Below are 57,088 nucleotides of genomic sequence, written 5' to 3'. Positions count from 1 at the left end.
GCCACATCACCGTAATAGTGCATGTTCGAACTGATGAAAAACAGGCAGAACTGCCGGATCAGGTTGGGCGCGACCAGAATCACGACCACACTGTTGACCACATCCATTACCGCCAAGGTGGTCGCGGAACTGTGCACCTCGTGCCCGCTGACCGCGCCAAGCCAGGCATACAGGTGGTAGCCGAGAAACACATACCAGCAACCCCAGTACAACAGCCCGAAGGGTGTATTGAGCCGGACGATCTTGACCAGCAAGCGGACTTTCTCCCGCCAGCCTGGGGCAAATACCGCATTGAGAAAACCGAAGATGAACCCGTCCACCAGTTTCAACAACCGCAATACACCCCAGGGGCTGCCACTGGTGGTGATCCAGGCTTCCACATCCGTCTCGGTGCCTGACTCTTTATGGTGATGAAAGTGCAAACTTCGCCTTAACAAGGGGCTGGGCATTCCCGGCCGAGCCAACCAGCATAAAAACATCATGGCATTGTGCGCCAGCGGCTGTTTTCTGAAATAAAGACGATGAATCAGATCGTGTTCTATTTCATGAATGAACGAGGTCAGCAGCGCGTTGATCAGAATGCAGCCCCAGGCAGGAATAGACCCCTGCAGGTAGAGCCCCCCACTCACCACCATGCCGATCAGCGACACCGCCATGACACCTGCGCCCAGCGCATTCTGATGTTGCAGGATCGGATAGCGCTGGCGCAGGTAATTACCATGTTCGGTAATACGCCGGGTAACATGATCAATCTTTTGCTGATCGGTAGTGGGGCGTTCAAGTTCCATTGCTGCCTCCAAGACTTTCATACCTCATCCTCTGTTTGTGTCGGACAATCCCCCGCCAGGACAAACCGGCCGCGTCAATTGTTCGGGCTATACAACGGGTAGGTGAATGCATGCGCGCATTATATAAACGCAAATCGACTGTTTGCGTGAAGCTTGTTAAGATCCTTTCAAGCTTCAAAATGATAAGGCAAGTAAAAGTCTTTGCAACTGTGTATTTTGGGTGGGTTCAGCGTGACAGTTACGTGTAAGGATTTTTAATTTAGTTACAGGTTGTACAGTTATAAAACGACGCCGTACAAGTATTGCCAAGGAGGCACCATGAGATTGCATCGCATCAGATATTGCCGGCTCGCCTCACCGAAACCAGACGCCAGCGTACCCAGCCCAGCCAGCCCCGATGCCTTCGACGCGGTGTTTTACGATGCCCCTGCAGACACGGCCACCCACCGCGCAGGCTTTGAAAAGCTGCTGCGTTACCTGCAGTGCGGGGATACCGTGATCGTGGACAGCATGGCCTCGCTCTCGGCCAATACCGAGCAGTTGTGCAACTTCATTCGCCGCTTGATCGAAAAACAGGTCACGCTCAAGTTTGTGGATGAAAACCTGACATTCCGAGATGACGGCCGTGAAGTTGCGGGCCCCATCGTCGCGGCCATGGAGTTACTTGCAGAGTTCGAGCGCGCGGCACTGCGCGAAAAACAGGCCGCCGGTATTGCAACTGCAAGAAATCGGGGTTCCTACCGAGGTCGAAAGAAGAAACTGTCCGACAATCAGGTTGTAAGTTTAATTGAGCGCGCCCGCGCGGGAGAAAGTAAATCCCGGCTGGCGCGTGATTTCGATATCAGTCGCCAGACGTTATATCGGTATTTGAAATCGACCTAGGGCTCTTCAGAAGAAGAGCCGTGGGTAACGTTGTCCCAGGCCCACTCACGCCCACAGATACGACTGTACGTAGCGCTGGAACACCAGTTCGTCGATGAGACAGCGCGCCGTCGCTTCGGTCGGGAAGCCCTTTTCGAAGGGCTGGTTGGCCTGTTCTTCGTACCGGCTGCTTCCTTGCCCGAATGCCTGAGGGTGGGGTGACAAAAGGCGATGGTTAGAAACCTAGCAGAGGACGCGGCATCGGCCAGAACGCCGCTATTTATTGCGACACACCTTGACACATCATTTGGTAACGATTCTCATATGTATTATTTTTATCACTACCACTGGAACCCTTCATGTCGCGCCCTACCCCGCCGCATTGCTCCGGCCTGCCCCGCAATCTGTTGGCCATGGCCATCTGCATGGCCACCCTGACCCCCGCCCTGGCCGATGACAGCTCTGCGACACCGCAGCCAGCCAAGGCTGCGACCCTGGAGCTGGGCGCCACCGAAATCGTCAACACTCAACTGGGCAGCACCACCGAAGGCACCCAGTCCTACACCACCGGCGCCATGTCGACGGCGACCAAGCTGCCGCTGACCCTGCGCGAAACGCCCCAGGCCGTTACCGTGATTACCCGCCAGCGCATGGACGACCAGGCCATGACCAGCATCAACGACGTGGTCAAGGCCACCCCGGGGCTGTTCCTCGACTTCTCCAGCGGCCCTGGCCGGCAGACGTATTCGGCGCGCGGTTTCGATATCGACAACCTGATGTACGACGGCATCCCCAGTGGCTACCAGGGCTGGACCGTGGGCGCCCAGCCGAACCTGGCGATGTTCGACCGGGTGGAGGTGGTGCGCGGCGCCACCGGGCTGGTGACCGGTGCGGGCAACCCTTCGGCTGCCATCAACCTGGTGCGCAAGCGCCCGCTGGCCGAACAGAAGGTCACCCTCACCGGTGCGGCCGGCAGCTGGGACGACTACCGCGGCGAGGTCGATGCCTCCAGCCCGCTCAACGACAGCGGCACCCTGCGCGGTCGGGTGGTGACGTCCTACCGCGACAGCAACAGCTTCGTCGATGGCGTGGACGAGACCCACGGCCTGTTCTACGCCATCACCGAGGCGGACCTGAGCGACGACACCACCCTGACCCTCGGCTTCTCCAACCAGAAGGACAAGACCAACTACTTCTGGGGCGCCTCGATGGTCGGCCTGGATGGCCATCACCTGAACCTGCCGCGCTCGTACAACCCGGGTACCCCCTGGGAGAACAAGGACCAGGAGATCAACACCGTCTTTGCCGAGGTACGCCAGCGCCTGGCCAACGACTGGAAGCTGCAGGTCAACGCCAACTATTCCGAACAGAACGCGCTGTTCTCCGGCTCGTACCAGTCGCGCTGGGTCAACAACACGCTGGCACGCACCGTGTACCAGTCGGCCCACGATGAAAACCAGGCCGGCGTGGATGCCTTTGTCAGCGGGCCCTTCGAGGCGCTGGGGCGCACCCATGAACTGGTGGTGGGTGCCAGCAAGCGCATCTACGACATGACCACCCACAACTATGCCCCCTACGACCCCAACTGGCCGATCGATGCCGGCAAGCCGAACTTCACCCACACCGGCAACAGCCGCGAAGTGACCACCCAGGATGGCGTGTACCTGACCACCCGCCTGAGCCTGGCCGACCCGCTCAAGCTGATACTGGGCGGGCGCCTGGACTGGTATGACTACGACAACCGCGATGGCGACGGCGACTACAAGGTCACCCGCAACGTCACCCGCTATGCCGGGCTGATCTACGACCTGGACGAGCATCACTCGGTCTACGTCAGCTACAGCGACATCTTCACCCCGCAGAGCAGCAAGGGCACCTCCGGCACCCCGGTCAAGCCGATCGTGGGCAAGAACTACGAGGTGGGCATCAAGGGCGAGTACTTCGAGGGTGCGCTCAACGCCAGCCTGGCGCTGTTTCGCATCGACCAGGAAAACCGCGCGGTGCAGGTGTTCGTGCCGAACTGCCCGCAGACCGAATGCTACGAGGCCTCGGGCGAGATCCGCAGCCAGGGTATCGACTTCGAGCTGCAGGGTGCGCTGACCGAGAACTGGCAGGTGGGCGGTGGCTACACCTATGCCCGCGTGCACACCCTCAAGGACGCCGCCAACCCGCAGAACGTCAACCAGCGCTTTGACACCGACACGCCCGAGCACCTGTTCAAGCTGACCACCACCTACCGCTTCCAGGGCCCGCTGGAGAAACTGCGCGTGGGTGGCAACGTGTCGTGGCAGAGCCGCCTGTACAACGACGTGGCGCTGGCCAACGGTGGCAGCTATCGCCTGGAACAGGGTGGCTACGCCGTCACCGATCTGATGGCCGGCTACCGGCTGACCCGCAACCTGGACCTGCAGCTGAACGCCAACAACGTGTTCGACCGCAAGTACTACTCGTCCATCTCCAACTCGACCAGCTACGGCGGCGACACCTACGGCACACCGCGCAACATGATGCTCACGGCCAAGTACAGTTTCTGATGTGAAGTGGCGCAGGGATGCGCCGTGTTGTTGTCTGTGCGCGGTGCGCCACGCACGTCCTGCCTTTCGATCGACACACCGTTGCGTACACCCCCGCCCCTGCTCGCGCCCTGCGAAATCCTTCAGCTGCCATCCCGGATGACTCGGCGAACGCCTGGCAAGCACCCTTTCGTGGCGAGTCAGCGCCCCCGCTGCCACGTCGCACTGGCACCTGCCGATATTGCCACCTCCTCGTGATCCGAATAATAATGCAACCAATTCCCATTTGAGATGCAATCATGCCGGTCGAGTCACCTGCCCTACCTGCTGCTGTCGGCGCGCTGTATGCGCAGCACAGCTCATGGCTGCACGGCTGGCTGCGCAAGCGCATGGGCAGCCACTGCGATGCGGCGGACCTGGTGCAGGACACGTTCGTCAAGCTCCTCAAGACCCGCACATCACTGGAAATCCGTGCACCCCGCCAGTACCTGTCGACGGTGGCCAAAGGCCTGATGATCGACCTGTTCCGCCGTCGCTCGCTCGAACAGGCCTACATGGAAACCCTGGCCAGCATTGCGCTTGCCGACATCCCCAGCGCCGAAGCGCAGGCAATCATGTTCGAAACGCTGGTGGAGCTGGACCGCATGCTCGCCGGCCTGGGCGCCAAGGTGCGTGAGGTGTTCATCCTGTCCCAGCTCGAGGGCCTGCCCTACGCGCAGATCGCCACGCGCCTGGATATTTCCCTGCGCTCGGTCAACAACCACATGGCCAAGGCCATGGAACATGTCTGCCTGATGCAGTGGGAAAGCGTCGAATGAACCGCTCCCCCTCCGCCGCCCAACGCGAGGCGGTGCGTGAGGCCGCGCGCTGGTACGCACAACTGTCATCCGGCACCGTCAGTGCCGAGGATCAGGCCTCGTGGCAACGCTGGCACGACAGCGACCCGCTGCACCGCCAGGCCTGGCAACGCATGCAGGCGGTCAGCCACAGCTTTGCCGGGCTGCCGGGGCGTATCGCCGCCTCCACCTTGCTGGGCAGCGGCAACAGCCGCCGCCAGGTGCTGTACGGCCTGGCCATGCTGCTGGGCGGTGGGGTCCTCGGGACGCTGGGCTGGCGCAGCGACACCCGTCGCCAATGGTACGCCGACTACCGCAGTGGCGTCGGCGAACGCCGTGCCGTGCGCCTGGCGGATGGCAGCCAGATGCTGCTGGACACCGACAGCGCCGTGGACGTGGATTTCGATATGCAGCAGCGGCGTGTGCTACTGCACCGCGGCCAGGTGCTGATCACCACCGCCCGCGACGATGCCGCCCGGCCTTTCAGGGTCGATACCCGCCACGGCAGCGTCCTGGCCCTGGGCACCCGCTTCACCGTCAGCGTCGACGACCATAGCAGCGAAGTCGCGGTGCTGGAAAAGGCCGTGGAGGTGTCGGTGCAGCCGATCGAGCGCCTGCGCCTGCATGCCGGTCAGCGGGTGGCGTTCGGCCCGGCCGGGATCGGCAGCCTGCGCAGCAACGACGCCGCTGTGGCGGCGTGGGAGCAAGGCAGCGTGATCGCGGTCGATACCCCGCTGCAGACCCTGCTGGCGCAACTCGCGCGCTATCGCCCCGGCGTACTGAACTGTGACCCGGCGGTGGCGCAGATGAAGATTTCCGGCGCGTTCCCCATCACCGATACCGAACTGGCCCTGACGGCGCTGCAAAGCGCATTCCCGCTGACCGTACAGCGCCGCACGCGCTACTGGGTGACGGTTGTGGCGCGCACCTGAGCCAGCCGGCACCACGAATGAAAATAATTTTCACTTACTTGCACTTTCATCGACGCTCATCCGGCCTTCCCTCCCACAAGTTCAACTGAGTGTTCTGGGGAAGGAAACATGAGCGTCATGCAACGATCACACACCGCACTGGCCCTGGCGGCCCACCTCGCCCTGGGCAGCGTTGCCGCCTGGCCGCTCGCCGGCCTGGCCGCGCATGCGTCCAGCGAGCAAACCCGTGCCTATGACATCGCGCCCGGCACGCTGACCGAAAGCCTGGGCCGCTTTGCCAGCGCCGCCGGGGTGGTGTTGTCGTTCGATGCCGCGAGCACCCAGGGCCGCCGCGCCCCCGCCCTCCAGGGCGACTACAGCGTCGCAGGCGGCTTCGCCACCCTGCTGGTGGGCAGCGGCCTGCAGGTGGCACGCCAGGCCAATGGCGTGTACCTGCTGATCGCGTCCAACCCCGGCAACGGCTCGCTCGAACTGAGCGCGATCAACGTCAGCGGCCAGACGCTGGGCAGCACCACCGAAGGTACCGGCTCCTACACCACGGGCACCGTCACCATCGGCAAGAGTGAGCACAAGCTCAAGGACATCCCGCAAAGCGTCACGGTCATGACCCGCCAGCGCATGGACGACCAGAACATCACCAACCTGCCTGAGCTGTTCGCCAACGCACCGGGCATGACCTTTGCCAAAAGCCCCGGTACCGGTGGCTTCATCACCTCGCGCGGGTTCGAGATCGAATCGCTGCAGTACGACGGCGTGCCCATGACCCGTGGCATCTATGCACTGGGCAGCTACCTCACCGAATCCACGGCCTTCTACGACCGGGTGGAACTGCTGCGTGGCGGCGCGGCCCTGCTGCAAGGCGCCAACAGCCCGGGCGGCGCGGTGAACCTGGTGCGCAAGCGCGGCCAGGCCAAGCCCACCGTGACCCTGACCGCACAGGCCGGAAGCTGGGACCACTACGCTACCCAGGCGGATGTCGGCGGCCCGTTGAATGAGGCGGGCACCGTGCGCGGTCGCGCCGTGGTCGACTACGACACCCGCGACTCGTTCATCGACCACGTTGGCGGATGGGAGCAGAAGGTCTACGGCGCCCTGGACTTCGACCTGTCGGAAAACACCACCCTGGGCGTTGGCATCAGTGATCGCAAGACCCGCTTCACGCCCATGGTCGCCGGCCTGCCACGCTACAGCGACGGACGTGACATCGGCCTGTCCCGCTCGACGTACACCGGCTCCGACTGGAACCGCGGGCTGACCGAACAACTGGCCCTTTACGTCGACCTGGAGCACCGATTCAACGACCACTGGAAGTTCAAGACAGCAGCGGTCGCGATCAACGAACGCAACGAAATGACCTATGCCTACATCGTGACACCCACCGGTGTGGCGAACGATGGCAGCGGCGTCGCCAACTGGCGCTATGCGACAGACTTCAATTCGCACAGCCGCGGCCTGGACCTGTTCGTGGACGGCGACTTCAATGGCCTGGGTTTCGATCAGGAAGTCGTGCTCGGGGGCAACTACTCGCGCTACACCAGCGACAACACCATGGCCGTAGTACGCAGCGTAGGCGCCAACATCTTCGACCTGGACAACCACCTGCCGTACGAAAACTACGACAGCCTGGCGGCGCGCGGCACGCGCACCGACAGCCAGTACAAGATCGTGCAAAAAGGCATTTACGGCACCTGGCGCGTCAAGCTCACCGACCCCCTGACACTGATCCTGGGCGGGCGCACCAGCTGGTACTCCTACGAGTACGACTCGCAGATCTACGATCGCAATGCCTTCAGCTACCCCAGCAACAGTGACAAGGCCAACAATGGCGTGGTCACGCCCTACGCCGGGCTGGTCTATGCGCTGACGCCCGAGTGGTCGGCCTACGCCAGCTATGCGGACGTGTTCATTCCGCAGAGCGCCATCGGGGTGGGCGGCTCCACGATCGAGCCGATTACCGGCAGCAACTATGAAGTCGGCCTCAAGGGCGAGCTCAACGACGGGCGGCTCAACACCTCGCTTGCCCTGTTCCGTTACGACCACCAGAACCGCGCCGTCACAATGCTCAACACCGAGTCCCAGTGCGGGGGCTCGAACTGCTCCGAGGCATCCGGCAAGGTGCGCAGCCAGGGGCTGGAGGCTGAAATCAACGGTGAAGTGCTGCCTGGCCTGCAAGCGTCTGCCAGCTATGTCTACAACACCACCAGGTTTATCGAGGACAACACCTACGAAGGCAAGATCTTCTCCACCTGGACCCCCAAGCACACGGTGCGCATCTGGTCCGACTACACATTGCCAGGCGACTTCAACCGCTTCAGCGTCGGCGGTGGCTTGAACAGCCAGAGCAGCGCCGTCGCCTACGACCGCAAATTCGAGACGCCAGGGTTCACGATCTGGAATGCACGCATCGGCTACAAGGTCAGCGATGAGATCGGCCTGGCGGTGAACTTCAACAACCTCTTCGACAAGGTCTACTACATTCCGTCCTATACCGCAGTGGCGTCCAACAACTACTACGGCGACCCGCGCAACGTCATGTTCACCGTCAAGTACACACCGCAGTTCTGAGCAGGTTTCGGGCCCCTGGCATGGGTGTTCATGCCAGGGGTCCGTCGTCCTTCTTGCACTCCCCTGACGACGGCTGAGTCATGTCCAAGAAATCGCGCTCCAAGTTATGGTTCCTGATCCACAGCTGGCTGGCATTGCCGATCTGGTGCTTTGCCCTGCTCGTCTGCGTCACCGGTACCCTGGCAGTCGTCAGCCAGGAGCTGGTATGGCTGGCAAAGCCGCGAATGCGTGCCAACCCGCCGACGCAAGACGCCCGCCGGCTCGACTACGACCAGATCCTCGCGGCCATTCATCGCGACCGCCCCGACCTGGACGTGCAGTACGTCCTGCGTCCCGACCAGGACTCGTTCGCCCTGCAGGTCCAGGTGGTACAACCGGACCACAGCACCCGCAACCTCTATGTGAACCCCTACACCGGCAAGATCCAGGGGGTGAGCCCGGCGTTCGACGTGCGCGGCTTCACCCGTGCGCTGCACGGCTGGTGGCTGGTGCCCTTCGGTAATGGCTACCCCTGGGGCTGGTACCTGGTGTCATTGCTCGCCTTGCCGATGCTGGCCTCGCTGGTGACCGGGCTGGTGGTCTACAAGCGTTTCTGGAAGGCCTTTTTCAAACCGACCCTGCGCTTGAACCAGGGTGCGCGGATTTTCTGGGGCGACTTCCATCGCCTGAGCGGTGTGTGGTCGATCTGGTTCATCGCGATCATTTCGGTCACGGGCCTCTGGTTTCTGATCCAGGCGGTGCTAGCCGACAACCACATCTCCATTTCCAGCCGGCCTGCCATTGGCCTTGTCGCGAGGGAGACGGTGCCCCTGGCCGCACCTGGCGAGCAACCCGCGCGCATCAGCGTGGAACAGGCCATCGCGAATTTCTCGGCGCAGGTGCCCGGCTTCAAGGCGAGCTTCATCAAGCTGCCGGGCAATGCCTATGACACCCTGCAGGTGCGCGGGCGTGGCGCCTATCCGCTGATGCAGCAGAGTGCGAACCTGAACCCGTACGACGGCAGCGTCATCACCTCCTACACACTGTCGGATCGGCGCGCGCTGGAGTTCGTCACCGAATCCATGCGCCCGCTGCATGCCGGTGACTTTGGTGGGCTGTGGCTGAAGCTGGTGTGGTTTGTCTTCGGCCTGCTACTGAGCGTGATGGTGCTCAGCGGCCTGCTGATCTGGAGCAAGCGCACGCTGCAGGCCACTGCGGCTGCGCTCAAGCGAGGCAAGGCAATCGAGGTGAGTGGCTCGCCGCTGCGGCGCTACTGGCTGAAATGGCGGTTTCATCTGAACGTGGTGCTGGTGGTGGTGCCCCTGGTATTTTTGCCCAGGTACTTCGCTGATCAGGCGTTGTTCAAGGGTGAGGCGGGGCTCGGCGAGCGAGAGATCGGTGAGGTTACGGTCGGGCCGTGGAGCCTGCGCCTGGCGGAGTTTCGCGCCCAGCCGCCGCGCAACGAAGGGCCGGCGGGGTATATCAAGAGTTTCAGCGCGGCCTTGTGCGAGGCCTGCATCGGCGAAGTGAAAGCGACCTATCTGCGCGTGGGAAAACCCCGCAGCCTGCGCGCGGCGGGCGGGATCTTCTTTGGTTCGCCGCACAGCATGGGCACCTCGATTCCGATATCCCCGAAAACACCGGTGGATACCCTGCTGTGGGTGACGATGGAGGGCTGGGACGGCTCGGTGCACCAGGGCTCGATTGCGTTGAGCCAAGCATCGCCCGCTTCGGTGGCGTGGTTGCAGGCGCAGGCGGCAGGGTCTCCGTGAGTGGCGGGGGCTCTACAAAACCTCAGCAGATGAGGCGCGTCTATTGGGTTCTCGGGATTTTGTACAGAGCCTAGAGCCCTTCGGCTGGCTCCTTTTGGCCGAAAGCGGTCGTTTGTGAGTGGCAGCTATCGGCCATAAGCGGACGGTGAGGATCTAGTTTTGCGCTGCCTCTGCCAGCAGCCAATCTCGGAAGGTCGTCAGCCTTGGCAAGCTGGCGCACTCCGGTCGGTAGACGACGTAGTAAGCCAGCTCTGATGTAACACTGATCTCTGGGAACAGCCGAACCAGGCGGCCGCTCGCCAAGTCATCACGCGCCATGACACTCCGTGCAAGAGCGACCCCGTGCCCTTCGGCAGCAGCCTGCAATACAGCGGCAGAGTTGTTGATTTTCATGCCGCGAAGGGTGGTCGTATCCGTCACGCCAACTTTTTGCATCCAGGTCTCCCAGGTCGGGAAGCCCGAGTGGTTATCCATTGAGAGATCGTGGATCAACATCTCTTGGATCAGGTCGCTGGGCCTCTGTAAACGCCAGTGCTCTCGCAGCAATTGCGGCGAGCACACAGGGTAAATCTCTTCATCCATCATCTTCTCGGCGGCTAGCCCTGGCCACTTGCCTGTGCCATAGCGCACGCCGATGTCGACTTGCTGAGCAACGAAATCCACCGGCTTGAGGTTGGTATCTAGCCGCACATCCGTATCAGGGCAGATCACTTGGAAGCGGTCGATGCGTGGCAGCAGCCACTTCGCAGCGAATGCCGGGCTCACAGCCACGGTAAGCACCCCACTGATCGATCCCTCCTGAAGCCGCTCCATTCCCAGGGTCAGTCTGTCGAAGCCTGCTCGGATATCCGGCAAAGCACGTTCGGCTGCCTCCGTTGCTATAAGCCGCGCTTTGCCGCTGGTACTGCGGACAAACAGAGGGGTGCCGAGCCAATCCTCGAGTGTGCGCACGAGCTGGCCAACCGCTGCCGGCGTGACATTAAGCTCGGCTGCTGCTGCAGAAAAACTGTGATGTCGGGCACTGGCTTCGAATGCGCGTAGCGCGTTGAGATGTACTGGAGCCTTCATGTCGATAAAGAATTTCTTTAGTGTCGAGATACTTTATCTCGTTTGTTGGCGGATTTGGAAGCGAGGAAGATTCTCTCCAAGGCCAAGGGTGCTGCGGTTTAGCCACCCAACTTCAGCGGAAAGTTTTTGGAGTTTAGCTGAGATGGAAAGTTTTTCTTCCTGATCCTCAGCTTCCAGATGCCCAACGCTGCACTGGCTCATAGAGGGCACGAGCTGCCTGCCGGAGACGGCGTCTTCGACAAGTGGCTCGCCCCATCCCGTTAGCAAGGTTCCTGCCGTGGGCAGGTGCAAAGAGGTTTCCAATGAGCAATCAATTCAACGGTAAGAAACTGCTGGTCGTCGGTGGCACCAGTGGGATGGGTCTGGAAGCTGCACGCCAGTTTCTCTCCGAAGGTGGCAGCGTAGTCATCGTCGGTAACCGTCCGGAAAAAACCGACGAGGCTCGTAAAGACCTCTTGGCTCTGGGCAACGTGGCTGCTCTTACTGCAGATCTGACCAGCGACGAAGGCCTGGCCAAACTGATCAAGACCATTGGCGAGCAGCACTCTGATATCGACATGCTGGTGAACGCTGCCGGTGTGTTCTTCCCTAAACCTTTCCTGGAGCACCAGGATGCGGACTACGATCAGTACATGAAGCTGAACAAGGCGTTCTTCTTCATCACCCAAAAGATTGCTGCCAATCTGGTTGAGCAAAACCGTCCAGGCGCCATCGTGAACATCGGCTCGATGTGGGCCAAGCAAGCGATCGCCGCCACTCCGTCCTCTGCCTACTCCATGGCTAAGGCCGGCCTGCATTCCCTGACTCAGCACCTGGCGATGGAGCTCGCTTCTAAGAACATCCGCGTCAATGCCGTTTCCCCAGCAGTTGTGCAGACCCCGATCTACGAAGGCTTCATCCCGAAAGCGGAAGTGCATAGCGCTCTGCAGGGCTTCAACAGCTTCCACCCGATTGGCCGTGTTGGCACTCCGCAGGACGTGGCCGGCGTAGTTACCTTCCTCCTCTCCGAGCAAGCCAGCTGGGTTACCGGCGCCATCTGGGATGTCGATGGCGGTGTCATGGCTGGTCGCAACTAAGACCTGTGCCCAGTTACCAAGGATCGGCACAGGACGCACGAACCACCCACCTCGTAAATCTGGAGTAACCCACATGGTCTATCTGCAGATCACGCTCATGATCGAGCATACCAATCGTGCTGCAGCTACCTGCATCTACCAAAAGTTCAGGGCGCCGTTCCTGGAGCAGATCCAGGGTGCGAAGTCCAAGACACTGCTGGTCCGTGACGAAGACGTACAGGTGCTACATGGCTTCGACACGCTGGAAAACGCCAATGCCTACCTGCAAAGCGAGTTGTTCAATGCAGACGTAGTCGGAAGTCTCAAGCCCATGCTCACTGCCGAACCCGACGTGCGTATCTACACCGCCATCTAAGGAGCTCGTGATGACAACTGCTTTGCTCAACGGCGTTGATCTGAACGCCTTGGTGGAGGCTGGCAACGCTGGCCGAGCCAACCGGGAAACCACCAAGTTCACTCTGTCCTTGAACGGGACGTGGGACGGCGGCAGCAAGATGACTGCAACTACTGGAGCTGCAGTCATGGGCGGGCAGCGTGATGAGACTCGCGCCGGCCGCTTCAGGCTCGTCAGCGACGAGCCTGTTCCACTGGGTACAGATACCGGCGCCAGCCCTGTCGAGTACGTGCTGCAAGCACTCGCCTCCTGCTACACGGTCACCATCGCGATGACTGCAGCGCAGCGTGGGATGGAGCTGGAGAGTGTGCGATTGGAGCTAGAGGGCGACGTGGATCTGGCTGCGTTTTTCGGGGTAGACCCAAGCGTGGCGCCTGGGATCAACCAGGTGCGTGTGAAAGTGCACGCCAGGTCGCCAAATGCCACCCACGAACAACTGCAAGCTCTGATCTCTGCTGTTGAACGGTCATCACCGATACGCGGCACCTTGGTGTGCCCGGTCGATGTCGTCACCACTCTCGTCGACTGAATAACCCTGTGGCATCTCCAGCAATTGGCAGCCCCATTGCTGGAATGACCAACACCCGGCCTGTCGTGACCTCACTTCCGGTCTCAACCAATCCTTGGAGAATAACCATGATGCAAGACTGGAATGCCTACCGCGAATCCCTGCTGGAACGCGTAGGCGACTATGCCAAACAGAGCCCTGACGTTATGCGAGGCCTGATGGCCATCGACAATGCAGCCGTCAAAACTGGTCATCTGGACCCGAAGATCCATGAGCTGATTGCATTGGCTGTGGCTATCACCACTCGTTGCGACGGCTGCATTTCCGTCCACACCAAGAAGGCTGCTGAGCACGGTGCTTCCATCGAGGAAATCACCGAGGCGCTGGGCGTAGCCATCGCGCTGAATGCAGGCGCAGCACTGACCTACTCGGCGCGTGTCGTCGAGGCCTACCAGCAGTTGCCCGCCAAGCAATAAGTCGTATCGCCGAGGGTCGGTCGCCTCTGTAGAGGTGACCGGCGACCTCGCATCCCCGTTTGGATTATCCGTATGTTGATCAACGCCGACTTCACTCTTCCAGCTGTTGTTGCGCCACACGAATACCAGTGGGTTGCTTCACCCCAAGCTGGTGTCGACCGCGTGATGCTGGATCGTGTCGGTGCAGAGAAAGCACGTGCCACCAGCATCGTGCGCTATGCCCCGAACTCCTTCTTCCCTAGCCACCAGCACCCTGGTGGGGAGGAGATACTTGTGTTGTCAGGCACTTTCTCTGACGAGGGGGCGGACTATCCAGCGGGTTGGTATCTGCGCAATCCACCAGGTTCCAGCCACCAACCGTCCAGTGCCGAGGGAACCACCATCTTCGTAAAGCTGCAGCAGATGCCTGACAGCGAGTACCACCGTGTACGCATCAATACCCGAGACCCATCCAAATGGCATCGACAAGGCTCGCGTGAAGTGTGCCCGTTGTTCGCTGGCGACTCGGAACAGGTGAGCCTGAATCGTTTCGGCGCGAACACCCTGCTCTACAACAAGCTGCTACAAGGCTTCGAGCTACTGGTACTGGAAGGCAGCGTAACAGCGGACGGACAGACCTATGAGAGCGGCTCCTGGCTACGACTGCCTGCGGGACAACACCTGGATATCGTTGCCGGCAAACAGGGAACCACCGTTTACCTAAAAACCGGCCATCTGGTTCATCCAGAGGTAGAGGCATGACCGTGCACACCACCCGCATTGCTATTGTTGGCGCCGGATTGAGCGGGCTGTATGCGGCCTATCTCCTGCAGCGCCAGGGCATCAGTGACTTCGTTGTTCTGGAGGCTAGAGATGAGCCTGGTGGGCGCATTGCTTCCATCAATGCCGAGGGCCAGGCTGTCCCGCACTCGTCAACGAAAAGCACCTTTGATCGCTTCGACCTCGGGCCTACATGGTTCTGGCCTGGCTACCAGGAAGAGCTTGATCAACTTGTCGATGCGTTGGGGCTTGAGCGATTCGTACAGTTTGAAGCCGGCGACATGGTTGTCGAGCGTTCGTACGAAGGCCCAGCTGTGCGCACGCGTGGTTACGTCAACTCGCCTCCATCCATGCGCCTGGTCGGTGGCATGGGGGCGTTGGTCGAGGCTCTGCTTCGCAGGGTGAATCCACAGAAAATAGTTTACGGCCATGCCGTGCGCCGGCTTCGCAAGCATGGCGCTCATGTCGAAGTTGAAAGCCATGCCGCTAACGGCGTGGTGACGAGTTGGCGGGCCGAGCACGTGATGCTGGCATTACCGCCACGCCTGCTCGAAAGCACCATCGACTTTGAGCCTGCCCTGCCAGCCGAACTTGCCAGGCAGTGGAAAGCGACCGCGACATGGATGGCCCCTCACGCCAAGTACATCGCGACCTATGACACGCCTTTCTGGCGAGACCAGGGACTTTCCGGCGAGGCACGCAGCATGCGAGGCCCTCTTGGAGAAATCCACGATGCCTCCATGCCTGGAGGTAGCCCAGCCCTGTTCGGCTTCATCGGCGTGCCAGCAAGCACACGCAGCAAGATCCCTGGCGAGGTGCTGCGAGAGCTCTGCCGTGAACAGCTGGCCAGAATGTTCGGCCCCGCAGCTGCGACGCCGAAGGCCGAATTCATAAAAGACTGGGCACATGACCCTTACACAGCCACCAGTGCAGATGTCCATGCGATTTCCCAGCATGCAGCTGCTCCCTCCACCAGTACCTCTTCCGGGCCCTGGCATGGATGCCTGACGGGTATCGCCAGTGAGTGGTCGTTACAGTTTCCTGGATATCTCGCCGGCGCCGTAGAAGCGGCCCGCCTTGGTGTTCAGGCGCTGAATGCCCTTACCACTGCAACCACGCTAAATCCATCGAGGAGCTGATATGAGATTGCAAGGTAAAAACGCATTGATCACCGGCGGCGCCAGTGGCATCGGCCTGGTAACCGCCGAACTCTTTCTACGTGAAGGTGCGCGTGTCGCCATCACCGGGCGTGACGCCGCGAAGCTTGCCCAAGCTCGCGCCTCCCTGGGTGGCGATGTCATCACCATCCAGGCCGATGTCCGAGTTTGCGAGGACATGCAGCGCATGGCTCAAGAGGTGTCCGATGCATTTGGCAACGGCGGCCTGGACATCTTTTTCGGCAATGCCGGTGTGGCATATTCGACGCCGCTGCTAAGCACCGACGAGGCTCGCTTTGACGAGCTGATGGCCGTCAATGTGAAAGGCCTGTTCTTCTCCATGCAGGCAATCACCTCCGTGCTTCGTGAAGGGGCCTCGGTGATTTTGAACTCGGCCTGGCTCAACGCCGTTGGCATGGGTGGCTTCTCAGCGCTGGCAGCCAGCAAGTCTGCGGTGCGCTCCTTCGCACGCTCATGGTCGTGCGAGCTGATGGATCGCAAGATCCGCGTTAACGCCGTCAGCCCCGGCGCTATCGATACCCCGATTTTCGAGTTGGAAGGCGCCACCCCTGAGCAACTGGCCGAGACCAAGCGACAAATGTCGTTACGGATCCCTGCGCGCCGCATGGGGGAGCCGCTCGAAGTTGCTCAAGCCGTTCTGTTCCTGGCCAGCGACGAGTCGCACTACATATTGGGCGCCGAAATTGCTGTGGATGGTGGCTTCGCACAGCTCTGACCACCCTGCCCTGTGCCAGCTAAGACGCATGCGTCTTAGTTGGATGTCTTCCCCGTTATCCACTGAAGGAGCGATGACCATGACAACCACCTACCGCGCCATGCAAGTTAGCCGTCCAGGGGTTCTCGAGCTGGTAGAACGTGTAACGCCAACTCCCGGCATTGGGCAGGTACTAATCGAGGTCGAGGCCTGTGGCATTTGTGGCGCTGATGCCGGCGACATCGAGGGCGCCGATCCAACGCTGCAGCCTCCGCGTGTACCTGGCCACGAGGTAGTTGGTCGAATTGCTGCGCTGGGTGAACACGTCCCTTCGATCTGGCGGGTCGGTCAACGGGTGGGCATCGGGCGCCTGGGCGGGCATTGCAATGAGTGCAGCCAATGCCGGCAGGGAAACTTTCAGCTCTGCCAGAACCAGTCCTTCGTTGGTGCCTCCTGCGATGGTGGCTATGCCGAAATGATGATTGCCCGTGCCTCAGGGCTCGTGTCGATTCCAGATGAGTTGAATGCAGAGGAAGCCGCGCCAATTCTTTGCGCGGGTATTGCCACGTTCAACGCGCTGAAGAAGTCCGGGGCTCAGGCCGGCGATACCGTCGCCATTCTTGGTATCGGTGGTCTGGGTCACATGGCGCTGCAGTACGCACGTCGTATGGGCTTTCGTGTGGTCGCCGTTGGCCACGGCAGCGATATCGCGCAGGATGCGATGGATCTCGGCGCTCATGTCTACATCGACTCCAGCAAAGAGGATGCAGTCGAGACGCTGAAGAACATGGGCGGAGCCCATGCCATCGTCACGACCATCGGTGTCCCTGCAGCCGTCTCTGCGCTCATGCCAGGCCTGGCACCGCAAGGCCGTTTGGTACTCCTGGGTGCCGGCAAAGATCCGCTGCCTGTATCCACCGGCCATCTGGTCGTCGGCGAGCGCAGCTTGCTGGGCTCGATCACCGGCACGCCTTACGAGAACGAGAAAACGCTGGATTTCAGTGTGCTGGCTGGCGTGCGTCCAAGAATTGAGGTGATGCCTTTCGAGCGAGCCAATAAGGCCTATCAGCGGATGAAGTCAGGTGACGTCAAATTCCGCATGGTCTTGACCGTCGACCGGAAATACTACAGCTCATCCATCCCGGATGCAGGCAGTGAGCAAGAGAAGAGCACACTGCACCCATGACCAACACCAGTTCCAATATCGCCCTGCAACACAACGACTCCTTGCTGCTTTCTGACAGCGAGCAAAGCGGGAACATCTGGCGGCTATCCATCGCCCAGGCGCTGGCCGGTGCCAATGCGGTGGTGATCTATGCCACCGGAGCCATCGTGGGCGACATACTTGCTCCGTCGCCTGCACTCGCGACGCTGCCAATTTCGATTTTCGTGGTGGGTATGGCTGCCTGCATTTTCCCGATGGGCGCCTTGGCTCGCCGCTATGGCCGGCGTGCTGGGTTCCTGACAGGTACGGGAGCTGGAGTGCTCACTGGGCTGGCGGCCATGCTCGCGGTCATCCTCGGATCGTTCTGGCTGTTCTGCCTGGCGACATTCCTGGGTGGCAGCTACGCGGCAGTAGTTCTGTCATTTCGCTTCGCTGCAGCTGACGGTGTGGCACCAGAGCGACGGGCTCGCGCGCTCTCTCTGGTGATGGCAGGAGGTGTGGCCGCTGGCGTGGTTGGCCCGCAGTTGGTGATTTGGACAATGGATTTCTGGTCGCCTCATCTATTCGCTGCCACCTTCCTGATACAGGCCGTTGTCGCTGCACTATCAGCCTTGATACTGCTCGGAGTGAAGTTGCCCATGCCGACCGCTGCCGAGCTTGAGGGAGGCCGTTCACTCAGCGCGATTGCTCGGCAGCCACGCTTCATCGCGGCGGTCATTTGCGGCTCTGTCTCGTACTTTTTGATGAGCTTCCTGATGACGGCAGCGCCATTGGCGATGCATCACTGCGGGCTCTCCCAGGCCTCGGCCAACCTGGGGCTGCAGTGGCACGTCATCGCCATGTATGCCCCCAGCTTCTTCACTGGCCAGCTGATTACTCGCTTCGGTGCCATACGGGTCGCGACGTTCGGCTTGGCGTTGACGGGGCTGTCTGCCGCCGTTGGTTTGAGCGGCATCGAGGTCATGCACTTCCATTGGTCTCTGATCCTGCTCGGACTGGGCTGGAATTTCGGATTCCTGGGAGCGTCCTCACTCGTCATGGAGTGCCACCGCCCGGAAGAGAAAACGCGTGTGCAATCGCTCAATGACTTCATCGTGTTCGGATCTATGGCGATTGGATCGTTTGCCTCTGGGGGCCTGCTGGCGTCGTTCGGTTGGGCCGTTGTTCTCTGGTTCTCATTGGTGCCGCTTGCACTGGCATCGGTGGCACTCGCTGCGACGGTGCGTAAGCCCGAGAAAGTCATTTAGAGACAGCGTCACCAGCTTGAACACATTGACGAATTCATCAATAAGAAGAGGTAGGTGTATGGATGCGAAGAAGAGCGGTCATGATGAAGGGCTAATGCTTGTTGTCGCCATGACTAGCTTGGCCATGGTGGCGTTTTCAGCCAACTCACTGCTGACGCGAGCGGCATTCCAGACCACCGCTATCGACGCTACATCGTTCACAGCCATCCGGGTGATTTCTGGTGCGCTGACCCTGTTGGTCATAGCGATGCTGCAGGGCGCAAAGCTGAAGCCCAGTCGAACAGGCTGGTGGTCAGCTGTCTTGCTATTTACCTACGTAGCAGCGTTCTCCTTCGCTTACCGTGATATCAGCACCGGCGCAGGCGCGTTGGTGCTGTTCGCCTCGGCTCAGTTGCTGATGATCTCCTACGGATACTGCAAAGGGGAGCGAACAAGTTTATTGGGTGTCCTGATTGCTCTAGGCGGGATTGCAGCCTTTCTTGCACCCACCGCCTCGGCGCCATCGTTATCAGCCGCTGCGCTGATGGCCGTGGCTGGATTCGCCTGGGGCGGTTTTTCTCTGCTGGGTCGATCCTCTGATTCGCCCATATCCAACACGGCTGCCAGCTTCCTGTGGGCCGTTCCCCTTGTGTTGATTTTGATGTTTGTCCAGCGCGAACACCTGAGTGTCGATACTATGGGTATTACCTATGCAGTGCTTTCAGGTAGCTTGGCATCGGCCGGTGGTTACGCAATCTGGTACTGGGTTCGTGTCCGCATGACCGCTATCAGCGCAGGCGCTGTGCAACTGTCGGTGCCGGTGCTGAGTGCCGTGCTCGGTGTGCTGATTCTCAGCGAGGAGATCTCGTGGATCGGAGGGATATCGGCGGTGATCACTCTGGGAGGTGTTGCCTGGGTCACGCTGACTGCAAAGGCGGGACAGCAGGGACGTAGCTCGGCGGGTGCAGAGGATGCGATCCGATAGTCCCTGCCTAGCGGAAGGCATTGTTCCATGCTCGCTACGCAGGCACTCCTGGGCATCGCTGGATTCGTGAGCAGTTGCGTCTACTGCTTAATGATCCGGATCGTACGAGCCAGTCATCGCTTATCTGGTGAGCGTCTGCTATTGGCCGATAGAGGTCATTCCCGAACGGTTGCTATCGACCCAAAGCGGACCGTCACGACAATCAAGTCTTGGCTTGCTGCCTGTTGACGGGGTTGGAGGTTGGCGTAAAATCGCCGCCCCCAAAAAATAGCGCGTATGGCGAGAAGGAGCTTAGATGCAGCGGGTGATGATTATTGGTCAACCTGGGTCGGGCAAAAGCACTTTGGCGCGTGAGCTTGGTCTGCGCACGGGCTTACCTGTCGTTCATATAGACACTATCCACTGGCAGCCAGGGTGGGTTGAACGAAGCCGGGACGAGAAAACACGCCTTTGTTCCGAGGTCGAGGCTCGTGATCGCTGGATATTCGAAGGCGGCCATTCCGTTACTTGGGAGAATCGGGTAGCGCGCGCAGATCTTTTGATATGGATTGATCGTTCGGCGACGCTTCGATTTTGGCGCGTGCTGTTAAGAACGCTGATTCAGCGCGGCAGCTCTCGGCCCGATTTGCCGGACAACTGCCCCGAACTGCTGGCGAATCTGCCAGAGTTTTTGAGATTTATGTGGCGGACGAAAAAAACAGCGCGAGTGAATATGCAGCAGCTGGTGGCGACGGCGCCATCAACATGCCGCGTCGTTCGGCTGCGCTCTAATCGAGATACCAACGTGTTTCTTTCGAGCATTGGCTATTTGAGCGGTCAGATTCCACGAGATTGATCGACGGCTGACGGCTGCGGTATGGAAACTACCGATTGCGAGCGGCTGCTACTGGCCGGTTAGCGACTGCTGCTCTGGTTAACCATCCTTGTCCTCCCACACGTGGAGGATTTGCTATGAACATCATCGTAACCTGCGGCCGTCAGCCCTGGAACAAAGGAAAATTGGTCGGGCAGAAAGCCCCCCTCCGACTGAGAGATATCTGGGCTATCCGAGTAAGGCTTCAAATTGGAGAGAGAACCCGTGACCTGGCTCTCTTCGATCTGGCCATAGACAGCAAGCTTCGAGCCTGCGACTTAACCAAGCTCTGTGTGCGCGACGTTGCCCATGGCGAACAGGTGTCCTCACGAGCCATGGTGATGCAGCAGAAAACGCACCGGCCAGTCCAGTTCGAGATTACTGAACAAACACGGTCCGCTGTCGCGGCTTGGATACATCAGGCCCAGCTACGCAGCGAGGACTGCCTTTTCCCTAGCCGACTGCATACCTCAGACCATCTATCCACTCGGCAGTACGCTCGCATCGTCAAAGGCTGGGTGAAGGCCGTTGGCCTTGATCCAGCCATGTATGGCACTCATACGATGAGACGTACGAAGGCATCGCTTATCTATCGCAGGACGAAGAACCTGCGGGCGGTTCAACTGCTGCTCGGCCATACGAAGCTGGAAAGCACCGTTCGATATTTGGGGATTGAGGTCGATGACGCTCTGGAGATGGCAGAACAGACCGAGGTTTGATCATGCATAGCGGCGGTCTAAGCCAGACCGTCGCTAACCGGCCAAAAGCGGTCATACGACGCGTCTACAAGCGGGGCAATTCAATTGATGAGGTTGATTTTGCCATTAGATAAATTTACAACTCTACCGTGCACTGGCTAGAATCAAGTAAACTTAAAAAAACCATGCCCTGGGCGAGCTCATGAAAAGTATCAACATTGCATATATCCTGTTCGGCTCCGCGCTTTCTTTAAAAGTGATGGCGAGCGGGCTAGACGTCGAGCACACACTAATTGAGCATCGCTGGTACACTTTTGAAGACGTGATAGAAAAGAGAAAAATATACAACAGGGTGGATATTTCGCGAGGGTACATTGAATACCATTTCGAGGGTGATGAATATAAACCCAAGCAGCCAGAAGAGAAATTGACGCCCCGACAAAAATTCTATTCCAACCATGGCAGCGTTGGAACATACGCGGCTGCTGATTATGAGACCGCGCTAGACAAGGAGTGCATAGATGTTGTCTCCGGTTCTTTAGGATCATTTATAGGCGACTATGAAAACTCCAAAAGACCTGACAGACAAAAATACAAGCGCACCGTTGTTGGCATAAAATCCTTAATGTACAAAGGCCCTGAGTATAACTTCAAGAGCCCTTCATCCTGGTCGCCTGCAGTGTTGCCCAAGAACAACAAAAGTCTTCTTTGTGAAATTTATGAAGTCAAGAGCAAAGAAAGTGATGTGAAATACATTGTTTATGCTGCTTCAGTGGCAACCGCTATGTTTGACGAAATTCATACGGCCCCATTGCCAGGTAACAAGGTCGAGTAATTAAAGGTCTTCGCACTCATGCTGCGGCGCCCACTGCTGCGGCATTGGCCGAATGCGGCCCTTCGTGAATGGCTGCTGTGGGTTGTTAGCGGTCTTTCACCAAAGACCGCATACGGCCAGAATCTCTAGCTGCCGCAACAGACTGCAACGTATTGGTCAGCCTCAAGCGCAGGCCACTCTGCGCGCCTCAAACCTTTGAATTCAAAAGCAAGCCAGATCGTCAAAATGAATGCATCAGCTCTCAGACGGTAACGCCTCGTCCTTCCCTCAGCCAGAAACTTGAATCCCCACCCCAACCCCGTTAACCTTGCTCAGTCGCTGTAAATCCAGCGTCCAGGTTTGGTCACCTGAGATAAATCAAGGCGCACAAAGCGCCGCATCCGAATCAGTGGCGCTTTTTTGTGTCTGCTGTTTCGTGTTATGGCGGCTGTGCGTGGGGCGCATTCGTGCGCGCCGGGTTCCTTGATTCCCGGTTGACCAACCTGCGTACAGCCGCCACCCATCGTTTGGTCACGATGCTGGTCGGCTCCACCAATCAAGGAGCTGCACAATGACAAAAATCGTCCCTGATCCCCCGCTCACCAACACCCCGCGCAAACCCGCCTACACCTCCTTCGGCTGTTGCCACGGCGATCACCCTCCCCTGTTTTCCGTGCGCGAAGACATCAAGCTCGAAGATGCGCTGGTCTACCTGTCGATCATGATCCAGTGTGCAAGGGACACCACCGCACAAGCCTGCGAACGCGCCGATGAGCAGTTCAAAAGCCTGCTGATGGCCTCGCAACATTCGCTGGAATTGAGCAACGCATTGATCGAGTCGGTGCTTGATGGCATGGAGGCCAAAGCGGTCAGTAGTTGATGACGCAACACACGGGCCGCACACGCGGCCTATCGAAAGCAAAGAGGTGCGAGCGACCGCGTTCGGCCTTGTCTCAAATAGTGCCAAGGCCGCCCAAGATGGCCCACTCGCCCATCCCACTCAGTTTCAGACGGCAGCCGACTGCCTTAACCTGCGACTCAACCCAGGCGTCTTACCCGTAACACGCTTGAACGCCCGACTGAACGCCGCCTGAGACGTATAGCCCAAACGCTGCGCAACCTCTTCAATTGGCAACCTTTCCAGCGTCAGCCACTGGCTGGCAAGCCGCATTCGCACTTCGGTGACGTAGCGCAGCGGGGTCATGCCAATCGTCAATTGAAAACGCTCCGCAAAGACCGAGCGGGACGTATTGCATTGCTCCGCCAACTGCTCGACGGTCCAGTCGCGGCCCGGTTGTTGATGCAGCGCCAGCAGTGCACCGGCCAGGCGCGGATCGCGCAGGGCGGCAACCAGGCCAGAGGCGTTACCGCAGGCGCACTCGACCCAACCTCGAACGACCATGGCGGCGACCACGTCGGCCAATCGCGCGAGGATGCCGGCGAAGCCGATGCGTGCGGCGCTGACCTCGCGCTCCATGGTGGTGAGAATAGGCACCAGCCCTGGGTAACGCTGGCCGCCGGCATCAATCAGCATCAGGCCCGGCATCAGCTTGCCAAGGCCATGCAGGCTGCCCAATTCGAACTCCATGCAGCCACTGAACAAAAGCGTGGCCGGCATGGCGCCGGCCTCGGTTCCGGTGTCCACCGCGCTGACGGCGTCGCCCAGAGGCTCGCCGTCCAGAAGGTCGATTTGCTGCACGGGCACCTGTGTATCCGAGAGCAATTGATGGGCCGCGCCATGGGAGATGAAGACGGCGTTACCGGCGCACAGCGCATAGGTTGTGCCGTCTTCCATGCGCAGCACCGCGTTGCCGACCGCCAGGAAGTGGAACCAGGCATGCCCGGGTTTGGCAGCGAAGCCCAAGCCGAAGGCCGGGCCCGCCTGGATACGCCGGTAGTCGACACCGCGCAGGCGCATGCCGCGCAACAGCTCGTTGATGAGATCGGAAGAGAAGGCAGATGGGTCCGTCGGCATGATTCAGGTGTTCTGGTCAAAAAATCGAGTTTTTCGATCATAGATCATCCGGATTCTCGCGCCTAGACTGCGGGTCGCAATTGAAGATTGGGAGATCCGTGCAATGACTGACCTTGTTTGCAATGCCGTACCCGACAGCCGTCCCGGCGCCGGGCCGGATGCAGAACCTGCAACCCCCGCGTGGATGGCTGTGTTCTCGCTGGCCATGGGCGTGTTCGGCTTGCTGACCGCGGAGTACCTTCCGGCCAGCCTGTTGACGCCGATGGCGACCGAGCTGGGGGTATCCGAAGCGCTGGCTGGCCAGGCGGTAACGGTGACAGCCGTGGTGGCGCTGTTCGCCGGCCTGTTGGTGCCAGGCCTGACTCGCAGTATCGATCGCCGCTGGGTGTTGCTGGCTTTTTCCACGTTGATGATCGCGTCCAATCTGTTGGTCGCCGCTTCCTCCAGTTTCGTGGTGCTGTTGCTGATGCGTATCTTGCTGGGCATCGCGCTTGGCGGGTTCTGGAGCATGGCGGCGGCGGTGGCGATGCGTCTGGTGCCGGGGGCTTTGTTGCCGCGAGCGCTCTCGATCATTTTCAGTGGCATCGCCATCGGGACGGTGGTTGCGGTCCCGCTGGGTAGTTATCTGGGTGGGCTATATGGCTGGCGCAGCGCGTTCTTTGCAGCGGCGGCGGTGGGGGTGGTGACCCTGGCGTTCCAGTCAATCACGCTGCCGAGCCTTGCGCCGCGCCGCCCGGCACGCCTGCGCACGGTGCTTGAAGTATTGCTGCGCCCAGGCATTGCCATGGGGATGTTCGGTTGTGTGCTGGTGCACAGCGGCCACTTCGCGATGTTCACGTATGTTCGGCCATTCCTCGAAGGCACGACCGGCATTGGCCCGCAAGGGCTGTCGCTGATGTTGCTGGGTTTTGGTGTGGCGAACTTTGTCGGCACCCTGGTGGCCGGGTGGATGCTTGCTCGTTACCCGCTGGCCACCCTGGTGTCGATGCCCGCGCTGGTGGGCGTTGCGGCACTGGCGCTGGTCCTGTTGCCGGCGTCGGTGCCAGGGCAGGCCGTACTGCTGGCGGTGTGGGGCCTGGCCTTTGGCGGTGTGCCGGTGGCGTGGTCGAACTGGGTCGCCAACGCGGTCCCTGACCAGGCGGAAAGCGCCGGGGGCATGGTGGTAGCGTCGGTACAGTCGGCCATCGCCACAGGCGCAGCCGCGGGTGGGGCAATGTTCAGCCTCGGTGGCAGCGCAGGCGTATTCGTGGCGGCGGCCGTGCTGATGCTGCTGGCCGCGGTGCTGATTGCACTGCGGGTGCGAGTACCTTCGGTAGAGGGCGCTGTGCTGAACCGGTCGGCGCGCCACTGATGATTCAGCTCTGCGGCGCGATCCGCGATAGCGCCTTGCGCGCCGCCCTCCCCTTGGTCGATACACGCCAGGCGACGCGGCAGCGAAGAATCGGTCAGCGGCCCCGGGGGCTATCTGCGAGCCAGTAATAGTCTGGCCAGTAAGGCCAGACATGGCGGTCGCGATGCACATGCTTGAGCGACAGGGTCTGGCCCGGGTGAAAGTGATCAGCCGGGTACTGACCTGACAACAGCACGGTGCGCGTTGTTGCGATCAGCGACTGGCAATAGTCACGCGCGGCTTTGTCGGCCCCCAGCACCTGACTGTGCGCAATTGAAAAGCCGAAGGCCGTCATCGGATGCCCGTCATTTTTCAGCCGGGTGAAGACAGGGGTCGGCTGCCGATACTCGGCAACGGGAACGATCTTGCCACCCAGTTGGCAGGCGAACTCCTGGGCCAACAGCGGTGGGCAGACAAGCAGCAGCAGGCACAGTTTGAGCTTCATGTTCACGTCACAGTTCAAGTGTCCGGCCCGGCGCGTGGCGACTGACAGGCCCAAGCCACGCAGTCTAAGCCCGGCCATGGCGTGTGACCACACCGGGTGCCCCTCACCCGGTGTGCGTCAGGCTCGCCTCAGTAGATATACGCCAACCTGAACTGCAGCGAATGGTCGGTCATCGGCCCCGAGCGCACGTCCACATCCCGCCAGTACTGCCCCATCACCTGCCACTGCTTGCCCAGCATCGTGGTCGCCGACAGCCCGACCGTGCCGTTGTTGTGGCTGGTTTCCAGGGTCTGCCCGTCCAGCGTCTCGCGCGAGCCCCAGTTGTGCCGGTACGACAGCGCCACCGAGGTGGCCGGGGTGAAGTTGTAGCGCAGGTGGTTGTGCAGCTGGATCAGCGGGTCACGGTGCGCACCGGTGTCGCGCTGCTCCTGGTAGAACTCGGTCTCGGCGATCACGTCCCACGTCCAGCGTTCGTTGAAGCCGTGCACATAGCCCACCTGGAAGTCCGCCGCCCAGCGGTTGCCGCTCAGGGCAAAGCCCTGGTTCTTGTCGGCGCCGGTGGGCGCGGTGACGAACAGCGACCAGCCCAGGTGGCGGTTGCGCTCCATGTCGGCCAGGCTCCACACCGTGGCGCCGAAGGTGATGTCGCCCAGGCCGCTGTTCTTCTGGCCGGTGGCGCCGATTTCCTGATGGCCGTAGGGGATGATGATCTGCGGGTCCCAGATCAGGCCGGTGTTGAAGAACTCGGTGAAGTGCACCAGACGCAGCACGCCCACGGTCAGGTCCAGGTCGAGGTTGTCGGCGGCGCGCTTGCCGCCCATGTACGAGCGGTCGATGCGCGGGTTCTGCTGGTACAGCAAGGCCAGGTCGGTGCCCGGTGGCAGCGCGGCATAGTCGCCGGAGTCGGGGCGTACATCGGCCAGCGCGGGGCTGGCGCACAGGGCAAGGAACAGCGAGCACGGCAATGCGCCGCCTTTGTGCAAAAGCGCTTTCATGGGGGTCACCTGTCTACCGGTTAATTGTTATTGGAACGGGTTGAGGCTGCCCCGCTCGCACGCCTGGCGAGCGGGGTCGAGGGGTGGCTTACTGCGCCGCAGTGGCGTCGGCGGCGGCGCGCAGGTCAAGGCTGCGCTTGATGATGTATTGCTGGATCAGTTGCATCTGCGGCATGTCCAGCACCCCGGCAAAGCTCGGCATGCCCTTGCTCATGAACGCACCGCTGACGATGCCGACGAAGGCCTGGTGCTTGTCCGGGCTCAGGTAGCGCAGGTCGGGGATCACCCCGCCGCTGGCGGCGTTGAGGCCGTGGCAGGCACCGCACATGCCGTTGAACAGGGTGCGGCCCTGGGCGATTTCATCCGCCGAGGCGGTCAGCGCGGGCACTTGCGGTGGCAGCACCGGCGCCTTGCGCGGCGGCGGCAGTTCGCCCTTGGCGCCGAGCTTGAACACCAGCACGCGGGACTCTGGCTGGACCTTGCCCTTGTCGGTCAGGCCGCCTGCGATCAGCGGCATGATGCCGCCCCAGCCGGCCATGAACGCCACGTACTGCTCGCCCTTGACCTCATAGGTGACCGGCCCGCCGAGCACGCCGGAGTTGGCGCGGTGCTCCCACAACTGCTTGCCCTTGTCGGCGCTGAAGGCCATGACGCGGCCGTCCGAGGTGCCCTGGAACACCAGGTTGCCGGCGGTGCTGAGGGTGCCGCCGTTGCCGGACTCGACATAGTCGTGGGTCCAGGCGGCCTGCTGTTTGACCGGGTCCCAGGCAATCAGGTGGCCGCGCCAGGCGCTGCGGATCTGGTTGAACACTTTCGGGTCTTCCGGCAGGTCGGGCACGTCCAGGCCGAAGTTGACCACCGACTTGGTCGGCAGGAACAGCGGCTTGTCGGCGGCCTTGAGTTCGGCCACGGTGTCCTGGGCCGGGATGTACACATAGCCGGTGTTGGGGTTGTACGACATCGGGTGCCAGCTGTGGCCGCCGAGGAAGCTTGGCTGTATCACCTTCGGCGCCTTGGCGTAGTCGGCCTGGTCGGTGAGGATGGGGCGCCCGGTCTTGGGGTCCAGGCCGCTGGCCCAGTTCACCTGCACGAAGTTGTTGCCCGAGATGAATTCGCCGTTGGTGCGGTCGATCACATAGAAGAAGCCGTTCTTGGGTGCCTGCATCAGCACCTTGCGGGTCTTGCCGTCGATCTGGATGTCGGCCAGCACGATCTGCTGGGTGGCGGTGAAGTCCCAGCGATCGCCGGGCGTCACCTGGAAGTGCCACACGTATTCGCCGGTTTCCGGGCGCAGCGCGACGATCGACGACAGGTACAGGTTGTCGCCCTCGCCCTGGCTGCGGAACTGGTAGTTCCACGGCGAGCCGTTGCCGGTGCCGACGTACAGCAGGTCCAGCTCGGGGTCGTAGGACATCGAGTCCCACACCGTGCCGCCACCGCCCCACTTGACCCAGCCATTGCCCTTCCAGGTTTTCATGGCCTTGGCCATGGCCTCGTTTTCCGGTGGCAGCGCCGGGTCGCCGGGCACGGTGAAGAAGCGCCAGGCCTGCTTGCCGGTATCGGCATCGTAGGCGGTGATATAGCCGCGCACGCCGAACTCGGCGCCGCCGTTGCCGATCAGCACCTTGCCTTTGACGATGCGCGGGGCGCCGGTGATGGTGTAGCTCTTGTTGGGGTCCAGAACGGTGTCGACGCTCCACACCTCCTTGCCGGTGGCCGCATCGAGGGCGATCAGGCGCCCATCGAAGCTGCCCACGTAGACCTTGCCCTGCCACACGGCCACACCGCGGTTGACCACGTCGCAGCAGCCCTGGCTGAGTTTTTCCATGGGGATCTTGGGGTCGTACTTCCACAGCGGTTTGCCGCTGGCGGCGTCGAAGGCATACACGATGCTGAAGGCACCGGTGGTGTACATCACGCCGTCGACCACGATGGGGGTGGCTTCGGTACCGCGATCGATATCGAGCTTCTGCGTCCAGGCCAGGCCAAGCCCGGCGACGTTCTGGTCGTTGATGCGGGTCAGCGGGCTGAAGCGTTGTTCGTCGTAGGTACGCCCGTGGGCGAGCCAGTTGGCGGCGTCTTGGTTGGCGTTGAGCAGTCGGTTGGCGTCGATGTTGCCGGGCGTGCCGGCGTGGGCGAGCGTTGACACGTAGAGCACGGCAAGCGGCATCAAGCGTTTCATTTTTTATTGTTATCCCGTTCTGGGTGGATCAATGAGTGGCGTGGCAGGCCATGACGGGATTAGAGCAAAGTCGGAGGGGGTAAAGCGCTTGCGTGTGTGCCAGGTATTTTTGTGTGCGTGCCATATTGCGGAGGCTGCTGCGTAGCCCATCGCGGGTCAAGCCCGCTCCCACAGGGATGGCGATAATCCTTGTGGGAGCGGGCTTGACCCGCGATCGAGCGCGCAGCGCTCGGCGTTACACCGGGCGCTTGAGCACCAGCGTCAGGATGTCGTAGCTGGCCACCAGCTCACCCAGCTGGTTGGTCACTTCCACATCCCACGCCACCACCCCTTGCGGCTGGCCCAGCGGGCTGGATTTGCCCTGGTCGATCTTGCGCTTGCAGGTCAGGCGCGCCTGGATGGTGTCGCCAATGCCCACCGGGCTGATGAAACGCAGGGTGTCCAGGCCATAGTTGGCCAGCACCGGCCCCTCGCCCGGCGACACGAACAGCCCCGCCGCCGCCGACAGCACGAAGTAGCCATGCGCAATGCGCTTGCCGAACTGCGACTGCCTGGCCGCAATGTCGTCGAAGTGCATGTAGAAATGATCCCCCGACAGGCAGCCGAAGTTCACCAGGTCCGCCTCGGTCACGGTACGCCGATGGGTCAGCAGCGACTCGCCGATGCGCAGCTCTTCGAAGTGACGACGGAACGGGTGCACCTCGCTCTCGAACACCTGGGCACCGCGCACATACTCGCCGGTCACCGCCATCAGCATGCTCGGCGAACCCTGCACTGCCGCACGCTGCAGGTAGTGCTTGACCGCCCGCAGCCCGCCCAGCTCTTCACCGCCACCGGCACGCCCAGGGCCACCGTGCTTGAGCTGCGGCAAAGGCGAACCGTGCCCGGTGGACTCCGCCGCCGCCTCGCTATCGAGGATCAGCAACCGACCGTGCCAGGCCGCAGCCACCGGAATGGCCTTGGCTGCCACCTCGCGGTCGGCGGTCACCAGGCTGGCCACCAGGCTGCCCTTGCCACGCGCGGCCAGCGCCAGCGCTTCGTCCAGGTCGTGGTAGGCCATCAGCGTGCTCACCGGGCCGAAGGCCTCGATGTCGTGGGCACCGCCGTCGGCATGCGGGTCGCGTGCCTGCAGCAGGGTCGGCGCAAAGAACGCCCCTTCGCTCACGCCCTCGCCCCGAGGCTCGAAACCATCGCTGGCACCGAACAGCTGGTCGCAGCTCTGCAGCAGGCTGCGCACCCGCTCGCCCACATCGCGCTGCTGGTCATGGGAAGCCAGCGCGCCCATGCGCACGCCCTCCACCGACGGGTCGCCCACCACCACCTTGCTCAGGCGCTCGCGCAGGCGCGTGGCCACGGCGTCCAGGTGCTTGGCCGGCACGATGGCGCGGCGGATGGCGGTGCACTTCTGCCCCGCCTTGGTGGTCATCTCGCGCACCACTTCCTTGATGTACAGGTCGAACTCGGCATCGTCCGGCTTCACGTCCGGGCCCAGGATCGCGCAGTTGAGCGAGTCGGCCTCGGCGGTGAACGGCACCGAGTGGCGGATCAGGTTCGGGGTCACCCGCAGCTTGGCCGCGGTATCGGCAGAACCGGTGAAGGTCACCACGTCCTGGCCTTGCAGGCGGTCGAGCAGGTCGCCGGTGCTGCCCACCACCAGTTGCAGGCTGCCGGCCGGCAGCAGGCCGGACTCATCCATCAGGCGCACCACCGCCTCGGTCAGGTAGCTGGTGGAGGTGGCTGGCTTGACGATGCACGGCATGCCGGCCAGAAAGGTCGGCGCGAACTTTTCGAGCATGCCCCAGATCGGGAAGTTGAACGCGTTGATGTGCACCGCAAGCCCCGCACGCGGCACCAGGATGTGGCTGCCGGCGAAGGTGCCCTGCTTGCCCAGCGGGATGGCCGGGCCTTCGTGCAGCAGGTTGCCCGAGGGCAGTTCGCGGCTGCCGATGCCGGCATAGGCGAACAGCGTGGCGTTGCCGCCCTCGATGTCGATCCAGCTGTCGGCGCGGGTTGCGCCGCTGTGGTGGGACAGTGCGTAGAGCTGTTCCTTGCGCTCGGCCAGGTACAGCGCCAGGGCCTTGAGCCGCGCGGCACGCTGCTGGAAGTCCATCGCCATCAGGCTGCGCAGGCCCTCACGGCGCGCATGCTCGATGGCTTCGGCAAAGTCGGGCCGCTCTTCATGGCTGTACGCCAATACGTGCCCGTCCAGGGCGCTGCGCAGCGGCTGCGCGCCATGCTGGCCGAGCCAGCGGCCGGCGATGAAGCTTTGCAAGGTTGGGGCAACAGACATGAGGTGTCCTCCGGTTCTTTTAAGGGGCGCGCTTACCACAGCGCCAGGGTGTAGCCGATGATCAGGCGGTTCTCGTCCAGGCTGTTGGTCAAGCCGTTGCCTGAGCGGAAGGTGACGTTGCGCCAGCGCAGGCTGACGTTCTTCAACGGGCCGCTCTGCACCACGTAGGTGATGTCGGTGTCGCGTTCGCGCTCGCGGCCGTTGTCCACGGTCGCGGTCCTGGCATGACGCCCGTCGGTGTAGCGGGTCATGAAGCTCAGGCCCGGAATGCCCAGGGCGACGAAGTCGTAGTCGTAGCGCAGTTGCCAGGAGTCGAGCCCGGCGCGGGTGTAGGTGTTGTAGGTCACCAGGTTGACGGTGTACGGGTCGCCGCCGTTGAGGAACGGGAAGGCGCTGTCGCCCGACATCTGCTGGAAGGTGGCACTGACCTTGTGCGCGCCGCTGGCCAGGGTGAACATGCCGTTGAAGTTGCGGTTTTCGATGCGCCCTGCCCGCTCGGCGCCGTCGCCACGGCTGTCGAAATAGCGCAGGTCGCTGCGCAGGCTCAGGCCCTCGCCCAGCGGCTGGGTGTGCACCAGGCCGACGAACTGCTGACGGTAGATCTGGTCGAGCTTGGCGTAGTAGTAGGTCAGGTTCAGTTGCGGGGTGAAGGCATAGGTGCCGCCACCAAAATCGAAGCGGTCGCTGCTGGCCGCGCCGTAGCCGATGTCGTCGCGGCTGGAGGAATCGCGCAGGTTGGCCTTGGTCAGCCGCCCGGCGTTGAACGTCAGGCCGTCGATCTCCTGGCTGGTCAGCAGGCCGCCCTGAAAGCTGGCGGCCAGCAGGCGGGTGTCGTTGTACACCACCACCGGCAGGATCGGCTGCAAGGTACCCAGGCGCAGCACGCTCTTTGAGGCGCGCAGCTTGGCGGTCAGGCCCAGCTCGCTGTAGTCGTCGGCCGGTTCCAGGCTGTCGGGCCCGAACGGCAGCAGCCCGGTGCCGCGCCGATCACGGCTGGAGTCGAGCTTGATGCCCAGTTGCCCCATGGCGTCGACGCCTACCCCGATCGGGCCATCGGTGAAGCCGGACTCGAACTTCACGGTAAAACCCTGGGCCCACTCCTCGGCCTTGGATTGCGGCGCGTTGCTCTGGCGAAAATCGCGGTTGATGTAGTGGTTGCGCAACTCGACCTTGGCATGGCTGTCGTCGATGAAGTCGGCCAGGGCCGGCGTGGCGACCAGGGGCAAGGCGAAGCCGGCCAGCAGCGAAGCCGGCATGAAGCGAATGTGGTTCATTATTTTTATACCCGACAATCGTTTTGGTTTATTAGTGTTTGCTTGCGCCTGCGGCACCGATGCCGGTCATCGAGCGGATGAACTGCGCCAGGTAGCGGCCGCGTTCCTGCGCTGCCCGCTCCGAGGTGTCGGTGACCGAGAACACCCATGCGCCCAGGAACGCCAGGCTCATGGAGAACAGCGCCGGGTTGCTGTAGGGGAACAGCGCCGTTTCGTTGTGCAGCACGTTGACCCACACCGCCGGGCTGAGCACCAGCAGCACGATGGCCGAGACCAGCCCGCTCATGCTGCCGATCACCGCGCCACGGGTGGTCAGGCCCTTCCAGTACATCGAGAGGAACAGCACCGGGAAATTCACCGAGGCGGCAATCGCCAGCACCAGCCCGGACAGGAACGCGATGTTCTGCGACTCGAACATCAGGCCCAGGATGATCGCCAGCACGCCGATGGCCAGGGTGGCGATGCGCGACACGCGCATCTCTTCCTTCTCGGTGGCCTGGCCCTTGCGGATCACGCAGGCGTACAGGTCGTGGGACACCGCCGAGGCGCCGGACAACGCCAGCCCGGCCACCACTGCCAGGATGGTGGCGAAGGCCACGGCCGAGATGAAGCCCAGGAACAGGTTGCCGCCCACGGCCTGGGCCAGGTGCACGGCGATCATGTTGCCGCCGCCGATGATCGCGCCGTTGACGTCGCGGTAGCTTGCGTCGGTGCCGACCATCACGATGGCGCCGAAGCCCACCATGATCAGTAGCAGGTAGAAGTAGCCAATGAAGCCGGTGGCGTAGAACACGCTCTTGCGCGCTTGCTTGGCGTCACTCACGGTGAAGAAGCGCATCAGGATATGCGGCAGCCCGGCGGTGCCGAACATCATGCCCAGGCCCAGGGAAATCGCGTCGATGGGGTTGGACAGCAGCCCGCCCGGGGCCATGATCGCGGTGCCCTTGGCGTGCACCTCGGTGGCGGCGCTGAACATCGCCTCGGTGCTGAAACCAAAGTGCTTGAGCACCATGAACGCCATGAAGCTGGTGCCCGAGAGCAGCAGCACGGCCTTGATGATCTGTACCCAGGTGGTGGCGAGCATGCCGCCGAAGGTCACGTAGAACACCATCAGCACGCCCACCAGCATCACCGCATACAGGTAGCTGATGCCGAACAGCAGCTCGATCAGCTTGCCGGCGCCGACCATCTGCGCCACCAGGTACATCAGTGCCACGGTCAGGGTGCCCAGGGCCGAGGTCAGGCGTACCGGGGTCTGGTCCAGGCGGTACGACACCACGTCGGCGAAGGTGTACTTGCCCAGGTTGCGCAGGCGCTCGGCAATCAGGAACAGGATGATCGGCCAGCCGGCCAGCACGCCCAGGGCGTACAGCAGGCCGTCATAGCCGTTGAGGAACATCATCGCGGAAATGCCCAGGAACGAGGCGGCGCTGATCATGTCGCCGGCGATGGCCAGGCCGTTCTGAAAGCCGGTAAGGCCGCCGCCTGCGGTGTAGAAGTCACTGGCCGAACGGGTGCGCTGTGCGGCCCAGCGGGTGATGCCCAGGGTGAACACGACGAACAGCAGGAACATGCTGATGGCTGTCCAGTTCATTTCGCGCACTCCTGGCGGACCTTGTCGTTGAGCGGGTCGAGCACGTTGTTGGCGCGGTACACGTAGATCCCGGTGAGGCCGAAGGACACCAGCACCACCAGCACGCCGACCAGCATGCCGACGGTGGTCACGCCGCCGCTGAGCGATTGCCCCAGGGTGCTGGGGGAGAACGCCACCAGCAGCACGAAGCCGTAGTAGATGACCAGCATGGCCAGGGTCAGCGACCAGTTCAGGCGCTGCTTGCGCCGTACCAGTTGCTTGAAGTCGGGGTGCTTGCAGATGCTGTCGATGTCTTCGGGGGTCATTGGGGCGCTCTCTTGGTGTTGTTGTTTTAGTTTTCAGGGCACACAGGTGTTGCGGTGTTCGGGCGGGCCTCATCGCGGGTCAAGCCCGCTCCCACAGGGTCTGCACTCTCCTCAAGACCGGTGCTGTACCTGTGGGAGCGGGCTTGACCCGCGATTGAGTCGACGCGGTATCAGACCTGATCGAAGTCCAGCACCACCCTGTCGCTGACCGGGTACGTCTGGCACGACAGCACATACCCCGCCGCCACTTCGTAGTCCTCCAGGGCGTGGTTGCTGTCCATCTCCACCTCCCCTTCGATGACCTTGCACTTGCAGGTCGAGCACACCCCGGCCTTGCACGAGTACGGCAGCTCGGCGCCGATGGCATTGCCGGCATCCAGCACGCTGACGGTGTTGCGCAGCAGGTCGAAGGCCAGCGCCCGACCGTCGCTGATCACGGTGATCTGGCTGACGGCGGCGTCCAGCTGGCGTGCCGCCTCGCGGGCTTCACGCTTGCGTTCGTCGCCCGCCGCTGCGAACAGCTCGAAATGGATCTTGTCCCCCGCCATGCCATTGGCCTTGAGGCTGTCGCGCACGGTCTCGGTCATCGCCTGCGGGCCGCAGATGAAGGCGGCGTCCAGCGCCCTGGGGTCGAGCCAGCGCGAGAAAAGCTGACCGCACTTGTCGGCGTCGATGCGCCCGTTGTACAGGTCCACGTCCTGCTGCTCGCGGCTGAACACGAAGATCAGGTTCAGGCGTTGCAGGTAGCGGTTCTTCAGGTCTTCGAGCTTGTCGCGAAACAGCGCGCCGGAGCTTGAGCGGTTGCCGTAGAGCAAGGTGAAGCGGCTGTCGGGTTCGCGCTCCAGGGTGGTCTTGATGATCGACAGGATCGGCGTGATGCCACTGCCCGCCGCCACCGCCAGGTAGTTGCCGCGACGGGTCGGGTCCAGTGGCACGTGGAAGCTGCCCGAAGGCGGCATCACTTCGAGGCTGTGGCCGACCTTGAGCACCTCGTTGGCAAACGCCGAGAAGCGCCCGCCGGCCACGCGCTTGATCGCCACGCGCAGCTCGCCGTCTTCCACGCCGCTGCAGATCGAGTACGAACGGCGCACTTCCTCGTCGTCCAGTTGCGTGCGCATCACCAGGTACTGGCCCTGCGTGAAACGGAAATCGTCCTGCAGGTGCGCCGGCACCTCAAAGGCAATCGACACCGCATCGCGGGTCTCGGCGCGCACATCCTTGATGGTCAGGCTGTGAAATTGACTCATGCTGTTCTCCCGCTGCACGGCGCCAGCGCGCTCAGATGCATTTGAAATAGTCGAAAGGTTCCAGGCACTCGCGGCACCGGTACAGGGCCTTGCAGGCCGTGGAGCCGAACTGGCTGAGCAGCTCGGTGTGGCTGCTGGCGCACACCGGGCACAGCACCTGCGGGCTTTCGCCCAGCAGGCTGCGCTTGCTGGCACTGCCCACGGGCGGCGCGATGCCATAGGCACGCAGGCGCTCGCGCCCCTGCTCGGTGATCCAGTCGGTGCTCCAGGCCGGCGTCAGGCGCCGCTCCAGGCACGGCGCGGCGAACCCTGCCTGCTCCAGCGCCTGGCGGATATCGCCCTCGATCACCTCGGTGGCCGGGCAGCCCGAATAGGTCGGCGTGACCACAAGGTGCAGGTGGCCGGCCTGCCAGTGCAGGTCGCGCACTATCCCGAGGTCGACCACGCTGACCACCGGCACTTCCGGGTCCATCACCTGCTCCAGCACCGTCCAGGCGTGGCTCAGGTCATCGGCCCGCAGTGCCCGCGCACCGTGGTCGCTGGCGATCAGCTCACCAGGTTGCATCGGGGTAGGCCCGTGGCAAAAACTGCATTTCGGCCAGCAGGATGCCCAGGTGCTCGGTGTGCATGCCGGTACGCCCGCTGAGGTAGAAGTGGCTGGCCGCAGGCGGCAGCGGCAGTTCGACCGAGGCGAAGGTGGCCTCGACCTGGTGCAGCCATGCCGCGCCGACCTGCGCCGGGTCGGCGCCGATGCCCGCTGCAGCCAGGCGGGTTTCAGCCTCGCTGCCGCTGGCCAGCTCCACGGTGAAGCGCCACACCTGCGCGATGGCCGCGAGCATGCGCCGGCGACTTTCGTCGGTGCCGCCACCCAGGCGCTGCACCCATTCACTGGAGCGACGCAGGTGGTAGGTGACCTCCTTGAGCGCCTTGGCGGCGATGCCGGCGATGCGCAGGTCGGTGGAGTCGCACAGGCCCTTGAGCACCTGCAGGTGCCAGGCGTCGAACAGGAACTGCTTGGCCATGGTCACGGCGAAGTCGCCGTTGGGCTGCTCCACCAGCAGCAGGTTGCGGTAGGCGCGCTCGTCGCGGCGAAACGCCAGGTCGTCGGCATCGCGGCCGTCGGCCAGCAGCTCGGCGGCGTAGTCCAGCCAGTTGCGCGCCTGGCCCACCAGGTCCAGGCCAACGTTCATCAGCGCCAGCTCTTCCTCGATGGCCGGCGCCTTGCCACACCACTCGCACAGGCGCTGGCCCTGGATCAGGGCGCTGTCGCCCAGCAGCAGCAGGTAATGAATCAGATCGTCTTGGGTGCTGTTCATGGTCGACCTCACATGTGTCCGACTTCGTCGGGCAGCTCGTAGAAGCTGGCGTGCCGGTAGACCTTGTCGTCGGCCGGGTCGAACAGCGGGTCCTTCTCGTCCGGCGAGGAGGCCACGATCAGCGCCGAAGGCACCACCCACAGGCTTACGCCTTCGCTGCGGCGGGTGTACAGCTCGCGGGCGTTCTCGATGGCCATGGCGTCGTCGGCGGCATGCACGCTGCCCACATGCTTGTGGTTCAGGCCGTGCTTGCTGCGCACGAACACTTCGTAGAGGGTCCAGACAGACATCGTGTATCTCCCATCAGTCGCCGGTTCAGGCGGCGTTCTTGTTCTGTTGTTTGCGGGCGTAGGCGACGGCGGCTTCACGCACCCAGGCGCCGCTTTCGATGGCATTGCGCCGGGTGGCCAGGCGTTCCTGGTTGCACGGGCCGTTGCCCTTGAGCACGTCGAAGAATTCCTGCCACTGGATGGCGCCGAAATCGTAGTGGCCGCGCTCGGCGTTCCACTTCAGGTCGGGGTCGGGAGCGGTGCAGCCCAGCAGTTCGAGCTGCGGGATGGTCTGGTCGACGAAGCGCTGGCGCAGTTCGTCGTTGCTCTGGCGCTTGATCTTCCAGGCCATCGACTGCGCGCTGTTGGGCGAGTTGTCGTCGCTGGGGCCGAACATCATCAGCGCCGGCCACCACAGGCGGTTGATCGCGTCCTGCACCATGTCCTTCTGGGCCTGGGTGCCGTGGCGCATCATGGTCAGCAGAATCTCGTAGCCCTGGCGCTGGTGAAAGCTCTCTTCCTTGCAGATGCGCACCATGGCCCGTGCGTAGGGGCCGTAGGAGGTGCGCTGCAGCACCACCTGGTTGACGATGGCCGCACCATCCACCAGCCAGCCCACCGCGCCCATGTCGGCCCAGTTGAGGGTCGGATAGTTGAAGATGCTGGAGTACTTGGCCTTGCCGCTGTGCAGCTTGGCGATCTCTTCGTCGCGATCGGCGCCCAGGGTTTCCATGGCGCTGTACAGGTACAGGCCGTGGCCGGCTTCGTCCTGGATCTTGGCCATCAGCTGCAGCTTGCGCTTGAGGGTCGGGGCACGGGTGACCCAGTTACCCTCGGGCAGCATGCCGACGATCTCGGAGTGGGCGTGCTGGGAAATCTGGCGGATGAGGGTCTGACGGTAGGCGTCGGGCATCCAGTTCTTGGCTTCGATCTTGATTTCGGCGTCGATCTTTTCCTGGAAGGCACGTTCCTGGGGCGACATCTCGTCCAGGGACTTGATGCGTTTGACGCCGGTTTCTACAAGCTGTGCGTACATGTTCGGGCTCCCGCCTCAAGGCTGGTTGGGCATGGGAGTATTTATAAGCGATACACAATTCAATATCAAACAGCTTTTTAGTGTATCTAATGTTTTTTTGTATCGCTTTGCTCTGAAAGCGGACCGCTACGCGCTCCATCGCGGGTCAAGCCCGCTCCCACAGGAACACGCTTTACCCAAGAACAAAAAAAAGCCCCGACCAGGTCGGGGCTTCGGCAGCCATCAGCTATCAGCTGGCCAGACGCTTGTCATACACATGACAGGCCTTGCCTTCCGAACGTTTCAGCGTGCCCAACGGCTGCAGCACGATGCGCGTGCTGATGCCGATGTAGGTCTTGATCTGCTTGCCCAGCTCGGCGGTCAGCAGCCTGCGCTGGGCCTCGTCGTAGTGCTGGCATTCGGCACGCAGCTCCACGTGCACATCCACCGTGTCGAGATTTCCATCACGATACAGATAAATCTCATAGCACTCTGAAAACTGTTTTATTTTCAGAACCTGTTCCTCGACCTGGGTCGGGAACACGTTGACCCCGCGCACGATCAGCATGTCGTCGCTGCGCCCGGTGATCTTGTCGATGCGCCGCATTGGCCGCGCGGTGCCGGGCAACAGTCGCGTCAGGTCGCGGGTGCGGTAGCGGATCATCGGCAGCGCCTCCTTGCTCAGCGAGGTGAACACCAGCTCGCCCATCTGCCCGTCGGGCAGCACCGCACCGGTCACCGGGTCGATGATTTCGGGGTAGAAGTGGTCTTCCCAGAGGGTCGGCCCGTCCTTGGTCTCGGCGCACTCCATGGCCACGCCCGGGCCCATGATTTCCGACAGCCCGTAGATATCCAGCGCGGTGATGCCCATGCGCTGCTCGATGGAGCGGCGCAGCTCGTCGGTCCACGGCTCGGCACCGAAGATCCCCAGGCGCAGCGCCAGCTTGTGCGGGTCCAGCCCCTGGCGCTCGATCTCGTCGGCCAGGTTGAGCATGTACGAGGGCGTGACCATGATGATGTCCGGCTGAAAGTCGTTGATCAGCTGCACCTGCTTCTCGGTCTGCCCGCCCGACATCGGGATCACCGTGCAGCCCAGGCGTTCGGCGCCGTAATGCGCGCCCAGCCCGCCGGTGAACAGCCCGTAGCCGTACGACACATGCACCTTGTCGCCCTTGCGCCCGCCCGCGGCGCGGATCGAGCGCGCCACCACGTTGGCCCAGGTGTCGATATCGTTCTGCGTGTAGCCCACCACCGTCGGCTTGCCGGTGGTGCCGCTGGAGGCGTGCACCCGCACCACGTCATGCATGGGCACGGCGAACATGCCGTAGGGGTAGTTGTCGCGCAGGTCGGTCTTGGTGGTGAACGGGAATCGGGCCAGGTCGTCCAGCGAACGCACCTCGTCGGGGTGCACCCCCAACTGGTCGAAGCGCTGGCGGTACAGCGGCACGTTCTGGTAGGCGTGGGACAGGCTCCAGCGCAGGCGGTCAAGCTGATGCTGGCGCAGTTCATCGATGCTGGCGGTCTCCAGCGGGTCGAGTACAGCAGTGTTCAAGGCGGCCATGTTCATGTGTTCACTCTGATTCTTTTTATGGTTCAACCCCTGACGGGCCCGAGTGTGAGAGCTGCACGGCTCCCGCTGTGTTGCCGGCTCAGGTTCGCTCGATGATCATCGCGATACCCTGCCCCACGCCGATGCACATCGTGCACAGCGCGTACCGCCCGCCGCGCTGCTCCAGTTCCACCAGTGCGGTGGTAACCAGGCGAGCGCCGCTCATGCCCAGCGGATGCCCCAGGGCGATGGCGCCACCATTGGGGTTGACCCGCGGGTCGTCGTCAGCCAGCCCGAGCTCGCGCAGCACCGCCAGGCCCTGCGCGGCGAAGGCTTCGTTCAGCTCGATGACATCCATGTCGGCCAGGTTCAGGTTGGCCAGTTCCAGTACCTTGCGCGTGGCCGGCACCGGGCCGATGCCCATGATGCGCGGCTCGACGCCAGCCGTGGCCATCGCCACCACCCGCCCACGGGCCTTGAGCCCGAAGCGCGCAGCCTGCGCCGGGCTTGCCAGCAGCAGCGCACAGGCACCGTCGTTGACCCCCGAGGCATTGCCCGCCGTGACACTGCCGCCCTCGCGAAACGGCGTACCCAGGCGTTGCAGCATCTGCAGCGTGGTGTCGCCACGCGGGTGTTCGTCGTGCTCGACGCGCCTGGGCTCGCCCTTGCGCTGGGCAATCGACACCGGCACGATCTCCTGCGCCAGGCGCCCGTTGGCCTGGGCAGCCGCCGCACGTTGCTGGCTGCGCAGGGCGAAGGCGTCCTGGTCGGCACGGGAAATGCCGAACTGTGCGGCGACGTTTTCGGCAGTCTCCGGCATCGAGTCGATACCATACGCCTTTTCCATCGCGGCGTTGACGAAGCGCCAGCCAATGGTGGTGTCGTACAGTTGCGCCTGGCGCGAGAAGGCCTGTTCGGCCTTGCCCATCACCAGCGGTGCGCGTGACATCGACTCCACCCCGCCCACCAGCAGCAGGCCGGCTTCGCCACTGCGGATCGAGCGTGCGCCCAGGCCGATGGCGTCCATGCCCGAGCCGCACAGGCGGTTGACCGTGGTGCCCGGCACGTCTATCGGCAGGCCGGCCAGCAGCGCCGACATGCGCGCCACGTTGCGATTGTCTTCGCCGGCCTGGTTGGCGCAGCCGAACAGCACGTCGTCCACCTGCGACCAGTCCACCTGCGGGTGGCGCGCCATCAGCGCACGCAGCGGCACCGCGCCCAGGTCGTCGGCACGTACCGTGCTCAGCGCGCCGGCATAGCGCCCGATGGGGGTGCGCACGGCGTCGATGATAAGGGCGTCATTCATCTGCGGTCTCCTGGGCAAGCACTGTGCCTTGCACCTTGTAAGATTTGCCATGGAACAGCGCGATCAGCTGCCCGTTCTGGTTTTCCACACGCACGTCGTAGTTGCCGGTGCGTCCGCCACGGCTCTGCTCCACGCAACTTGCATTGAGCGTGTCGCCCATCAGCGCCGGGGCGATGTAGTCGATGCTACAGCCCAGGCCGATAGTGACCTGGTTGTAGGTGTTGCAGGCCACGGCAAACGCCGAGTCGGCCAGGGTGAAGATGTAGCCGCCATGGCAGGTGCCATGGCCCTGGATCATGTCGGCGCGCACCGGCATGCTCAGGCGCGCCCTGCCCGGCGCGACGCTCAGCAGTTGCATGCCCAGCGCGAGGCTGGCGCGGTCACGGGCGAGCATGGCCTGGGCACATTGGCTGGCAAGCTCGGTGGCGTTCAGGTCAGTCATGCAATGCCCTCCCCTCGGCGACCGTGCGCCGCAGCAGCAGTGATGGCCGGTAGCGGCTTTCGCCGTAGGCGGCCTGCAGATTGTCGAGTACCGCCAGCACCTGCGTCGGGCCGATGGCGTCTGCCCAGGCCAGCGGGCCTTGGGGGTAGTTCACGCCCTTGCGCATGGCCAGGTCGACATCCGCCGCCGTGGCCACGCCCTGCAGCACCGCGTCGGCGGCTTCGTTGGCAAGCATGGCCACGGTGCGCATCACCAGCAGCCCCGGCACGTCGGCCAGCGGGCTGACCACCAGGCCCGCGGCCTGCAGCAAGGCCACGGCCTGGTCGCGGGCAGCGGGGGTGGTGTCGGCGGACCAGCTGATGCCGATGCGCCCGGCGGTGGCGTAGTCCAGCGCCAGGTCGAACAGCACGAGGTTGTGCAAGCCTTCGTCGCGGGCGCGCTGGCTGGCCAGGCGACCGTCGGTCAGGGCCAGCACGGCGTCGCCCACGCGTATGACTGCGCGCCCGCATCGCGGGTCAAGCCCGCTCCCACAACGACCGGTGGGCGCGGGCTCGACCCGCGATGGGGCCCGGGACACCTTGATGCCGTGCGCCTCGAGACGCGCCAGCAAGCCCTGCGCAATGCCCAGGTCGCCTTCGACTTCGCAGGCCTCGATGCGCAAACCACTGCGCAGCTCGCTGACCACCGGGCGCGCGGCCGAGGGCCCATAGTCATAGAACCCCTGCCCACTCTTGCGCCCCAGCCGGCCGGCATCCACCAGCGCCGCCTGGATCAGCGACGGCTGGAAGCGCATGTCGCCGTAATAGGCATCGAACACCGAACAGGTGACCGCGTAGTTGACGTCATGCCCGATCAGGTCGGTCAGCTCGAACGCGCCCATGCGAAAACCGCCGGCCTCGCGCATCAACGCATCCAGCGTGGCGCACTCGGCCGCACCCTCCTGCAACAGGCGCAGGCTTTCGGCATAGAACGGGCGCGCCACGCGGTTGACAATGAAGCCCGGGCTGGAGCTGGCATGCACCGGCGCTTTGCCCCAGGCCCTGGCCGTTGCATACAGGCTGGCCGCTACCTGCGGCGCCGTGGCCAGCCCCGAGACGATCTCGACCAGCGCCATGACCGGCGCAGGGTTGAAGAAGTGCACCCCCACGAACCGCTCGGGCCGCGCCAGGCCGGCCGCGATGCGGGTGATCGACAGCGACGAGGTGTTGCTGGCCAGCACGCAGTCGGCCGTGCAGATTGCTTCCAGGCGAGCGAACAGCTCGCGCTTGGCGTCGAGGTTCTCGACGATGGCCTCGATCACCAGCCCCGCATCCGCCAGCTCGTCGAGCGCCTGCACCGCGTGCAGGCGCGCCAGGGTGGCCTCGCGCTGCGCGGGGTCGAGCTTGCCCTTCTCCACCCGCTTGCCCAGTTGCACACCCAGCCCCTCGATGGCCGCGCTCGCCGCCCCCGGGCGGCTGTCGTGCAGCAGCACCGGATGCCCGGCCTGCGCCGCCACCTGGGCAATGCCGGCGCCCATGGCCCCGGCACCGATCACCGCCACCACAACGCTTGTGTCCAGTGCGCTCATGCTCAGCACCCCTTGAACACGGGGGCGCGCTTGGCCATGAAGGCGGCCACGCCCTCGCGGTAGTCCTCGCTGCGCCCGGCCAGGCGCTGCAGGTCGCGCTCCAGGTCCAGTTGCTGGTCAAGGCTGTTGCCCAGGCTGGCATTGAGCCCGCGCTTGATCAGTGCCAGGCCCGAGGTGGGCTGTGTCGCCAGCTGTCGCGCCAAGCCCAGGGCCTCGTCGCGCAGGGCCTCGTCGTCGACGCAGCGGTAGATCAGCCCCCACTGCTCGGCCTGCTCGGCCGACAGCTTGTTGCCCAGCAGCGCCAGGGCCTTGGCCCGCGCCACGCCGACCAGCCGCGGCAGGAACCAGGTACCGCCCGAGTCGGGCACCAGGCCGAGTTTGCAGAACGCCTGGATGAAGCTGGCCGAACGCGCTGCCAGCACCAGGTCGCAGGCCAGCGGGATGTTCGCCCCGGCGCCGGCGGCCACGCCATTGACCGCGCAGATCACCGGCAGCGGCAAATCGCGCAGGGCGCGAATCAGCGGGTTGTAGAATTTTTCGATGGACTCGCCCAGGTCGGGCATCTGCGCACCGGGCGCGACGTTGCGGTCGGACAGGTCCTGCCCGGCACAGAAGCCGCGGCCCTCACCGGTAAGCAGCAGCACACGCACCTGGGCATTGGCGCGTACCTGCTTGAGCGCCTCCTTCACTTCGGCGTGCATCTGCGCGTTGAAGCTGTTGAGTTGCTCGGGACGATTCAGGCGCAGAAAGGCCACGCCGTCGTCTATGTCGAAAAGAATGTGCTCGAAGGTCATGACCAGTACCGCTCGCAAGGTTGAAGTAAAAGGGGCCGGCGCACTCAGCGGCCGGTGAACACCGGTGCGCGTTTTTCGCGAAAGGCACTGATGCCCTCGCGCCGGTCATCGGTGGCGGCCAGCACGGTGAAGGCGTGGCGCTCGAAACGCAGGCCGCTGGCAAGGTCGGTGTCCATGGCCTTGAGCAGCGATTCCTTGGCCAGGCGCACGGCCAGCGGGGCCTTGCGCGCGATGGCCTGGGCGATCTGCACGGCGCGCTCGACGGTGAATTCGGGTTGGGTGATTTCGCTGACCAGGCCGGCCTGTTGCGCGGTGCGCGCATCGATGGGCTCGCCGGTGAGCACCATCTGCATGGCCATGGACTTGCCCACCGCGCGCAGCAGACGCTGGGTACCGCCGGCGCCAGGCATGATGCCCAGGTTGATTTCCGGCTGGCCGAAACGCGCATCCACGCCCGCCACGATGATGTCGGCGTGCATCGCCAGCTCGCAGCCACCGCCCAGGGCAAAGCCGTTGACGGCCGCCACCAGGGGCTTGCTGAAGCGGCTGATCTGCTGCCAACAGGCAACACGCGGGTCGTTGAGGATGCCCACCGCATCGCGCTCGGCCATCTCGTTGATGTCGGCGCCGGCGGCAAACGCCTTGCGGCTGCCGGTGAGCACCACGGCGCGGCAGCTGTCGTCACGCTCCAGGCGCTCGAGTTCGGCTGCCAGCTCGCCGAGCAGGCGGGTGTTGAGGGCATTGAGCACCTCGGGGCGGTGCAGCGTCACCAGGCAGATGCCGGCGTGGGAGTTATCAAGCAACAGGGTGTCAGGCATGACGGTCACCGCACGGGCCAGTCGAGGCTGGCTGTTATTGTTGGGTCGAGGCCGATTGCGGCAGAGTATAGCCACAATACGATACACAAAATCAACATTACCGCGACTTGTCTGTGTCTATTTGTTTTCCATGCGTGCCAAACAAACCCAGCAAACACTGCGCTTATAGCGAGTAAAGCGCCAAGAAGCGATACATCGAAGCATTGCAAACAAGTAACAATACGTTATATTCGCTGTCATCCCCGTCCACAGGAAACCGACATGACCTGCTACAGCCTTGGCGGAATCACCCCGGTCATCGACCCCAGCGCCTACGTGCACCCTTCGGCGGTGCTGATTGGCGACGTGATCGTCGGCCCCGACTGCTATGTAGGCCCGCTGGCCAGCCTGCGCGGCGATTTCGGACGCATCATTCTCGAACAGGGCGCCAACCTGCAGGACACCTGCGTGATGCACGGCTTCCCCGACAGCGACACGGTGATCGAGCGCAACGGGCACGTGGGCCACGGCGCCGTGCTGCACGGTTGCCGCATCGGTGCCGATGCGCTGGTGGGCATGAATGCGGTGGTCATGGACGGCGCCGTGATCGGTGCCTGCTCGATCGTCGGCGCCACCGCCTTCGTCAAGGCCGGCTTCGACTGCCCGCCCCGCTCGCTGGTGGTGGGCTCGCCGGCCCAGGTCAAACGCAGCCTGAGCGACGCTGAAGTGCACTGGAAGCAGGGCGGCACGGGCGAGTACCACGCACTGACCCGGCGCTGCCTGGAGCAGATGGTGGAATGCAGCCCCTTGAGCCAACCCGAACAGGACCGCAGACGTGTCAGCGACAGTACGTTCCGCCCGAAAAACCACACGGCCTGAAGTGCCGGCGGCAACGCTGGCCTTGAAGGACAAACGGCAGTTATATTCCGGGGTTTCACCCAGCGGATCCTCCATGTCGTCGCTCGCGCCCCTCAATCAGCTCGTCACCCGTTTCCAGGAACAGATCCCGATCCGTGCCAGTTCGCTGATCGTCACCCTGTATGGCGATGCCATCGAACCCCACGGCGGCACCGTGTGGCTGGGCAGCCTGATCCAGTTGCTCGAGCCCTTCGGCATCAACGAGCGGCTGATCCGCACCTCGATGTTCCGCCTGACCAAGGAAGGCTGGCTGACCGCCGAAAAGGTCGGCCGGCGCAGCTACTACAGCCTCACCGGTGCCGGGCGGCGGCGTTTCGACAAGGCTTTCAAGCGGGTGTACAGCTCGGTGGTGCCGCAGTGGGATGGCTCCTGGCACCTGGCGATGCTCACCCAGCTGTCTGCCGACAAGCGCAAGCAGGTGCGCGAAGAGCTCGAATGGCAAGGCTTTGGCGCCATCTCGCCGGTGGTGCTGGCCAGCCCGCGGGCCGACCGCACCGACATCAACGCCACCCTGCTGGACCTGGACGCGCTGGAAGACACCATCCTGTTCGAGACCACCGGCCAGGACGTGATGGCCTCCCGCGCCTTGCGTGCCCAGGTGCGCGAAAGCTGGCGTATCGAGGAGCTGGGGGCGCAGTACAGCGAGTTCATCCAGCTGTTTCGCCCGGTGTGGCAGGCGCTGCGCGAGCAGGACAGCCTGCAGCCGATGGACTGCTTCATGGTGCGCCTGCTGCTGATTCACGAGTACCGCAAGCTGCTGCTGCGCGACCCGCACCTGCCCGACGAACTGCTGCCGGGCGACTGGGAAGGCCGCGCCGCACGCCAGCTGTGCCGCAACCTGTATCGACTGACCTGTGCCCCGGCCGAACAGTGGCTGAGCAGTGCGATGGAAACCGCAGACGGCCCGCTGCCCGATGCCAGCGAAAACTTCTACCGGCGCTTCGGCGGGCTGCGCTAACCTGCAGCGCGTGCCCCCAGCCATCACATGCACCCTAACAACAATGCCAGGTGTGAGGTGTGACCCATGAATACCGCTACTGCCCAGCAGCACTTCCAGCAATGGCTGGCCGACATCAACCATGCCTGCGGCGAGTTCGACGGTGCCGCGCTGGGGGATGCGTTCAGCGGTGAGATTCGCCCCCGCCAGCTGGGCGCCCTGCGCTTCAGTCACGTGAGCAGCTCTCACGCGCGGCTGCTGCGCACGCCGCGCGAGGTGCAGCGCAGCAGCGAACACAAGTACTTTGCGGTGTTCCAGCTCAAGGGCATGGCCAACATGGCCCAGGACGACGCCCGCGAAGTGCTGATGCCGGGGGACATCCTGCTGATCGACAGTGCACGCCCCAGCGACTTCACCTTTGGCGATGCCTCCCAGCAGATCTCGCTGATACTGCCCCACGACCGGGTCGACCAGCTGCTGCGCTTCACCCCGGTGGAGATCGGGCGCAAGATCCCGGCCGGCTCGCCGGTCGCCCTGCTCGCCCAGCAGATGCTGTTGTCCTCGACCCAGCTGGACGAGGTGAGCCTGGCCGAAAGCGAAGCGGTGATCGATGCGCTGATCAGCCTGATGCGCCCGGCACTGTGCGGCAGCGACAGCAACCCCGACCCGCATGAACGCATCTTTCGCAAAAGCCTGGCGCTGATCGAGGCGCACATTGCCGACGAGGGGCTGTGCCCGGAGATGATCGCGCGGGACATCGGCGTGTCGATGCGCGGGCTGTACCGGGTGTTCGCCAAGAAGGGCCTGGTGATCGCGCAGTACATCAAGAACCGGCGCCTGGACATCTGCGCCGAAACCCTGCGCAACCCGCAGTCGACCCTCAAGCTGTCGGCGCTGGGGTACACCTGGGGCTTCTCCAACAGCAGTTACTTCACCACCGCGTTCAAGCAGCGCTTTGGCGTGTCGCCCGGCGAGTACCGCAAGCGCTACAGCTGAGCGCCTGCGGCCTGCCAGCCGCCTCAGTGGCGGACGCACACCGACTTGGTCTCGGTGAAGGCGTCCAGCCAGTCGACGCCGAAATCACGCCCGGTACCGGATTGCTTGAAGCCGCCAAACGGCATGTTGGCATCGATCAGGGTGTGGCTGTTGACCCACACGGTGCCGGCCTCGATGCGCGGGGTGAGGTCCATGGCCGACTTGAGGCTGGTGGTCCACAGGCTGGCGGTCAGGCCATAGTCGCTGTCGTTGGCGCGGGCCAGCGCTTCTTCCACATCGGCCACGCGGGTCAGGCTCAGCACCGGGCCGAACACTTCGCTGCGGGTCAGGCGCAGGTTGTCGTCGGGGTTGAGGATCAATGACGGGCTGACGTAGTAGCCATTGGCATCCGGCGCGCTGGCACCGCTGATGATCTGCGCGCCCTGCTCGCGGGCATCGGCCAGGTAGGCCTGCACCGACTGCTGGTGCGCGCCGGAAGCCAGGGCGTTGATCTGCGCGCTGGGGTCCAGGCCCGGGCCTACGCTCAGCCCCTTGATCGCCTGCTCGAAATCCGCTGCCAGGCGGTCGAACAGCGGCGCCTCGACATAGATACGCGAACTGGCGGCGCACACCTGCCCCTGGTTGAGGAAGCTGCCCATCATCAGGCCTTCGATCACCTGCTGCGGATCGGCGTCGGCCAGCACGATTGCAGGGTTCTTGCCACCCAGCTCCAGTGACAGGCGCGTCAGGCGGTCGACCGCCGAACGGGCGATGTGCTTGCCGGTGGCGGTGGAGCCGGTAAAGCTGATCTTCGCCACCCGCGGGTGGCTGGTGAGGGCGCTGCCGCATACGCTGCCGCTGCCGGTGATCAGGTTGAACACGCCGTCCGGAATGCCGGCCTCGGTGGCCAGCTCGGCCATGCGCATCAGGGTCAACGGGGTGATCTCGGAGGGCTTGATGACGATCGAGCAGCCGGCCGCCAGGGCGGGCATCACCTTCCACATGCCGATCATCAGCGGGAAGTTCCACGGCACGATGCCAGCCACCACGCCGACCGGCTCCTTGCGCGTATAGGCGGTGTAGCGGGCGCCTTCAGGCACCGGGATCGACACATCCAGGGTGCGCCCGCAGATCTTGGTGGTGAGGCCGGCGGTGTAGCGCATCCAGTTCAGGGTACTGCCGACTTCGAAGGCGCGGGCGATGTTGATCGACTTGCCTTGTTCCAGGGTTTCGAGCTGGGCCAGCTCTTCACCGTGCTGTTCGAGCAAATCGGCGTAGCGCAGCAGGATACGCTCGCGCTCGGCCGGGGCGCGGCGCGCCCACACGCCACTGACGAATGCCCGATGCGCCGATTGCACGGCCTGATCGACATCCTCGGCGCTGGCATCGGGGGTCACGGCAATGGGTTGGCCGTTGGCCGGGTTGAAGACGGTAAGGGTCTGGCTGGAGGTGGACGGCCGCCAGCCGCCATTGATGTACAGGCCGTGTTGGCGTCCGAGAAAACGCTGGACACTGGCTAGCAGGGGTACGGTGCCGGCAGTCATGAACACTCCTTTTGTTATGGTTGGGAACATCCCAGGAGAGTGTATGGCGCTGCTGAAGGTGGGGTGTTTCGCTGGCTGCCAGGGAGGTTGGCGGGTGTGCCAATGTGGTGGGTGGTGTGGCTGTTCGCCAGCAAGGCTGGCTCCTACAGGAGCAGGCCTTGCTGGCGAATGGGTGCGGGTCAGCGCAGGCGGGTACGGATCCGGTGGCACACGTTGAGCACCTGCTCCACCTCGCCCTCGCCCAGGTCGATCTTGCACGCCATGTTGCTGAACACCTGCGCCGCCTCGGCCTTGAGCTCACGGCCCTTGTCGGTCAGCAGCAGGTTGCGTCGGCGTCGGTCGCTGGGGTCCAGGTACACGGTGATGAACCCCGCATCCGCCAGGCGCTTGACGATTGGCGTCAACGTGCCCAGGTCGAACAGGGTGAGCTCGCTCAAGGCGCTGATCGACACATCATCCTTGCCCCACAACCCGGCCATCACCAGCAGTTGCGGGTAGGTGACGCCACGTCGCTTGAGCGGTTCGGCATAGTCCCGAACCATGGCGTTGGCTGTCGAATACAGCGAGAAACACAGCATCTTGTCGAAGTCGAACGTCGGGTCAAGCATGCACACCTCCCGCGACGCGGCTGTAGTGATGCACCGCGTCGACCAGTACTGCAACCGCCTCTGGCGAAGTGGCCGGCGAAATGCCCTGCCCCAGGTTGAACACATGGCCGAAACCGGCCGCTGGTGGTCCGAACGTCTGCAGGGTGCGTCGCACCTCGCGGCGAATGCTCGCCTCGTCTGCCAGCAGCACGGCCGGGTCGAGGTTGCCCTGCAGCGCCACGCAGTTGCCCACCAGCTGGCGTGCCAGCGCCAGGTCACACGTCCAGTCCAGGCCCAGCGCATCGGCGCCGCTGTCGGCCAGCGGGCTGAGCCACTGGGCGCCACCACGGGTATGCACGATGGAGGGAATGCGCACGCCATGCTGGGTCTTGTGCAGGCGCGCCAGCACTTCACGCAGGTAATACAGGGAGAAACGCCGATAGGCAGCGTCGGCCAGCACACCGCCGAAGCTGTCCACCAGCATCACCGCCTGGGCGCCGGACTCGATCTGTGCATTGAGGTCGGCAGCCACCGCGTGACCGAGCACCTTGAGCAACCGGTGCAGCAGTTCCGGGCGACGGTAGAGCATCTTCTTGATCAACTGGCAGTCGCCCGGCGGGCCACCCTCGACCATGTAGCAGGCCAGGGTCCAGGGGCTTGCGGCAAAGCCCACCACCGGCACCTTGCCCTCCAGTTCGTGACGCACCTGGGCAAGGGTCTGGTAGGTGTGCTCCAGCGCCTCGGGTTCGGGCACGCGCAGGCGCTCGATGGCCGCCTCGTCACGCAAGGGGTGACGAAAGCGCGGGCCATCGCCGTTCACGCAGTACAGGCCCAGCCCCATGGCGTCGGGCAGGCTGAGCATGTCGGCGAACACCACGGCGGCATCCAGGCTGAAACGGCGCAGCGGTTGCAGGCTGGCCTCGGTGGCCAGGTCCGGGTTCTTCACCAGGTCCAGGTACGAGCCGGCCCTGGCACGCAGGGCTCGATGCTCGGGCAGGTAGCGGCCGGCCTGGCGCATCAGCCAGACAGGCGTATGCGCCGTGGGTTGGCGCAGCAAGGCCTTGATAAACGTATTATTGTGCAAGGACGGGTAACTCATGCTGGTTCGCGAAATTCACTGCACAGCTCATGACTGGCGCCGCGGGGCGGCATCGGCAATCGTGCTGCGCAAGGCGTGGAGCGTGGCGCGGTAATCGGGCTGGGAAAAGATCGCCGTACCGGCCACGAACATGTCGGCACCGGCCGCAGCGACCTGGCCGATGGTGTGAAGGTTGACCCCGCCATCCACTTCCAGGCGGATGTCACGGCCACTGGCATCGATCAGCTTGCGCGCTGCTTCGATCTTGGGCAAGACCGCCGGGATGAACGACTGCCCGCCGAAGCCGGGGTTGACCGACATCAGCAACAACAGGTCGAGCTTGTCGAACACATACTTGCATTCCTCCAGCCCTGTTGCCGGATTGAAGGCCAGGCCCGCCTTGCACCCCAGATCCTTGATCAGTTGCAGGGAGCGGTCCAGGTGAACGGTGGCCTCGGGGTGAATCGAGATGTAGTCGGCACCCGCCTCGGCAAATGCCTGGATCATCGGGTCCACGGGGGTGACCATCAGGTGCACATCCAGCGGCGCGGTGATGCCGTAGCTGCGCAGGGCCTTGCAGAACTGCGGCCCCATGGTCAGGTTGGGTACGTAGTGGTTGTCCATCACGTCGATGTGGATGACGTCGGCACCGGCAGCCAGAACCCGCTCGGCTTCCTCGCCCAACCGGGCAAAATCGGCCGCCAGCATCGACGGGGCAATCCAGAACTCTTTCACACGCCTACTCCGTTACTCATTGGCTATTCGTCGCACCGGGCCCTGCTCGTTTTGCGCAAGGGCGGTGTTGATCTGTGCGATCAGGCTGTCACTTGCCGCTTCGAGATGAAAATGGTGCCCACCATCATGCCAGTGCACACGGCTGGCCCAGGGCAACGCTTTTTTGCGCTTGTCGAATTCCGGGCCGGCAAACAGGCCCTGGCGCCCGAGCATCACATGCAGCGGGCAACTGATCTGGCGCAGGAAGTCGCAGGCCTGACGCTCGGTCAGCTGCATCGGTTCGGGCAGCACCAGCCGCGGGTCGTGACGCCAGCGGTAGCCATCCCCCACGCTGAGCAGGTCGCGCATGGCCAGCAGGCGTGCCGAGGCCGGCGAGAGCAGGCCGTCGATACTGTTGCGCCGCTCGTTGACCGCCGCCTCGACGCTGCTGAACTGCACGCTGTCGGGGGCCGAAAACCCATGCAGGCGGGTGCGCAGGGCCAGGCGCATCAGGCGATGGGCCTTCTTCAGGTGCTCCACGGTGTCTTCTTCGGCGATGGTGAACGGAGCGCCCATGCCATCGAGGAAGATCATGCTGTCGATGGACTTGTTCATCGCCCCCAGGATCGACGCGATGCCGCTGCCCATGGAATGGCCGATCACCGAAAAGCGCTTCCAGCCCATGCACTCGACCAGGGTATTCATGTCGTCGGCATGTTCCCACAGATAGTAGCCACTGTCGGCACGCCGATGGTCCGAGCGTCCGTGCCCGGCGAGGTCCGGTGCCACCACGAAGCAATCCTTCAGGTACGGCGCCACCTGTTCGAACGAGGCGGCGTTGTCCAGCCAGCCATGCACGGCCAATACCGGATGAGCCCCCTCCTCGCCCCAGACCCGCAGGGCAAACGTCTGCCCGTTGACGTCCAGGGTCTGGTCCCTGCCTTTATTGCCAAGACGCATGTAGATACTCCCTGCGTAAGCATTGTTTCGAGGTAACGGGCAACACCCGCAGCGCCTGTCAGCCGGCGGCCGCCAGCTGTGCCGAGCGTGCCGTGTGTTGCAACTGCTTGAGGTCGAACTTGCCGTTGGCGGTACGCGGCAAGGTGAGCTCGATACTGATTGCCAGTGGCACCTTGTGCGGCTCGAGCCCGGCGCGGCAGCGTTCGAGCAACTGCTCGGCGCTGAGCGTGACGCCCTGGCTCAAGGTCACGAAAGCCCACAGCCCTTCGCCGGCCGCAGCATCCTCGACACCGACCACCGCTGCCGCGTCGATGCCCGCCATGGCATAGAAGAAGTCTTCCACTTCCGCCGGGCTGACCTTCATGCCGCGGGACTTGATCACGTGATCCATCCGGCCTTCGAAATACAGGTAGCCGTCTTCGTCCAGGTGGCAGTAGTCGCCGGTATGCAGCACGCTCTCCCCGGGATAGGGGCCGGGCTTGAGCTTTTTCGCCGTGGCCTGCGGGTTGCGCCAGTAGCCGGCCATGACCGTGGCGCCGCGAATCACCAACTGGCCCACCTGGTGGGCCTGGTCGATGCGCTGGCCGTGCTCGTCGATCAGCCACAACTCGGTGTTGGGAATGGCGATGCCGACGCTGCCCGGCTTGCTGTCGATGTCCTCTGGCGGCAGGTAGGTGCAGCGCTTGCACTCGGTCAGGCCGTACATGGAGAAGATCTGCGCCTGCGGAAACAGCGCCTTCATCTGCGCAATGTGCGGCGGCTTGAGCGCCGCGCCGGTATTGGTGACCATGCGCACGTGCTCGAAACTGGCGTTGCGCTTGCTCGCGTACTCATGCAGCAGCATGAGCATGGTGGGCACGAACGGGATGACCGTGATCTGGTACTGGCGGATCTTCTTGATCAGGAAGATCGGCCAGGTGAATTCCTTTTCCAGTACCAGGGTGGCGCCCGCGCTCAGCGCCATGATCATCTGGTACAGGCCATAGTCGAACGACAGCGGCAACGAGCAGAGCACGTGGTCGCTGTCGTTGTAGCCCAGGTAGGTGTGCAGCGACGACAGCGCCGCGAGCATGTTGCGATGGGTCAGCATCACGCCCTTGGGCTCGCCGGTGGACCCGGAGGTATAGATGATCGCGGCCAGGTCCAGGTCCAGCGTGCCGCAAGGCACCGGAGCTCCGTTGCCCTGCATCAGCACACCCTCGAAGGTGCGTGTCAGCGCCGAGTCGGCCTCGCCGTCCAGCAGCACGATGGTGCGCAGGTACGGCAGGCTCGGGGTGTCCACCGACAGGCTGGCGAACTTCTCCGAGGTGGTGATCAGCACCGAGGCCTCGGCGTCCCGCACGATGTAGTCAAGGCCCTCGGCGTGGGTCTCCAGGCCGACATTGACCACCACGCCACCGGCCTTGAGCACACCCCAGAAGGCACAGATGGTTTCTACCCGGTTGCCCAGGCACAGCACCACCCGCTCCTGACGCTGCAGGCCACAGGCCTGCAAGCCCGAGGCCAGCCGCGAACTGGAATCGTCGAGGTCGGCATAGGTGTAGGTTTCATCGGCATAGATGACTGCCGCCTTGCGCGGGTACAGGCCGTTGCTGGCCTCCAGTACCTGCTGCAGGAGCACGCTAGACCGGCTCATACTGTACCTCTGGCTGGCCTTGCGAGGCGGTTTCGGGGGCGTTCTGGCGGTTGGCGTCGATGTACTGCGCCAGCGTCGTCACGGTATTGAAGTGCCCGGGGGCAATGGTGTCGGGGTTGACGAAGAAGCCTTCGATCTCGTCCTCCAGGCTGACCAGCAGCTCCATCGAGGTGAGCGAGTCGAGCCCCAGGTGGTCACGCAGGTGCGAGTCGGCACGCACCTCGGTACTGGCTGGCAGCTTGAGCACCACCCGCAGGATCTCGATCAGTTGCGCCTGCGTGGCGCCGCTGGCCGTCACGCCCGGTGCGCTGCTGGCAGCAGGTGCACTGGCCGGGGCGGCGAGCATGTCGTCCAGCGCCACGTCGGCGTGGCTGTCGCGGATCTCCAGTGCGGTCTGACGGGCCCTGGCCAGGAACAGGCGGCCGTGGCTGACGATCACCTCGGCCGGGTGACCATGGCTGTGGAACAGGGTCGGCGAGGCCGTGGGGCCATAGGCACCGGAGGCCGTCACCGCCAGCAGGTCGCCTTCGCTCAGGGTCTCGATGCGCACGTCACGCCCCAGCAGGTCGTCGGGGCTGCACAGCGGGCCGGAGATATGGTACTCGCGCAGCGGCGCGCCATTGCTGCCGGTGGCGTGCACGATGCGAAAATTGCGCTTGAGCACCTGGCCGCTGCCCGCCGCGGCACCGTGGCAGTTGGTGCCGCCGTCGGTCACGGCGAAGGTCTTGCCGTGGTTGTGCTTGATGTTGTCGACGGTGACCAGCAGCGCGCCGCATTTGCCGGCCACGAAACGGCCGGACTCGACGATGATGCGGGTACGCGGGAACTGGCGATGGAAACTGTCGAACAGCGGGGCCAGCAGCTGCTTGAGCTGACGGGTGTCGAGTTCCTTTTCGTTCTCGTAGTACTTGATGCCCAGGCCGCCGCCGACGTCGACCATGCTCAGGTCCAGGTCGTAGCGAAGGGTGAGGTTGCGGTACAGGTCGAGGATGTAGCTGGCATTGTCATACACCGACTGGGCGTCGAGGATCTTGGTGCCGTTGTAGACGTGAATGCCCTTGATATGCAGGTTGGGCAGCGCCAGGTACTGGCCGAAATTGGCCACTGCGGTGTCTTCCTCGATACCGAAGTGGGTCGGGCGCCCGCCCATCTTCCAGGGCGAGCCCGAGGCCGAGAAATTGGGATTGATGCGAATGGCCACCGGTGCGGTACAGCCCAGCGAGCCGGCCAGGGCAGAGAGCGCGCGCAGTTCGGTTTCGGATTCGACGACGATGGCGAACACCCCCACTTCCAGCGCCCGGCGGTGTTCCTCGGGCTTCTTGTAGGGGCCCAGGAAAATGATGTCCTGGGGTGCAACGCCCGCCTTCAGGGCGATTTCCAGCTCGCCCAGCGAACAGACCTCGGTGTTGCCGCCGTACGAACGGATCAGCTTCACCAGCGACAGATTCGGATTGACCTTGAGCGCGTAGAAGATATCCACGCAGTCGGGCAAGGCGTCGCGCAGTTCATTGAAACTGCTGCGCAGCACCGCCTCGTCATACAGGTAGGTAGGCGTACCGAATGTCGCCTTTGCCTGGAGGACCAATTCTTTGGAAAGCTTCATCTGTTGCTCCCTTCGTTATTATATTTTCCGGTGCCGAATGCGTGCGCGGGATGCGCACCTGCGTCGTCCCGTTAGCCCTGGCGCGTTAAGTGTCGTATCGGATCGCGCAACGCCTGCAACAACGACAGAAAGCCCCTGCCTGCAAAACTTTGCGCGCAAAGTTTGTGAAATTCTCTACTGCGTTTCGCGGTGATGTCAAGATAATTCCAATGAACCCTGGCTGCGGCCGATGGTCACCCCGTTGACTGCGATTTAGGCCGCATAACAGCGTTCAAATGTCGCACCTGTTACAGATCAGTAGCGCTTTTGCCCAATGAATACAGGGCTTTTATCTGATCCGTATATAAGGCCTGTTTCTGAGTCTGTTTTGTCTGCGGCAGGCTTTCTAGAGTCAGCGCCTGTGCTCGTCCCGTCGGGGGGTGGGCTAGGAAGGAAACGCGGATAAACAGCCATGAGTACTCATCAACAGGCACAGGCCTACAACTACAAGGTGGTCCGGCAGTTCGTGGTCATGACGGTGGTGTGGGGCATCGTCGGCATGGCCATGGGCGTATGGATCGCCTCGCAACTGGTCTGGCCGGAGCTCAACCTGGACCTGCCCTGGACCACCTTCGGCCGCCTGCGCCCCCTGCACACCAGCCTGGTGATCTTCGGTTTCGCCGGCAGCGCGCAATTTGCCGCCAGCTACTACGCGGTGCAGCGCACCTGCCAGGTACGCCTTTACAGCGACTGGCTGACCGCCTTCACCTTCTGGGGCTGGCAGGCGACCATCGTGATCATGCTGCTGAGCCTGCCCCTGGGCCTTACCACCACCAAGGAATACGCCGAGATCGAATTCACCGGCGCGGTGTGGATGGCAATCGTGTGGGTGGCCTATGGCGTGGTGTTCTTCGGCACCCTGCTGCGCCGCAAGGGCACGCACATCTATGTCGGCAACTGGTTCTTCGGGGCCTTCATCGTGGTCATCGCGATGCTGCACGTGGTCAACCACCTGTCGATTCCGGTCAGCTGGTTCAAGTCCTACCCGGTGTACGCGGGGGCCACCGATGCGATGGTGCAGTGGTGGTACGGCCACAACGCGGTGGGCTTCTTCCTGACCACCGGCTTCCTGGGGATGATGTACTACTTCGTGCCCAAGCAGGTCGGCAAGCCGGTGTACTCCTACCGCCTGTCGATCGTGCACTTCTGGGCGCTGATCACCCTGTACATCTGGGCAGGCCCCCACCACCTGCACTACACCGCCC

At 63.2% G+C, this 57,088-nt stretch carries 51 protein-coding genes and 2 pseudogenes (1 of these 53 cut by a window edge); 25 read left to right on the top strand and 28 right to left on the bottom strand.

Annotated features, from left to right (window positions below):
* Positions 1-809, bottom strand: partial view of a fatty acid desaturase gene (locus tag DN387_RS23250; RefSeq protein ID WP_054915409.1) — the 5' portion only. The gene continues 259 nt to the left of window position 1, outside the view; 809 of the gene's 1,068 nt are visible here — the first part of the coding sequence; it begins with the start codon at positions 807-809; its stop codon lies beyond the left edge, outside the window.
* Positions 810-1,106: 297 nt separating this feature from the next.
* Here DN387_RS23250 and DN387_RS23245 point away from each other — a divergent pair, with 297 nt between their 5' ends.
* From DN387_RS23245 to DN387_RS23220, 6 genes and pseudogenes are all read left to right on the top strand, one after another.
* The gene (locus DN387_RS23245) at positions 1,107-1,670 is read left to right on the top strand and encodes a recombinase family protein (RefSeq protein ID WP_043862978.1); all 564 of its coding nucleotides are present in this window, start codon (positions 1,107-1,109) and stop codon (positions 1,668-1,670) included.
* Between the two features lie 338 nt (positions 1,671-2,008).
* A complete protein-coding gene (locus DN387_RS23240) occupies positions 2,009-4,183 on the top strand; it encodes a TonB-dependent siderophore receptor (RefSeq protein WP_054915410.1) in 2,175 nt (724 codons plus the stop codon).
* A gap of 278 nt (positions 4,184-4,461) precedes the next feature.
* Positions 4,462-4,980, top strand: a complete 519-nt coding sequence (locus DN387_RS23235) for a sigma-70 family RNA polymerase sigma factor (RefSeq protein WP_054915411.1) — start codon at positions 4,462-4,464, stop codon at positions 4,978-4,980.
* Entirely contained in the window at positions 4,977-5,930 is a 954-nt protein-coding gene (locus DN387_RS23230) for a FecR domain-containing protein (protein WP_054915412.1), read from the top strand. Before DN387_RS23235 ends, DN387_RS23230 begins: the two co-directional genes overlap by 4 nt.
* Before the next feature lie 117 nt (positions 5,931-6,047).
* Positions 6,048-8,495, top strand: coding sequence for a TonB-dependent receptor (locus DN387_RS23225; RefSeq protein ID WP_082405746.1), 2,448 nt, complete (start codon positions 6,048-6,050; stop codon positions 8,493-8,495).
* 80 nt (positions 8,496-8,575) lie between these two features.
* Positions 8,576-9,706, top strand: a pseudogene (locus DN387_RS23220) (PepSY-associated TM helix domain-containing protein); the annotation flags it as partial.
* Positions 9,707-10,399: 693 nt separating this feature from the next.
* Here DN387_RS23220 and gcvA read toward each other — a convergent pair.
* Positions 10,400-11,314 carry a transcriptional regulator GcvA gene (gene gcvA, locus DN387_RS23215; protein WP_054915414.1) on the bottom strand — a complete coding sequence of 305 codons (915 nt, stop codon included), beginning with the start codon at positions 11,312-11,314 and terminating at the stop codon, positions 10,400-10,402.
* 302 nt (positions 11,315-11,616) lie between these two features.
* Between gcvA and DN387_RS23210 the strand changes: the two genes are divergently transcribed.
* From DN387_RS23210 to DN387_RS23145, 14 genes are all read left to right on the top strand, one after another.
* Positions 11,617-12,390 carry an SDR family NAD(P)-dependent oxidoreductase gene (locus tag DN387_RS23210; RefSeq protein WP_054915415.1) on the top strand — a complete coding sequence of 258 codons (774 nt, stop codon included), beginning with the start codon at positions 11,617-11,619 and terminating at the stop codon, positions 12,388-12,390.
* Positions 12,391-12,463: 73 nt separating this feature from the next.
* Entirely contained in the window at positions 12,464-12,745 is a 282-nt protein-coding gene (locus tag DN387_RS23205; RefSeq protein WP_054915416.1) for a hypothetical protein, read from the top strand.
* Between the two features lie 10 nt (positions 12,746-12,755).
* Entirely contained in the window at positions 12,756-13,313 is a 558-nt protein-coding gene (locus DN387_RS23200; protein WP_054915417.1) for an OsmC family protein, read from the top strand.
* A gap of 110 nt (positions 13,314-13,423) precedes the next feature.
* Positions 13,424-13,768, top strand: a complete 345-nt coding sequence (locus tag DN387_RS23195; protein ID WP_218186781.1) for a carboxymuconolactone decarboxylase family protein — start codon at positions 13,424-13,426, stop codon at positions 13,766-13,768.
* A gap of 72 nt (positions 13,769-13,840) precedes the next feature.
* Entirely contained in the window at positions 13,841-14,509 is a 669-nt protein-coding gene (locus DN387_RS23190; RefSeq protein ID WP_054915419.1) for a cupin domain-containing protein, read from the top strand.
* Entirely contained in the window at positions 14,506-15,666 is a 1,161-nt protein-coding gene (locus DN387_RS23185; protein ID WP_054915420.1) for an FAD-dependent oxidoreductase, read from the top strand. Before DN387_RS23190 ends, DN387_RS23185 begins: the two co-directional genes overlap by 4 nt.
* A 1-nt stretch (position 15,667) precedes the next feature.
* A complete protein-coding gene (locus tag DN387_RS23180; protein WP_054915421.1) occupies positions 15,668-16,420 on the top strand; it encodes an SDR family oxidoreductase in 753 nt (250 codons plus the stop codon).
* Positions 16,421-16,499: 79 nt separating this feature from the next.
* Positions 16,500-17,585, top strand: a complete 1,086-nt coding sequence (locus DN387_RS23175) for an alcohol dehydrogenase (RefSeq protein ID WP_054915422.1) — start codon at positions 16,500-16,502, stop codon at positions 17,583-17,585.
* A complete protein-coding gene (locus tag DN387_RS23170) occupies positions 17,582-18,811 on the top strand; it encodes an MFS transporter (protein ID WP_054915423.1) in 1,230 nt (409 codons plus the stop codon). Before DN387_RS23175 ends, DN387_RS23170 begins: the two co-directional genes overlap by 4 nt.
* Positions 18,812-18,869: 58 nt before the next feature.
* Entirely contained in the window at positions 18,870-19,775 is a 906-nt protein-coding gene (locus DN387_RS23165) for a DMT family transporter (RefSeq protein ID WP_236171667.1), read from the top strand.
* 295 nt (positions 19,776-20,070) lie between these two features.
* Entirely contained in the window at positions 20,071-20,610 is a 540-nt protein-coding gene (locus tag DN387_RS23160; RefSeq protein WP_082405748.1) for an AAA family ATPase, read from the top strand.
* A 116-nt stretch (positions 20,611-20,726) separates the two neighbouring features.
* Positions 20,727-21,347 carry a tyrosine-type recombinase/integrase gene (locus DN387_RS23155; protein ID WP_054915424.1) on the top strand — a complete coding sequence of 207 codons (621 nt, stop codon included), beginning with the start codon at positions 20,727-20,729 and terminating at the stop codon, positions 21,345-21,347.
* Between the two features lie 181 nt (positions 21,348-21,528).
* The gene (locus DN387_RS23150) at positions 21,529-22,161 is read left to right on the top strand and encodes a hypothetical protein (RefSeq protein WP_054915425.1); all 633 of its coding nucleotides are present in this window, start codon (positions 21,529-21,531) and stop codon (positions 22,159-22,161) included.
* A gap of 550 nt (positions 22,162-22,711) precedes the next feature.
* A complete protein-coding gene (locus DN387_RS23145; protein ID WP_054915426.1) occupies positions 22,712-23,020 on the top strand; it encodes a DUF3077 domain-containing protein in 309 nt (102 codons plus the stop codon).
* Between the two features lie 126 nt (positions 23,021-23,146).
* Here DN387_RS23145 and DN387_RS23140 read toward each other — a convergent pair whose 3' ends face one another.
* On the bottom strand, positions 23,147-24,115 hold the full coding sequence (locus DN387_RS23140) for an AraC family transcriptional regulator (RefSeq protein WP_054915427.1): 969 nt from the start codon (positions 24,113-24,115) through the stop codon (positions 23,147-23,149).
* Positions 24,116-24,218: 103 nt separating this feature from the next.
* Here DN387_RS23140 and DN387_RS23135 point away from each other — a divergent pair, with 103 nt between their 5' ends.
* Positions 24,219-25,466: an MFS transporter gene (locus tag DN387_RS23135; protein ID WP_054915428.1), complete on the top strand. Its 1,248-nt coding sequence runs from the start codon at positions 24,219-24,221 to the stop codon at positions 25,464-25,466.
* 94 nt (positions 25,467-25,560) lie between these two features.
* Here DN387_RS23135 and DN387_RS23130 read toward each other — a convergent pair whose 3' ends face one another.
* The 18 genes and pseudogenes from DN387_RS23130 to paaF form a co-directional block, all read right to left on the bottom strand.
* Positions 25,561-25,950 (bottom strand): hypothetical protein, encoded by a 390-nt coding sequence (locus tag DN387_RS23130; protein WP_146095038.1) that lies wholly within the window; start codon positions 25,948-25,950, stop codon positions 25,561-25,563.
* A 128-nt stretch (positions 25,951-26,078) separates the two neighbouring features.
* A complete protein-coding gene (locus tag DN387_RS23125; protein ID WP_043862995.1) occupies positions 26,079-26,945 on the bottom strand; it encodes a transporter in 867 nt (288 codons plus the stop codon).
* A gap of 88 nt (positions 26,946-27,033) precedes the next feature.
* The gene (locus DN387_RS23120) at positions 27,034-29,127 is read right to left on the bottom strand and encodes a PQQ-dependent dehydrogenase, methanol/ethanol family (protein WP_054915430.1); all 2,094 of its coding nucleotides are present in this window, start codon (positions 29,125-29,127) and stop codon (positions 27,034-27,036) included.
* Between the two features lie 235 nt (positions 29,128-29,362).
* Positions 29,363-31,417 (bottom strand): phenylacetic acid degradation bifunctional protein PaaZ, encoded by a 2,055-nt coding sequence (gene paaZ / locus DN387_RS23115; protein WP_054915431.1) that lies wholly within the window; start codon positions 31,415-31,417, stop codon positions 29,363-29,365.
* A gap of 32 nt (positions 31,418-31,449) precedes the next feature.
* Positions 31,450-32,691 carry an OprD family porin gene (locus DN387_RS23110; RefSeq protein ID WP_054915432.1) on the bottom strand — a complete coding sequence of 414 codons (1,242 nt, stop codon included), beginning with the start codon at positions 32,689-32,691 and terminating at the stop codon, positions 31,450-31,452.
* Between the two features lie 31 nt (positions 32,692-32,722).
* A pseudogene (locus DN387_RS23105) lies at positions 32,723-34,285 on the bottom strand (cation acetate symporter); the annotation flags it as partial.
* Positions 34,282-34,590 carry a DUF485 domain-containing protein gene (locus DN387_RS23100; protein WP_043863000.1) on the bottom strand — a complete coding sequence of 103 codons (309 nt, stop codon included), beginning with the start codon at positions 34,588-34,590 and terminating at the stop codon, positions 34,282-34,284. The pseudogene DN387_RS23105 and the gene DN387_RS23100, both read right to left, overlap by 4 nt.
* Positions 34,591-34,760: 170 nt before the next feature.
* A complete protein-coding gene (gene paaE, locus DN387_RS23095) occupies positions 34,761-35,837 on the bottom strand; it encodes a 1,2-phenylacetyl-CoA epoxidase subunit PaaE (protein ID WP_054915434.1) in 1,077 nt (358 codons plus the stop codon).
* 31 nt (positions 35,838-35,868) lie between these two features.
* Positions 35,869-36,402, bottom strand: a complete 534-nt coding sequence (gene paaD, locus DN387_RS23090; RefSeq protein ID WP_054915435.1) for a 1,2-phenylacetyl-CoA epoxidase subunit PaaD — start codon at positions 36,400-36,402, stop codon at positions 35,869-35,871.
* On the bottom strand, positions 36,389-37,153 hold the full coding sequence (gene paaC, locus DN387_RS23085) for a 1,2-phenylacetyl-CoA epoxidase subunit PaaC (RefSeq protein WP_043863003.1): 765 nt from the start codon (positions 37,151-37,153) through the stop codon (positions 36,389-36,391). Before paaC ends, paaD begins: the two co-directional genes overlap by 14 nt.
* A gap of 8 nt (positions 37,154-37,161) precedes the next feature.
* Entirely contained in the window at positions 37,162-37,443 is a 282-nt protein-coding gene (gene paaB / locus DN387_RS23080) for a 1,2-phenylacetyl-CoA epoxidase subunit PaaB (RefSeq protein ID WP_043863004.1), read from the bottom strand.
* 25 nt (positions 37,444-37,468) lie between these two features.
* On the bottom strand, positions 37,469-38,458 hold the full coding sequence (paaA, locus tag DN387_RS23075; protein ID WP_054915436.1) for a 1,2-phenylacetyl-CoA epoxidase subunit PaaA: 990 nt from the start codon (positions 38,456-38,458) through the stop codon (positions 37,469-37,471).
* Between the two features lie 229 nt (positions 38,459-38,687).
* The gene (gene paaK, locus DN387_RS23070) at positions 38,688-40,004 is read right to left on the bottom strand and encodes a phenylacetate--CoA ligase PaaK (RefSeq protein WP_054915437.1); all 1,317 of its coding nucleotides are present in this window, start codon (positions 40,002-40,004) and stop codon (positions 38,688-38,690) included.
* Between the two features lie 82 nt (positions 40,005-40,086).
* Positions 40,087-41,292 carry a 3-oxoadipyl-CoA thiolase gene (gene pcaF / locus DN387_RS23065; protein WP_054915438.1) on the bottom strand — a complete coding sequence of 402 codons (1,206 nt, stop codon included), beginning with the start codon at positions 41,290-41,292 and terminating at the stop codon, positions 40,087-40,089.
* Positions 41,285-41,734 carry a hydroxyphenylacetyl-CoA thioesterase PaaI gene (gene paaI, locus DN387_RS23060; protein WP_043863008.1) on the bottom strand — a complete coding sequence of 150 codons (450 nt, stop codon included), beginning with the start codon at positions 41,732-41,734 and terminating at the stop codon, positions 41,285-41,287. Before paaI ends, pcaF begins: the two co-directional genes overlap by 8 nt.
* Entirely contained in the window at positions 41,727-43,301 is a 1,575-nt protein-coding gene (gene paaH, locus DN387_RS23055) for a 3-hydroxyacyl-CoA dehydrogenase PaaH (protein WP_054915439.1), read from the bottom strand. Before paaH ends, paaI begins: the two co-directional genes overlap by 8 nt.
* Before the next feature lie 2 nt (positions 43,302-43,303).
* Positions 43,304-44,095, bottom strand: coding sequence for a 2-(1,2-epoxy-1,2-dihydrophenyl)acetyl-CoA isomerase PaaG (gene paaG / locus DN387_RS23050; RefSeq protein ID WP_054915440.1), 792 nt, complete (start codon positions 44,093-44,095; stop codon positions 43,304-43,306).
* A gap of 44 nt (positions 44,096-44,139) precedes the next feature.
* Complete coding sequence (paaF, locus tag DN387_RS23045) at positions 44,140-44,913, bottom strand: 2,3-dehydroadipyl-CoA hydratase PaaF (RefSeq protein WP_054915468.1); 774 nt, start codon at positions 44,911-44,913, stop codon at positions 44,140-44,142.
* Positions 44,914-45,174: 261 nt separating this feature from the next.
* On the opposite strand from paaF, the gene paaY reads away from it, so the two are divergent.
* The 3 genes from paaY to feaR all read left to right on the top strand — a co-directional run bounded on the left by paaY (position 45,175) and on the right by feaR (position 47,743).
* Positions 45,175-45,771, top strand: coding sequence for a phenylacetic acid degradation protein PaaY (paaY, locus tag DN387_RS23040; protein ID WP_043863012.1), 597 nt, complete (start codon positions 45,175-45,177; stop codon positions 45,769-45,771).
* 73 nt (positions 45,772-45,844) lie between these two features.
* Positions 45,845-46,768 carry a phenylacetic acid degradation operon negative regulatory protein PaaX gene (paaX, locus tag DN387_RS23035; RefSeq protein WP_054915441.1) on the top strand — a complete coding sequence of 308 codons (924 nt, stop codon included), beginning with the start codon at positions 45,845-45,847 and terminating at the stop codon, positions 46,766-46,768.
* Positions 46,769-46,834: 66 nt separating this feature from the next.
* Complete coding sequence (feaR, locus tag DN387_RS23030; RefSeq protein WP_054915442.1) at positions 46,835-47,743, top strand: transcriptional regulator FeaR; 909 nt, start codon at positions 46,835-46,837, stop codon at positions 47,741-47,743.
* Between the two features lie 23 nt (positions 47,744-47,766).
* Here feaR and DN387_RS23025 read toward each other — a convergent pair whose 3' ends face one another.
* The 7 genes from DN387_RS23025 to DN387_RS22995 all read right to left on the bottom strand — a co-directional run bounded on the left by DN387_RS23025 (position 47,767) and on the right by DN387_RS22995 (position 55,844).
* Complete coding sequence (locus DN387_RS23025; protein WP_054915443.1) at positions 47,767-49,266, bottom strand: aldehyde dehydrogenase family protein; 1,500 nt, start codon at positions 49,264-49,266, stop codon at positions 47,767-47,769.
* A gap of 179 nt (positions 49,267-49,445) precedes the next feature.
* Positions 49,446-49,874 carry a MarR family winged helix-turn-helix transcriptional regulator gene (locus DN387_RS23020; protein WP_043863016.1) on the bottom strand — a complete coding sequence of 143 codons (429 nt, stop codon included), beginning with the start codon at positions 49,872-49,874 and terminating at the stop codon, positions 49,446-49,448.
* Positions 49,867-50,952 carry a uroporphyrinogen decarboxylase gene (gene hemE, locus DN387_RS23015; RefSeq protein WP_054915444.1) on the bottom strand — a complete coding sequence of 362 codons (1,086 nt, stop codon included), beginning with the start codon at positions 50,950-50,952 and terminating at the stop codon, positions 49,867-49,869. Before hemE ends, DN387_RS23020 begins: the two co-directional genes overlap by 8 nt.
* A 27-nt stretch (positions 50,953-50,979) precedes the next feature.
* On the bottom strand, positions 50,980-51,666 hold the full coding sequence (gene rpe / locus DN387_RS23010; protein WP_043863018.1) for a ribulose-phosphate 3-epimerase: 687 nt from the start codon (positions 51,664-51,666) through the stop codon (positions 50,980-50,982).
* A 12-nt stretch (positions 51,667-51,678) separates the two neighbouring features.
* On the bottom strand, positions 51,679-52,605 hold the full coding sequence (locus DN387_RS23005; RefSeq protein WP_043863019.1) for an alpha/beta fold hydrolase: 927 nt from the start codon (positions 52,603-52,605) through the stop codon (positions 51,679-51,681).
* Between the two features lie 58 nt (positions 52,606-52,663).
* Entirely contained in the window at positions 52,664-54,241 is a 1,578-nt protein-coding gene (locus tag DN387_RS23000) for a class I adenylate-forming enzyme family protein (protein ID WP_052504287.1), read from the bottom strand.
* Complete coding sequence (locus tag DN387_RS22995) at positions 54,228-55,844, bottom strand: phosphopantetheine-binding protein (RefSeq protein ID WP_054915445.1); 1,617 nt, start codon at positions 55,842-55,844, stop codon at positions 54,228-54,230. The genes DN387_RS23000 and DN387_RS22995 overlap by 14 nt, the downstream gene beginning before the upstream one ends.
* Positions 55,845-56,295: 451 nt before the next feature.
* On the opposite strand from DN387_RS22995, the gene DN387_RS22990 reads away from it, so the two are divergent.
* A partial coding sequence (locus tag DN387_RS22990; RefSeq protein WP_254506365.1) for a cbb3-type cytochrome c oxidase subunit I occupies positions 56,296-57,088 on the top strand: 793 nt, incomplete at its 3' end.

The sequence above is a fragment of the Pseudomonas sp. FBF18 genome (assembly GCF_024261405.1).
GTDB classification, from domain to species: domain Bacteria; phylum Pseudomonadota; class Gammaproteobacteria; order Pseudomonadales; family Pseudomonadaceae; genus Aquipseudomonas; species Aquipseudomonas palmensis.
The sequence above is the reverse complement of the archived record's forward strand: the minus strand, read 5'-3'. Positions and strand labels throughout refer to the sequence as shown.

Excerpts from the sequence above, each read along its gene's own strand:
- DN387_RS23245 (WP_043862978.1), top strand. The coding sequence starts at position 1,107 with ATGAGATTGCATCGCATCAGATATTGCCGGCTCGCCTCACCGAAACCA.
- DN387_RS23240 (WP_054915410.1), top strand. The coding sequence starts at position 2,009 with ATGTCGCGCCCTACCCCGCCGCATTGCTCCGGCCTGCCCCGCAATCTG.
- DN387_RS23235 (WP_054915411.1), top strand. The coding sequence starts at position 4,462 with ATGCCGGTCGAGTCACCTGCCCTACCTGCTGCTGTCGGCGCGCTGTAT.
- DN387_RS23230 (WP_054915412.1), top strand. The coding sequence starts at position 4,977 with ATGAACCGCTCCCCCTCCGCCGCCCAACGCGAGGCGGTGCGTGAGGCC.
- DN387_RS23225 (WP_082405746.1), top strand. The coding sequence starts at position 6,048 with ATGCAACGATCACACACCGCACTGGCCCTGGCGGCCCACCTCGCCCTG.
- gcvA (WP_054915414.1), bottom strand. The coding sequence starts at position 11,314 with ATGAAGGCTCCAGTACATCTCAACGCGCTACGCGCATTCGAAGCCAGT.
- DN387_RS23210 (WP_054915415.1), top strand. The coding sequence starts at position 11,617 with ATGAGCAATCAATTCAACGGTAAGAAACTGCTGGTCGTCGGTGGCACC.
- DN387_RS23205 (WP_054915416.1), top strand. The coding sequence starts at position 12,464 with ATGGTCTATCTGCAGATCACGCTCATGATCGAGCATACCAATCGTGCT.
- DN387_RS23200 (WP_054915417.1), top strand. The coding sequence starts at position 12,756 with ATGACAACTGCTTTGCTCAACGGCGTTGATCTGAACGCCTTGGTGGAG.
- DN387_RS23195 (WP_218186781.1), top strand. The coding sequence starts at position 13,424 with ATGCAAGACTGGAATGCCTACCGCGAATCCCTGCTGGAACGCGTAGGC.
- DN387_RS23190 (WP_054915419.1), top strand. The coding sequence starts at position 13,841 with ATGTTGATCAACGCCGACTTCACTCTTCCAGCTGTTGTTGCGCCACAC.
- DN387_RS23185 (WP_054915420.1), top strand. The coding sequence starts at position 14,506 with ATGACCGTGCACACCACCCGCATTGCTATTGTTGGCGCCGGATTGAGC.
- DN387_RS23180 (WP_054915421.1), top strand. The coding sequence starts at position 15,668 with ATGAGATTGCAAGGTAAAAACGCATTGATCACCGGCGGCGCCAGTGGC.
- DN387_RS23175 (WP_054915422.1), top strand. The coding sequence starts at position 16,500 with ATGACAACCACCTACCGCGCCATGCAAGTTAGCCGTCCAGGGGTTCTC.
- DN387_RS23170 (WP_054915423.1), top strand. The coding sequence starts at position 17,582 with ATGACCAACACCAGTTCCAATATCGCCCTGCAACACAACGACTCCTTG.
- DN387_RS23165 (WP_236171667.1), top strand. The coding sequence starts at position 18,870 with ATGGATGCGAAGAAGAGCGGTCATGATGAAGGGCTAATGCTTGTTGTC.
- DN387_RS23160 (WP_082405748.1), top strand. The coding sequence starts at position 20,071 with ATGCAGCGGGTGATGATTATTGGTCAACCTGGGTCGGGCAAAAGCACT.
- DN387_RS23155 (WP_054915424.1), top strand. The coding sequence starts at position 20,727 with ATGAACATCATCGTAACCTGCGGCCGTCAGCCCTGGAACAAAGGAAAA.
- DN387_RS23150 (WP_054915425.1), top strand. The coding sequence starts at position 21,529 with ATGAAAAGTATCAACATTGCATATATCCTGTTCGGCTCCGCGCTTTCT.
- DN387_RS23145 (WP_054915426.1), top strand. The coding sequence starts at position 22,712 with ATGACAAAAATCGTCCCTGATCCCCCGCTCACCAACACCCCGCGCAAA.
- DN387_RS23140 (WP_054915427.1), bottom strand. The coding sequence starts at position 24,115 with ATGCCGACGGACCCATCTGCCTTCTCTTCCGATCTCATCAACGAGCTG.
- DN387_RS23135 (WP_054915428.1), top strand. The coding sequence starts at position 24,219 with ATGACTGACCTTGTTTGCAATGCCGTACCCGACAGCCGTCCCGGCGCC.
- DN387_RS23130 (WP_146095038.1), bottom strand. The coding sequence starts at position 25,950 with ATGAAGCTCAAACTGTGCCTGCTGCTGCTTGTCTGCCCACCGCTGTTG.
- DN387_RS23125 (WP_043862995.1), bottom strand. The coding sequence starts at position 26,945 with ATGAAAGCGCTTTTGCACAAAGGCGGCGCATTGCCGTGCTCGCTGTTC.
- DN387_RS23120 (WP_054915430.1), bottom strand. The coding sequence starts at position 29,127 with ATGAAACGCTTGATGCCGCTTGCCGTGCTCTACGTGTCAACGCTCGCC.
- paaZ (WP_054915431.1), bottom strand. The coding sequence starts at position 31,417 with ATGTCTGTTGCCCCAACCTTGCAAAGCTTCATCGCCGGCCGCTGGCTC.
- DN387_RS23110 (WP_054915432.1), bottom strand. The coding sequence starts at position 32,691 with ATGAACCACATTCGCTTCATGCCGGCTTCGCTGCTGGCCGGCTTCGCC.
- DN387_RS23100 (WP_043863000.1), bottom strand. The coding sequence starts at position 34,590 with ATGACCCCCGAAGACATCGACAGCATCTGCAAGCACCCCGACTTCAAG.
- paaE (WP_054915434.1), bottom strand. The coding sequence starts at position 35,837 with ATGAGTCAATTTCACAGCCTGACCATCAAGGATGTGCGCGCCGAGACC.
- paaD (WP_054915435.1), bottom strand. The coding sequence starts at position 36,402 with ATGCAACCTGGTGAGCTGATCGCCAGCGACCACGGTGCGCGGGCACTG.
- paaC (WP_043863003.1), bottom strand. The coding sequence starts at position 37,153 with ATGAACAGCACCCAAGACGATCTGATTCATTACCTGCTGCTGCTGGGC.
- paaB (WP_043863004.1), bottom strand. The coding sequence starts at position 37,443 with ATGTCTGTCTGGACCCTCTACGAAGTGTTCGTGCGCAGCAAGCACGGC.
- paaA (WP_054915436.1), bottom strand. The coding sequence starts at position 38,458 with ATGTACGCACAGCTTGTAGAAACCGGCGTCAAACGCATCAAGTCCCTG.
- paaK (WP_054915437.1), bottom strand. The coding sequence starts at position 40,004 with ATGAACATGGCCGCCTTGAACACTGCTGTACTCGACCCGCTGGAGACC.
- pcaF (WP_054915438.1), bottom strand. The coding sequence starts at position 41,292 with ATGAATGACGCCCTTATCATCGACGCCGTGCGCACCCCCATCGGGCGC.
- paaI (WP_043863008.1), bottom strand. The coding sequence starts at position 41,734 with ATGACTGACCTGAACGCCACCGAGCTTGCCAGCCAATGTGCCCAGGCC.
- paaH (WP_054915439.1), bottom strand. The coding sequence starts at position 43,301 with ATGAGCGCACTGGACACAAGCGTTGTGGTGGCGGTGATCGGTGCCGGG.
- paaG (WP_054915440.1), bottom strand. The coding sequence starts at position 44,095 with ATGACCTTCGAGCACATTCTTTTCGACATAGACGACGGCGTGGCCTTT.
- paaF (WP_054915468.1), bottom strand. The coding sequence starts at position 44,913 with ATGCCTGACACCCTGTTGCTTGATAACTCCCACGCCGGCATCTGCCTG.
- paaY (WP_043863012.1), top strand. The coding sequence starts at position 45,175 with ATGACCTGCTACAGCCTTGGCGGAATCACCCCGGTCATCGACCCCAGC.
- paaX (WP_054915441.1), top strand. The coding sequence starts at position 45,845 with ATGTCGTCGCTCGCGCCCCTCAATCAGCTCGTCACCCGTTTCCAGGAA.
- feaR (WP_054915442.1), top strand. The coding sequence starts at position 46,835 with ATGAATACCGCTACTGCCCAGCAGCACTTCCAGCAATGGCTGGCCGAC.
- DN387_RS23025 (WP_054915443.1), bottom strand. The coding sequence starts at position 49,266 with ATGACTGCCGGCACCGTACCCCTGCTAGCCAGTGTCCAGCGTTTTCTC.
- DN387_RS23020 (WP_043863016.1), bottom strand. The coding sequence starts at position 49,874 with ATGCTTGACCCGACGTTCGACTTCGACAAGATGCTGTGTTTCTCGCTG.
- hemE (WP_054915444.1), bottom strand. The coding sequence starts at position 50,952 with ATGAGTTACCCGTCCTTGCACAATAATACGTTTATCAAGGCCTTGCTG.
- DN387_RS23005 (WP_043863019.1), bottom strand. The coding sequence starts at position 52,605 with ATGCGTCTTGGCAATAAAGGCAGGGACCAGACCCTGGACGTCAACGGG.
- DN387_RS23000 (WP_052504287.1), bottom strand. The coding sequence starts at position 54,241 with ATGAGCCGGTCTAGCGTGCTCCTGCAGCAGGTACTGGAGGCCAGCAAC.
- DN387_RS22995 (WP_054915445.1), bottom strand. The coding sequence starts at position 55,844 with ATGAAGCTTTCCAAAGAATTGGTCCTCCAGGCAAAGGCGACATTCGGT.